The sequence below is a fragment of the Pseudoalteromonas sp. NZS127_1 genome, assembly GCF_015864295.1.
Taxonomy (GTDB): Bacteria; Pseudomonadota; Gammaproteobacteria; order Enterobacterales; family Alteromonadaceae; genus Pseudoalteromonas; species Pseudoalteromonas arctica.
Map to the genome: position 1 here is coordinate 461,372 of NZ_JADYXO010000001.1, position 57,671 is coordinate 519,042.

Below are 57,671 nucleotides of genomic sequence, written 5' to 3' on the forward strand. Positions count from 1 at the left end.
TTATCTTCCCATTAATTTCAATTATATCCGCGTCACATAGCTAATAAATAACAATTAGTACCCTCGGTTTTTCCAAAAATCTGTTTCTGTGCGCTCTGCCTCTAATGCCACATTAAAAGTTTTATCAGCAATGATTTTTCCATTAAGCTCAATAGTCATTCGCCAATCACCTAGTTTATTTTCTATTGGCAGCCAGAGTGTATCGCCTAAGTAAAAATTCCAATCACTATCTTTAACGTATACATCGCCTTCAAAAGGGTCCATTACATCACCGTTGCTGTCTGGAATATCAGGATGGTAAATACAATAATGAAGCTTTTCACCTTTACCTTTTTTAATATTTACAATTAAGCCAAACTCAATATCTACCTCAGCTATTACATTTGTTGTAAATTGCTCTATTTGCGGCAACGCTTTACTTTCACTATCCCACTTAGAGTAAATCCCGTGACTTTGTAACGTCACTACAGGTTTTGTTTTAGCCATTAAGGTAGCCTTTTATGTTAGCTATTTTGGCATTAGTTTAACTTTTTGAAATTTTAAAATAAAACACAATCTCATAAAGTTAAATCTCAACTTAGCTTTAATACTCCGCCTATTTACATAATTGCTAATTTGTCATCATTGTTTACACACTATTTGCACAATTGCTGATTATTGTTTGAGTAACTTAATTGATCAGGTAGGCAGCAATGAAACAATACGCACTTAATAATAAAAATCGAAATAGGATAAATGCTTTAAAGCTCACTTCTCTTGCTTTAATTGTTTCATCGTTAGTTGCATGTGGAGGTGGAGAAGGCATAGCTGATAGCTCAGAAACTACAGAAAGCTCATCACAAACCACCACAGATAATGGCACAGGTACCAGCAGTTCAACCCAAAGTGTACTTTGTGAATATAGCTACAGTGAATATAACGAGTCAGAGTCAGTACAAGCCACCAGCGCTGCAGATTGGTCATGCACAGGAACTACACGCGACTTAGTAGCTAATGGCATACCCGATCACGAAGTAGGCACATTCCCTAATGCTGATAACCCAAATACTATTTCTGAGCAATCAGTAAATGAAAGCTACACACTTGAGCCTATAGAAACAACACAAGCAACCATGCTTGGTGGTCCTCGTGGAATGATAGGCGTTGTACTTAATGGCATTAAAATAGACGCTGGTACAGGCGGAAGTTGTGATGATTCTGGAACCGATTGCGATTTAGGCGACAATAGCGGCAACTGGAATATAGAAGCCCTAAGCCAAGACACGTTTAGTTTTGGAACAGACGACAACAATGCACATGTACAACCCGATGGCACATATCACTATCATGGTATGCCAGAAGGCTTTGTAGCAATGCGAGGTGGCAATAGCACCACTATGACTCTAATAGGCTGGGCAGCAGATGGCTTTCCTATATATGCACGTTACGGCTATTCAGACTCAAGTGATGCAACTTCAGCCCTAACCGCAATGACCGGTAGCTACCAACATATAACAACCGTAAGCGCAAACCGCCCTTCTACCGATATATACCCATTAGGTACATTTGCACAAGATTGGGAATACGTAGCAGGCTCTGGTGATTTAGATGAATGTAATGGCCGCGTTGGTGTAACGCCTGAGTTTCCTGATGGGATATACCACTACTACGCAACAGACACTTACCCGTTTTTTCAACGCTGTGTTAAAGGCGAAGTTTAGTTAGGAGTAAGCTATGCCTTATATAAAAAGAGGTCTACTGAGTATGACTACTTTGGGTTTGTTGATTATGCCAAATTTAGCAAACGCGCATTTAATGGTTGCAGATCACGGTACGCTGAATTTTGTTGATAATAACGTGTTTATTGTGCTTTCAATCCCTATGTCGGCTTTTAAAGGGGTTGATGAAGATAAGGATGGCAAAGTATCAATAGTTGAGTTTAATGCTCATAAAAAACAAATAAGTAAGCGAGTTAAAAAGAACGTTTATTTAGCAGATCATCAGTATAAATTTACTATTGACGGACTTTTACTAAACCCAGAAGCGTCGCATACACATAAAAGCGACAATATAGACCAAGTAACCATTACTGGGCGCTACTCTTTGCCCAGTAAATTAACTAAAGTTAACTTTAACATTAAGCTATTTAGTAACAATGAGCACAAGCAGCATTATCAAATAACAGCGACTAATAAAACGCAAAAACTTACTCATCAATTTGAGCTAACACCAACGTCGCCCTTTAGTAAGGTGTTTTAATAATTAGTAATACTTACCTAATAATTAAGTGGCAAAGAGTACAAGTTAAACAAACTTATGCTCTTTTTTTATCTTTGTCTTTTCATTCAGCACTCTTAATTTAAGTACTTTCTATAAAGATACAAGCTTAGGATTTTTAGGAAAGTAATGCTCTTCTTGCTGCTCACATAAACTAAACTCACGGGTGTTTTTATATGGCAGCTTCATAAAACCCGCAACACCAACGTCCGTAATGTTTACCGCGTATTGCATAAGTTTATTTAGCAAACGTTTAAACTCAACCTCTTTACTCGAATCGAGTAAGCGGTAGTAATGGTGAATTTTCATTCTGTCCGGCAGTGCTTCAAAAATAATACACCCCGTATGATGAATTTGGTTAAGCTCAAATACGCACTTAATAACTTTTTTAGGTAGCTGTAGTTGCTCATCAGGGTCTTTACCGTCTTCAAAGTATGAATGCGGGCGGGTTATGTCGTTTACCTTCATGCTTACAACTTCGTATTCAAGCTCTGGTAGGCTATCAAACTTAAATGCACCCGTGCCATCTCGCTCTAATTGAATGGTTTTACGGGCATCAAACAAACAACACTTAAATAACCCTTTTTGATTAATCGCTTGCGCAAGCATCACCGTGTTATTAATCGCATCACTAAACGCATCACCCAATGATTCGTCATGCATAATTAAAGACGATTCAACAAACATCGACTCATCCTTCCAATGAAAACTGAGCCCACCAACAACAGGGTATTTAGCTAATCGGCTTATTGATGCTAAAAATGCTTTTTCGTTATCGCCTGTATCAAACAAAAACTCTTTATAATAACGGTCAAGTTGCGCGTCGTTTATATCTAGTAATTGCTGATTATGATCGGCCTGGCGTAAAAACTGTTTTCGTGAACTATATACCACCGTGTCGGGCTGCTCGGCCTTGCCATACCAAAAAGGAATATCTGCTTTTTTTTGTTTTTTATCAAGCTCAGGTAAGTACGCTTTAGCCATAGTTGTAATATTACGCATAAAGTAATCACCGGCACCATCACGTTGTGCCTTACTTTTAGAAAGCATGCCATCAATAACTTTAGCCAGTTCTTTTGGGAGCCCTAAGCTGCTTGCAGGGATGGCTTGCGCACCAAAGCGACACGACTGCGCCGACGCTAACGCATACAACGTAGCGGCTACACCTTGTTCGTCAAATCGTGGGGATGACTGCTCCCCCGACATTTGTGCTTCACCAATAAAGTACACATCGCCCATACGAGCATTAGTTGTACTTAAATCGCCCGACATTAAATCCATAAAGTTACTCGCAACAGGGTTACCATCGCTATCGAGCTGTGCATACACAGAGCTTCCCCAATCCACTAACGACAGCGCATCAGTGTTTGCATCCCAAACAAGGTTTGAAGGCTTTATATCGCCATGCACTATAGGTTGTGGGCTAATGCCGTTTTTGTGGCTGCGTAAATCAATTAATACATTACGTAACCTAACAGCTAGCGCCATTATTTGCGCGGCACTAAAGCGCCCTGTTTTAAGCGATACTTTTTCAAGGTCCTCTCCAATGGCGCGCGCCATCATTAAAATCCCTTGTTTTTTAATTCGCTCGAATGCATAAAAGGTAGGCACTAAGGGGTTATTAATTTGCGAAAGCATATACGCTTCGTCTTCTAGGCGGTCACGTACACTTTGGGCAAGCGTAATACGCGAAAACTTAAATACCCAAGGTAAGCCGTTATCGTCATCACCTGCAAACACAAAACCAAAAGCACCTGAACCAATCATTTCAACGTTTTTGTAGCCCAGCAGTGTTAGCTGCTTAATACAAATATTAAGCCACTGGCGGTGTTTTTTAGCATCGCGGTGCGAAAGCAAATAAACAGATTGCTCTTCGTTGATATAAAAGTTGCGGATTTCTTTGGCTTTCAATACAGGTACTCAAACTTATAAAACTAACCAATTATTAGTTTTATGTAATGAGATTACAATAGGTTAAATAAGAGTTTTGAAATCGTTGAATAAAACAGCGCTAAAATAGCGCCAGAACAGTAAATTTAATTGTAAATGTTAAAGCTCAAAGTAAGCTTTTACAATGAACTGTATATAAGTACAGTTCATTGCTTTTTGCTAACTTTTAATAACACGAAGCTGCTTAATTGATGACACAGCTATGTGCGTTTGATAATAATATTTATTAGTGGCTCTACCACGGCTCATAAAATCGATAGTTACTCGTTTAGCTTCGCCTGTTACTTCTATTGTTTTATCAATAAAAAAGGTGTCTGCTGGTTGTCCGTATTTACTTTGAAGCTCTGCTACCACATTAGGCTGTATTGATATCGTAATAGAACGCCTATCTCGATAATCAGTTTCGGTATTTAAATACAACCAACTCCCCTGAGCTCCCGCCGCTTTAATATGAAACTGGTAAGTGCCAGCAACACCCTTAGGTGCACTTTGCTCAGTTAAAGCGATAAGGTTCATATTTCCAGCCGTACTTTGGCTCATTTCAATTTTATGGGGAACAGAACTACATGCACTAAGCGTTAGCACACTTAGTAAGGCTAGATATTTCAAGACACAATTTCCTTGTTTTTTACACCAATTCGCATAATTAAGTAATCTATTTTGAGACAAGAAAATCGTGTTGATAACAAAGCAAAAATTTCGTTATTGAGTTGTTCTATATCAAAAAATTTTAATGCAGTTAGCGATTTAATCCCTTAAATTGATTAACTATTATTGAGAATTGGTATTATGCATTATTAAAAATATGTAGCGTTAATGATACCACTTTATGCAGCCATGTTTCTATAATCAATCCAAACAATTAGTTAGCGGGTATTAAGGTGCATTGCGCTGAGAAGGAGCTGTTTTAAAGCTTTTTAGCAAACTTTGTGGGTCAACCACCTCGGTATGCTCTTTAGCAGCCTGCGCCCACCATATTAGTTGGCCAAACGTGCGTGAGAAATAATTAAACCACGATGATTGACTCTCTCCTGCGACAGGTTTGCCATCCTCACTAAACACATCTTGCGCTTTTGGCACGTGGATCATAGCCGATACCGGCAAACAGCCAAGTTCAGATAAAAAAGTACGCATGCTAATGGCAGCTCTTACGCCACCCCACTGTCCTGCTGAGTAAGTTACTATTGCACTTGGTTTATACGAAAATAGTGAGCTACCAAAATGATTAAGTAAGTCAGCGAGGGCTGGACTCATGCTGTGATTGTACTCAGGGCTAATCATTATATATCCATCTGCGGCTTTAATTTTATCAGCTAATAGAGTGAGTTCTGTAGGTGCATTACTTTTAGCGTATGCAAAGTGTGGTTTAAATACGTTTTCGCTAGGAAAGTCCAACGTATCAATTAGCTCAAACTCATGATCGCCAAAATGCTCTGTTAAGCATTCTATACAAGCCCTAGAAACCCTTAAGCCTAAGCGAGCTGGTTTTGGTGGTGTACTATCGCGTACCGTGCCTAAAAATACTAAAAACTTCATATGTAATTCTCAACTGTATTTGAACGATAGCTAAACACTAACATTTTTAGTTATTGTGTATTACACATACGCATTGTTTATTGATTCAAAACACAATAATAATTAAATTTAAAACTGAAATTTAGCAACAACCGCGCCGTTAAACATATTTCATCGTGTGTTAAATTCACTCGCTTGCATACTTTTTACACATTTGGCCAGTAATATGCCACAGTATAAGTACGCTAAAACCTATACCGAAAAGGATACAGTAATGGGCTTAAAAAATTATAGCGCATGTGCAATCATTGTTACCGCAACAGCTTTAACTCTAAGTGGTTGCAACGACTCATCTAGTAACAAAAATACCGAGCAAGTCAGTAGCCCACTTAGTGAGCCGCAAAAAGCGAATCAATCAATAAACCTATCTATGTTCAAACAAGAGGCTTTTATTACAGAGCCTAAAATTGTTGATTGTGAAACCCAGCAAGGTACTAAAACAACCTGTTATGAGTTTACTACATCAGGTGCACCCGCAGGCAGAGAGCCTGGCCCATTTTGCCCTCGCAGCACAACAGACGGAGCTGATGTATCAGGTACTTGGTTTGATAAACAAGGTAAAGGAGAGCTAGTCGACTTAACTGGCGACTTTATTCTTAAGCTAGATGAATACTACGGCGATGAAAAATGGGTATTGTATGACGCAAAAACAAATAAAGTTCGTTATACAGCAACAAAAGAATCTTGCTCAGGTGCTGCACGCCCAGATGTAGAAGAACAATACAAACAAAATTGTATTGAATGCGAGCTATCTTATTTAGAAGATAACTTTTCGCTTACATATTTAATTCCGACTACACCCATAGTGAGTAAAAAATCCAGCCGATTACATACCGTGGGCATAGCGCTTGATGGTACTGAACTTTCAGGCCCTGCACCTATAAATGCTATTTTAGGCAGTTATACAATTGCAGCATTTGACGACTGCGGTGGGCATATTAACCTGCACCAAGGTTATCACTATCATTCAACAACAGGATGTACCAATTCAGCTCCAAATACTGACGGACACGCCCCTTTAATAGGTTATGCCGTTGACGGTTACGGTATTTACGCAATGAAAGATGCACAAGGCAATGAAGAGTCACTCGGCGAATGCCGTGGTATAACAGATGAAACCAGAGGCTATCATTATCATGCTGCCAGCCCGAGCGAAAATTTGTTTATTGGCTGCCTTCATGGTGAGTCAGTAAGAGCAGCAGGTGGCCCGCCGCCAGGCAATAAACCACCACCAAAGCATTGAGAAAATTATGACTATTAAATATAAGTCACTGTTTGTTTTACTTGCTCCTTCATTATTACTTTTAAGTGGTTATGCGGCAGCACATTCTCAGCCACTTAATCAAATAGCAGTGAAAGCATGCTTTGAAAAGCAAAAGTCACAATCGTGTAAGTATCAGGGTGGGCATAACGACTTATATATAGGAAGCTGCCAATATATGGCTGATGACTTAATGTGTGTTCGTAACCAACCCATTCAAAAAGTTGATAACAAAGAAAGTAAAACGAATGACAGCAATGACAGCCACGAACCTAAAAATAAGCAGCATAATAGTAGTTTATAAATTAATAGTTAAGAGTTGTGGGTTTTTTATTATACCAATTCGCTTAATTAAGTGATCTATTTTGAGGGTAGAAAAACGTGTTGATAGCTAGGCAAAAAATTCGCTATTTGGTTGTTCTCGGCAATTGCTCCTGCATTGCTCTTCCTTCTGCATCCATGCAGTCGTAAATGAAAGTTTTTTAACACAGGTAGCGACACGTTTAGCCCCGCAAAATGATTAAGTATTATTGCGGATTGGTATTAGGTGCAGTAAATTTACTGCACCTAATTAATTTAAACTGTTTCGATTAGTATTGATAACTTAGCCCTACACCACCCCAAAATATATTTCGAAGTGTCTCGTCACCTACAAAGCGTTTTTCATCTTTATTAACTGCAATGCTATAGCTTGTATATGTGTATAAGGCTAACTGATTAAAAAGCTGATACGACAAGTTTGCAGTAAACTTTACGTTGTTAATTCCGTTGTGCCCATCATTAACATACCCCGCATTAAACCCCACGCCCGATTGAATATCTACTGATAGTAAATCGTTAATATAAAAATCTTTTTTTACTGCCAGCTCCAAAAATGTACCGCTGGCATCAAATGAATGATAAACACTACTTAACAACTGAATATCGTCTGCATAAAAATACGCAAAGTCGAGGCTTAGCTCATTATCGTGAGCATCAATGCCTTCTTCACGAGCTTTAATATAGTTATAACCTACATACATCTCTATCCGCTCAGATAAGTGAGCGGTATAAATAGCATTTAAATTAAGCTCTGAATAATCACTACTAATACCTTTTGCCGCCCAAGGGATCACCGCAAAGTTTTTATAATTAAACTCAGTAGCAATTGATGTAATACCATTACCGGCAAGGTTATCTCGACCTTCGGTTACATATCGGCTTTCCCATAATGGGTGAATATGTAAATCAAACTCTTTATTTTTATAATTTACGTCAGTATTAGTATGCTTAATATTTCCGCCTACACCCACTTCAAGCTCTTGATAGTGCTCTTGTGTTTTTGCTTGTGCGTAAGCTGTATTTACTCCCGCTAGAGTCGTAATAACAAATACATATTTTAAATAGTGAGTCATTTATTAAGTCCAAAACCATCATAAATGGTAAAAAGTGGCGCATAGTATTGTTATAAAACGTATTAGCGCAATAAATGGATGCACATTTATTGTTTTATTTATTAGATTTTAAAGTATTTACTAAGTATTACCCATAAACTACAAGTTGCAATTAGCTCGGATTTCAACCAACAAACCAAAGCTATATACGCACCGAGCAATGCTCTAGCTGGTACTTAATTTAATAGTTAAAATGATAGTTATAGTACTCACGGTGAGGTGTTCCCTATTGCAAAAACAGGAAAAGTATAAGTAGGAAGTGTAAAAAAGTGCGGTAAAGGGGAAAACTATAAGCAGCAATAATTCATTAAGCTGCTTATTATTCTTAAAATAATTAACCTAATTTGTTAGCCAGTTTAGTGACTCAAATAAGCCATAACGGCAATGAGTGCAAAGTAAAAACAAAAACCGAGTAAGAAGATTAAGTCGACTCTTCTAGCTTTACTCGCTTTATAAGATGCAAAATCCTTAAACTCGCTTTTATACTGCCCAAACGTTACCACTTTTACTAGCAGCCACCCGGTCGAGTAAAACAAAAAGCTCAAACCCGTTTCAACTATTAGCCAAATAAAAATTTCAAACGCAATACTCATAATTTATATCCATTACTTTGCTATGAAAAAACTATATCAATTAGTTATTTAAATTGCAGCCGATTAAGCTAACTAAGGTGTAACAGTAAATTTCGTTAAACCTATTAGTTGTCCTGACTCAGTAATGACTTTAACTTGCCATTTACCAACAGAGTCTTTAGGAAAGTTTACCTTGTGAGTCCATGCTCTATAACCAAGTTCTCGCCCACCGTTTATATTTAACGTAATTCGATCAACCTCTTTTTTATTATGTATCCATACATGAAATATTTTTTCGTTTAAACCTCTTGGCGCTTTAACAGCCGTCCAACTATATAAACCTTGATGGTGTAGCGTATAAGAATCTAACTGCTTAATGCTCCCTACAGGCTTTTTATGCTGTAAATCAACCTCATGAGCTAACGTAATATCGGTTAATCGCAGTGCTGCAGGCGGCACGTAGCTTCTTAATTGCCAAATAGACGCGCTTAAGGCACATAAAATCACTACAAGAATAGGAAAACGCCACCAGCGTGCATTAGGCATTAAATTGTTTAAACTCGGTAGAGTAACCACTACAGCCGTTACAAGAGCTGCGGCTAAACTTTGGCTAGTAGTCAAATTTAATAAAATAGGCAGCGTAACAAGCAAAACAACGAATAAAGCAAAGTTATGAAAAACAGTAAATAACGTGCGGTTTCTGGCAAGTTTTTTGTAATAAAATGGGTCGATTACCGATATAAGTGCACACAAAGCAATGAGGGAAGTAAAAATTGCTTGAGGATGATCCCACTGCGTAACCGCTAAAAAAAATGGCAACGCAAAAAATAGGCTTTCTTGTTGCACCATTTGCAGAGCAAAACGCATTACATTAGGAGATACAGCCACACCAAATTTTTCTTCAACTTTGTCACGTAGCCAGTTATCAATAATCAGCCATAGCCAACTAACAAGCAAAAATATGGCAATAAATTGCGAAAAAGACTCTTTTCTATCTACCAGTGCAAAGCTAGCAACACCCGACAAAAATGACATCACAGCCAATAATCCAGGCCGCTTTTGCATTGCGCTTATAAATTTAGCAATTATATTTTTACAATAATCCATTTATGAGTATTTCCGCACGGGTATGTACTTTATTATTTTTATTCAGAATATGATTAGTTTAACCAAGTTTAAATGAACAGCAGATAGATGGGCTTAAAACTAGCCATTTAACAGTTGATTACAAAAACAGCGATTAAATAGCATCATCCTAAAAAGTAGGTTGTTTTTACTTATTTAAGCTCAGCGCAATTAAATAAAAGATCGGCATAGCGGTCCATTGGTACATTTATTAATTTTTGTAACGCGTGAGCTTTGGCCAGTAACTCATCTTGATTGAATGAAGGCATTGTATTATTAAAAGCAAAAACAATTTTATTGCCACCTTCAATTACAAAACTAAGAATTTTTCCTGCAAACTCTTTATCAAGCAGTTGGTCAAATACCTCTCTTTGCCCAACTTTGGTATGGCAAATATTAAGAACGAGTACACCATCAAAAGTGAGCGCATTTTTACAATCACGTAAGTATGATGATTGCACTTGGTCTGACTCCATCCCCTCTGAGCTATATAGATCAGAAAAAATCACGTCCGTTTTTATCTGCGTTTTTTTCATATAATTTGCCGCATTATCAATATGAATAAACAAACGTTCTGACACAGGAACTTCAAAATATTTTATAGCCATATCAGCAACGGCTTTACGGTATTCAACGGTATGTATAGTCAGTGCGGGAAACGCATGATAAAGACTTTTTGCTATAGAGCCCGCCCCAAGTCCCATTATCATCGCGGTTTTTAAGTGCGGTATAAAAAAAAGCGCAGCCATCATAGCTTGCGTATAAGCTAAGCTTAACCCGTTAATATTATTTAATTTGATACAGCTTTGATAAATTTTCCCGTCAAAGCTGAGAATAAGATTCTTTTTTGTTTGATATACATAAACCGGGCCATGCTCATCAGTAACTGATGCAATACAAGTGCCTTTGATATCCACGAATACTCGATAGGTGAGGTGATGAAAAATAAGTATAACTTACTTAACGTACTGACATTGTTATTAATATGATTTATAGCGCTTTTATTAATACCTAAGTGCTATGCAGTTATTAAGAAGCCTGTTTACCTTTTAATACTAGACTAGCAGAAGTAACTACTTTTATAGCTAACTTAAGCTTAAATAGTCATAACATTTACTATAAACAACGATGTAAACAGCTAAAAGCTTAGCTAATACACTGTTATAGCTATAAAAAACTTCTTTGAATATTCCTCATGTTCAACATGAATAAAGTGCACACCGAAATAAAGGAAGTCTAAACGGCTGAACATCCATCCTTTATTTCTATCGATTCATGCTTAATTGTCATCAATTACTAAGCAATCACATCTAACAATAATGATTAATGAATATGACTCATGTTTTATGTGAAATTAAACCGTTTTTCTTCATATACCAATCAACGTATAAATTACTCATCCCTTAGCGCTAAACACTATTACTAACAACTTAAAGCCGCTGAATAACAAAACCAGCACAGTAAGTTGCAAGGTTAATAAAGCGCAGAGCATCAATCAGGTTTAAATTATAAATTGGATATAAACACGATGAAAAAAGATTTTACATTTAATATTAAGAGCGTTTCACTCGACGAAAATTATCATCCATCAACTAATACGCGTATCACAACCAACTTTGCTAATTTAGCCAGAGGTGAATACCGCAAAGCAAACTTGCGTAACGCCTTAAACATGATTAACAACCGTTTTAATGCCCTAGCCCATTGGGATAACACCAAAGGTGAGCGTTATGCTGTTGAGCTTGAAATTATATCTGTTGAGATAGGTATTGAAGACGGCGGCGAAAGCTTTCCATCAATCGAAATATTAAAAACAAATATTGTTGATCATAAAACTAATAAGCGCATTGAAGGCATTGTAGGAAACAACTTTTCATCGTATGTGCGCGACTACGACTTTAGCGTACTCCTACAAGAGCACAATAAAGGCAAGCCTCAATTTAGTATTCCAGATGACTTTGGGGTTTTACATGGCAAGCTATTTCAGTCATTCGTAAATTCGGATACATACAAACAAAACTTTAAAAAGCCACCGGTTATATGCCTGAGTGTGTCAGATAACAAAACCTACAACCGCACCGAAAACCAACATCCGGTACTTGGTGTTGAATACGAGCCAAATGAATCGTCTTTAACTGAGCAATACTTCAAAAAAATGGGCTTGCAGGTACGTTACTTTATGCCATTAAATAGTGCAGCGCCTTTAGCATTGTTTTTCTTTGGTGATTTACTGAATGATTACAGCAATCTTGAGCTTATAAGCACCATTAGTACAATGGAAACGTTTCAAAAAATCTACAGACCAGAGATTTATAATGCCAACGCAACAGCGGGTAAATCATATAAACCAAACTTAAAAAACTTGGATCATTCACTAACGCAAATTGTGTATGACCGAGAAGAGCGCGGCAAGTTAGCAAACGAGCAAGGCAAGTTTGCACAAGAGCATTTTATCAAGCCATACCAAACGGTTCTTGAGCAATTCTCTAGTAGCTATCTTTCATAACACTTGATAGTAACAACCAATAATAACGAAAAATAACGCGCTTAACGCTACGTTTAATAATTAACTAAAATATACGGCATTATTTATTATGAAAAAATTATTACCAACCTCTACCGCGGGCAGTTTACCTAAGCCTTTATGGCTTGCAGAGCCAGAAACTCTTTGGTCACCTTGGAAATTACAAGGTGATGAATTAATTGAAGGCAAACACGACGCCCTACGTTTGTCATTATTCGACCAGCAACAAGCAGGCATTGATATTGTTAGCGATGGCGAGCAAACAAGGCAGCATTTTGTAACTACATTTATAGAGCACCTAAATGGCGTTGACTTTGAAAAACGTAAAACAGTAAAAATTCGTGACCGGTACGATGCAAGCGTACCCACCGTTGTGGGCCCTGTTAGCCGTCAAAAACCTGTGTTTGTCGAAGACGCTAAATTTTTACGCAAGCAAACCAAGCAACCAATAAAATGGGCATTGCCAGGCCCAATGACCATGATCGACACGCTTTACGACGACCACTATAAAAGCCGTGAAAAACTAGCGTGGGAATTTGCCATAATTCTTAATCAAGAAGCCAAAGAGCTAGAAGCCGCAGGCGTTGATATCATCCAATTTGATGAGCCCGCGTTTAACGTATTTTTTGATGAAGTAAACGACTGGGGAATCGCCTGTTTAGAGCGCGCAATTGAAGGGCTTAAATGCGAAACCGCCGTGCATATTTGCTATGGCTACGGTATTAAAGCCAATACAGATTGGAAAAAAACACTAGGAAGCGAATGGCGACAGTACGAAGAAGCATTCCCTAAGCTGCAGCAATCTAATATCGATATTATTTCACTAGAGTGCCATAACTCCCATGTACCAATGGATTTGCTAGAACTTATTCGCGGTAAAAAAGTAATGGTAGGCGCTATTGATGTAGCAAACCATACTATCGAAACGCCAGAAGAAGTAGCTAATACGCTACGTAAAGCACTGCAATTTGTAGATGCCGACAAGCTTTACCCGTGTACAAACTGCGGCATGGCTCCCCTACCTCACCATATTGCTAACGGCAAACTAAATGCCTTAAGTGCTGGGGCTGAAATTATAAGAAAAGAGTTATTAGATAAGAGTTATTAGATAAGAACTTGGAAAGTAGCTTTAAAATACAAATTGTAAACGATTACAGCTGGCGCATCATGCCATGATCAAACCTATAAACATGGTGCGCTAGTTAAAATTTACTAAAGAACAAAGTTTAGGTTAGATACTTAATTTTTTTTCATTAAAAAGCTCTAGCCTGTTTTTTGAAAAATCGATACCAGCTTGGTATTGAATAAAAAACGGAGAGCCTAATAAGCCATGTACTCCCTTTTCACCATCTGCTACTTGTACATGGTCAAGATTAAGTGATACAAAATCAGGACTCTCAAATAAGGCATTTCCTAATTCTATTGAATGAACTTCTATATCGCCCATATCGTGATCCGAAGTCCCCAAACCTGCTGCATTCTCAACATTGAGTGTTTCTTCAATGCCAAGCTCAATAAGACATGCACAGAAACTACCAAACTAGACAGCCATCCTAATTGAACAAACAAAACTGCGCCACTAAATTTGCCATTCCGGTTCAGAATTTATCTTTTATTGCTGGGTCACTTTATTTCATCCGTTAAATGAGTAATTAGCCCTATTAAACCTAAATTACACGCATGAAAATAACTGCATAATGCAGTTGTGATTTATTACTAAATAGTTTTACTGAGTAGCTTAAATTTTATGCGAGTAGCTTTTCGCAATTACTGATATTTGAGCGCCGTTTACGCTTTAAATTTTCACAGTAACTTGCTTGTGAAGTGGGCCTACCTACTGCACCATGAAATACGCGCGTAAATTGTGTGGTGAGTTTTAACCAGTTTTCGGGGGATATATTAAGTCTTTCTAGCAAAGGAAGGTTCATACTATCAATGTGCCCGCGTTTATCCTCTCTTATTATTCGCCCTGTTAACTCAACAAGTTCAAGGTACGATTTAAGTTCAAACGGCAGCCCTTTAGGTATAATCTGACGTGGCATGCCTGAAAAACGTAGTAACTGCTTAGGTTGTTTACCTTCTGCTGCGCATGTTAAGCGATTTTGTACACTGGTATGGTCTGATTCTTCTGGTGTGCTAGCCATTTTAGCTCTAATGGGATTTAAATCGACATAGGCCATACAGGCTGCAAGTGCTGCTTCATCTAGTAATGCTTGCGATTTGAATCGGCCCTCCCAGAACCTACCTGTGCAGTTATCTTCTTTATTTGCTCTGCGCGCAATGTCTTCATTTAAGAGCCGCATAAACCAGCTGATACTTGATAAGCGTTCGCGGTATTGCTTAACCGTTTGGTTGAAAAAGATGAGCTCAACTTTACTTAACTTTTCACCTTGTACATACTTCTGCGTTAACACTGTGCCTTTACACAGTTTATGCCAGCGGATAACAATCGCTTTATCATTTAGTCTATTCGCTTTTTTATCATCTACATACAGGACTAAATGGGTGTGGTTACTCATTACGGCATAAGCACATACATCAATACAAAATACCTTCGCTAATTCAAGCAGCTTATCTTCAACCCACCCTCGTCGATGCTCGTAAGATTGACCAGTAAAACGGTCTTCCCCACATAAAAATGCACGTCGCACACAACGCGAAATACAATGGTAGTATTTTGTATCAACCAAACTTACTTGACGCTTTCTTGCGATAGCCATAAGACACCCTGCTTATTTTTCGTACTAAATAAAGGCTAGCCTCTAACTTCGAAAAGTGCAAAATTTAGTATGCGTGTCTTGTTAATTTCAATGTCTTCATTTAATAGCCGCATAAACCAGCTAATACTTGATAGGCGTTCGCGGTATTGTTTAACCGTTTGATTGAAAAAGATGAGTTCAACTTTACTTAGCTTTTCACCTTGTACATATTTTTGAGTTAACACTGTGCCTTTACAAAGCTTATGCCAGCGAATAACAATCGCTTTATCATTCAGCCTATTCGCTTTTTTATCATCAACATACAGTACCAAATGGGTGTGATTACTCATTACGGCATAAGCACATACATCAATACAAAATACTTTAGCTAATTCAAGTAGTTTATCTTCAACCCAGCCTCGTCGATGCTCGTAAGATTGACCAGTAAAACGGTCTTCCCCACATAAAAATGCACGTCGCACGCAACGTGAAATACAATGGTAGTATTTTGTATCAACCAAACTTACTTGACGCTTTCTTGCAATTGCCATAAGACACCCTGCTCGTTTTTTGCACTATTCAAAACGTAACCTTAAATTTTAAAAAGATCAAAATTTAGGATGGGTGTCTTGTTAATTTTTTTACGAAAAGTGCAAAATTTAGAGTGGGTGTCTTGTTAATTTATAAAGCCGCTATTTCATAAGGAGTCAGAATAATGTTAGATCGCTTAGATGAATTTTATGCCCAATACTTCGAAAAAAATAGTGGTGACACTTGGAAGTATATTCAAACTGGAAAAGCCGTTGTTTCACCGAATAAAGATACGGTGAGGTTCAATCTAAGAAAATTAGATGGCTCAGAAGATATAGAGGAGTTTACAACCGTAATTAATATCGAAGATGGTGAATATTTCATTAAGTCAGACTATTATCAAGAACCTTCAGATTGGTATAAGTTGAAAGTTACTCAAAGAGATGCGGAAGTTATATTTGAGGAAGAAGATGATGAGGGTAAATTCACTGTTTTTGCCGAAATCACACAATAAGGTATTAATGCAAATTTAGTGTGGGTGTCTTGTTTATTGTTAACAGCGGGTTACGTTTTCTAAATTGATTATCCGCAATGTAGGTATCGAACCCGCTTTGCGCCATAAATTCAAGATTTACTTCGCTGTTAAACCCACTGTCTGCGGTGAACTTAATCGTGTGCTCGTCTTTGGATTTGTCAGTGTTCAATTTATCAAGCTGCTGCTTTAATTGCTTAACAGCTGGCTGTAGGGTTTGTTGCTCACCCACTGAGCCCCACGCTTGAGCTTGCAGTATAATTTGGTGTTTATCGTCATTAATCGCGATGCCGTTGTAGCCTTGAATTGTCCCTTTTGAGGTCGTCATCTTCGCGCTATCAGGGTCAGTGATATTACTTTTAACAGGCTTGCCCTTACTGCCTGTTTTTTCTTTGTGAGTGGCTAAGAACTCGGTAATTTTATCTGCACTTCTATCCAGCTTTTCTTTTTGTTTTAAGTCCTGAGTTATCAACTCTTCGCCCAGTCCATCTTGTGATTGGTGGCGTTCAATAATACGCTTGCTTGCGCGCTCTAGTTTTGCTTTTTTTCGACCTAACTCATCGAATGTGCCGCTCCATTCTTTACTCGCATTGGACTTTAATTTACACCCATCAATGGCAAACATGTTGCAACCTATCAAGCCTTCTTCATCACATATCATCAGCACTTGCGTAAAAAGCGGCTCAATCTGTTCATGCATTTTAGCCACAAAACCGGCTATTGATGTGTAATGCGGCTGGATATCACCCGACACACTCATAAATAAAATGTTCGTCTCACACGCTTTAGCAATTCGGCGACTACTGATCAAACCATGTGCGTAACCCAGTAAAATAATCTTTAGCATTACCGAAGGCGGATACGCCGCCGCGCCCGTTTTATCGTTGTTATACCACGCGTCAAATCCCGATAAATCGAGTTTATTTTCGACGATATAACAAAGAGCATATTCAAATGTGCCAGGCAAAATTTGCTCAGCGAAATTGATAGGAATGAATTTATTTTGACAGGATAAGTCAGGCTTGTAGTTAGCCATAACAGTTTACCGTGAGTGAATAATAACTATTAGATCACAGCGAACTGATGGATTCAAGGTTAAAAAGCAATCAACCAAGAATAGTTGGATACGTTCCTAAAAAGAGTAATTCTACAGCCTCAACGCCGCAATAAAGGGCGCGCGTCTCTTTGCGCGTCCAGCCCACGTTTCTTTGTGGGCGATCTTTGATTGCTTTGTTATATTTTAAGTTTTATAGTAAGACCTAATTAGCGACCACTTTATCGTACTGGTGAATTTATGACAACACGAATTTTAACTGAAATGGCTGCAAGCATAAGCGAGCTTAAAGCAAATCCAATGAGAGTGGCACTCAGCGGTAACGGTGAGCCAATAGCTGTACTGAATAGAAATGAGCCTGCATTTTATTGTATACCTGCTGAAGCCTACGAATACTTAATGGATAGGATTGAAGACCTCGAGCTTATTACACTTGCTGAGAAACGGAAAAGTGAAGAAAGTGTAAAGGTTAATTTGAATGACCTATGAGCTAGAGTTTAAAAAGTCTGCCCTGAAAGAGTGGAATAAACTAGGCGCTACGGTAAAAGAACAATTTAAGAAAAAGCTAGCCGCAGTTTTAGAGAGTCCAAAAATTAAAAGCGCCAAACTGTCAGGGGCAAACGAACTTTATAAAATTAAGCTAAGGCAGGCTGGATATAGATTAGTTTATGAAGTTAATGATGAAATAGTAACAGTTACCGTGATATCTGTTGGAAAACGAGAGCGCGGAGCTGCTTATAAGAAGGCGATGAAGCGGGCTAATTGAAAATATAACGAGCCTGTAGATTAACTCGTTTTTTATTTGTTTTTATTGATAAACAAACCATAGCTGAGTTCCTATTTTGGTTCAATCGATTACTGTATTTTTACGCAGCATATAAAGAAGTGTTTGGTGTTGTTTAAATTGGCGTTTTGGAAGGGATTACAGGTGTCTGAGTGGCTTATTTGAGGTTAAAAGGGCTTCCCCTTCTTAATGCATCGTGTTTTGCAGTTTTTCTATATTATGAACAAGGCAATACAGTTGCCATTGCGTATTAACTTTCGTTTGACCCCGTAAGGTCAATTTATTCATGCCCTTGTTGACGGTAATATTGCCGAACACGGGTTCAATACAGCCTAATCGCTTACTGTATTGTCGTCGCCCTATGGGGCTATCTATTTTTACTTTCATCTTATCAACATAGCTCAGCTTTTTGCGCGATTCATTATTTATAAACTGAACTTGTCGTCCTCTTTCTATCGGTGGTTTTCGCATGCATTGCTGCTGTAGCGGGCAGGTTTTACAGTCTTTTAAGTAACCGCAGAATCGCGTGTATTGCTGGTTATGACTTTTTACATTAACCCCACTTCGCCACATATCATTGCCTGCGGGGCAGCGGCAGGTTTGAGTTGCTTCATCATAATGAAAATCGTCTGAGGTAAATAATCGTGGCTTGCCTTTACTGCGTTTTAGTCGGCGTTTTTCTTGCTCTGTTTCATATGTTTCACTGTCTTTAAACAGCGGATTTCGTTTTCTAAATTGATTATCTGCAATGTAGCTATCGAACCCACTTTTCGCCATATATTCAAGGTTCACTTCGCTGTTAAACCCACTGTCTGCGGTGAATTTAATCGTGTGCTCGTCTTTGGGTTTGTCAGTGTTCAATTTATCAAGCTGCTGCTTTAATTGCTTAACAGCTGGCTGTAGGGTTTGTTGCTCACCCACTGAGCCCCACGCTTGTGCTTGCAGGATGATTTGATGTTTGTCATCGTTTATCGCTATGCCGTTATAGCCTTGAATTGTCCCTTTTGAGGTCGTCATCTTCGCGCTATCAGGGTCAGTGATATTACTTTTAACTGGCTTGCCTTTACTGCCTGTTTTTTCTTTGTGAGTGGCTAAGAACTCGGTGATTTTATCTGCACTTTTATCCAGCTTCTCTTTTTGTTTTAAATCCTGAGTTATTAACTCTTCACTCAGTCCATCTTGTGATTGGTGGCGTTCAATAATACGTTTGCTTGCGCGTTCTAGTTTTGCTTTTTTGCGGCCTAACTCATCGAATGTGCCACTCCACTCTTTACTCGCATTGGACTTTAATTTACACCCATCAATGGCAAACATGTTACGGCCTATCAAGCCTTCTTCATCACATATCATCAGCACTTGCGTAAAAAGTGGCTCAATCTGTTCATGCATTTTAGCTACGAAGCCCGCTATTGATGTGTAATGCGGCTGGATATCTCCCGACACACTCATAAATAAAATGTTCGTCTCACACGCTTTAGCAATTCGGCGGCTACTGATAAAACCATGTGCATAACCCAGTAAAATAATCTTTAGCATTACCGAAGGCGAATACGCAGCAGCGCCCGTTTTGTCATTGTTGTACCACGCGTCAAAGCCCGATAAATCGAGTTTGTTTTCGACGATATAACAAAGGGCATATTCAAATGTGCCTGGCAAAATTTGCTCAGCGAAATTGATAGAAATGAATTTATTTTGACAGGATAAGTCAGGCTTATAGTTAGCCATAACAGTTTACCATGGGTGAATAATATCTATTAGATCACAGCGAACAGATGGATTCAAGGTTAAAAAGCAACCAACAAAAAATAGTTGGATACGTTCCTAAAAAGAGTAATTCTACAGCCTCAACGCCTCATTAAGAGGAAATTTATAGTTGGCTAAAATGTTGAACGCAGTGAAAACAGCCAACTGTAAATTTTCCTGCTTTAATGACTTGTTAGCTGTATTTAACACCAAAACTGCCACCATTTTTTACTTTCTTGTACTTTGTAACCAGTAGGTTCTTTTTCTTCTACGCTACGGTTATCTTCATACTCTATACCTTGATACTCGCCACTGTGGCCAGTGATTACAATTTTACCATTATCTAACCACTCAAGAACTTTCTCAACTTCATCTAGTATCTGGGGGTAATAATCATCTACCTTTTCGTTGTAATAATCAGGACAAGTTAAACCTAGACCGTATCCCATACCTAGATTGTCCATGAAGTCGAAACCATCACAATAGAGGTCGTAGCACTGTTCAATGTACTTGTGAACATCATTAGGCTTATCAGTTATTTTTTGAAGTATATTTCGAATGTTCCATTCGTAGTATTTACCCATTGAAAAGTAATTGGAAAGTACTTTCTCTGCTTCATAAAGGCCGGATGGTGTTTTGTAATTTATTGAGATTAGTTCTAGATAATCATCAGAGCTTAATATTTCTTCGAGCTTTGATTCTGAGTACACCCACTTCTCAAATTCTAATAATTCGATCTCATGAGAAACTAACTTAAAGAAGACTAACTCTACAGGATTCAATGAACTCTCTTATACAGCTAACGCCCCATTAAGAGGCTTTTAATTGTTGGTTATAATGTGAAGCGAAGCGGAACCTAACCAACTGTTAAAAGTCCTGCTTGAATGGCTTGTTATAAAGCACTTGCACATTTCTTGATATTATCCTTAAAAAACAAAGCCTTCCCTTTTAACCTTAACCCATCGAAATCAAGATTAATAGTAAGCTTATTATTCGTAATACTTAAGCTTCCCGATTTAGCAACTATAATTTTTGAGTTTAACCACGACTTTACTTGATGGGATTCTAGATCCCCATTTAGGGTAGAAACCTGAAAAGTATAAATCTGATCAGAAATTGATTTGTTGCCATAATCGAAGGGTGTGTGATGGCTACCTGTAACGGTCTCTCTATTAATGATTTCAATTTGATAATTGGAGTTAGGTGTTAGACAAATACTTGCTTCGTCTAAGATTTCTGTATTAACAAATGCACAACTTGTTAAAAGGAAAAAGACATTAAGTAATAAAATTCGAATATACACTCCACGCTCCGTGTGCTTTATAACGCCTCGTTAAGAGGCAAAAAATTGTTGGCTAAAATGTTGAGGAACGAAAACAGCCAACTGTTTTTTGTCCTTTTAAACGACTTGTTATATGCGATTTACAGACACCTACCATGTCTATTTATATCGTATTTTACAAGCTCATTTTTAGCATTTAATTGGAATGATAAAATATAAGTCCAATCAACACATACAATACTATTTTCTTTTTTTACTTCTAAGACAAGAGTGTATTCATTTTCATTTGAAGTCACCTCGAAAGGGATTTGATGTGATAATGACCAACTCTTTATTTCTTCATAGGAAGAACCAAGTTGTACTGTTGTAGAAAAATCATTTTTCCAATAAGTGATCCTATCCGCTTCTTTAACTTCCCTAGAGCAGCCTAAAATCATTAGTAATAATACAAACGGTGCAAAATATTTCATAGCATATAACAGCTTATTGAACACCACTTTGGGGGTTTATAACACCCCAAAACGGCGTATATTACATTGTTTAATAATTCCACTAAACAACTTCCATGTAAACAAGTAATTACGTATTTTGTAAAGTTATTGTTGTTAAAATACACCAAAACGACTTTTAATAATGTTATTGGACAAAACACGAACAACTGTCTATATATACAGTACGTTTTTAAAAGTTGAATATCATTTATGAAATCTCTCTTTCTAACCATGATTAAAGACCATATGTATAGCAAACGGTATGCAAAGAGCACTATTGAAGCTTATCTTTTTTGGATAGCTAGCTATATCCGCTTTAATAATATGCAGCACCCAAGCTCTATGGGAGACACTCAAGTAGAATCGTATTTGAACCATTTAGTAAACTCGCAAAACGTAGCGCAAGGCACACAAGCGCAGGCACTAAATGCGCTAAGTTTCCTATATAAAGAAATAATTAAGAGCCCCCTTTCATTATCATTAGACTTTGTAAAAAGTGAACGCCCAAGAAAACTACCCGTTGTGCTTACTCAAACAGAAGTTTCAGCGCTATTTAAACACTGTGTAGCAAAGCATTATTTACCCTGTGGATTACTTTATGGCAGTGGTATGCGATTAATGGAGGTACTGCGTTTACGAGTTCACGATATTGACTTTGACTATAACTGCATTCGAATTTGGGATGGCAAAGGAGGTAAAAATCGTGTTGTAACGCTTGCAGTAGAGCTCATACCGCAATTACGTTCTCAAATACAATTAGTTGATAGTTACCTGCAATTAGATCTGAAAAACCCCTTATATAGCGGCGCTTATATGCCGCATTTGTTACGTAAAAAATATCCAAACCATAATAAGCAGCTGGGATGGCAATATTTATTTTCATCACATAAATTAAGTCTTGATCCCGAGAGTAAGCAATTAAGGCGCCATCATATCGATGAAAAGCAATTACAGCGCGCTGTTAAAAAAGCCGCTTTTGATGCACATATTAATAAACACGTTACCCCACATACTTTGCGTCACTCTTTCGCTACGTATTTGCTGCAAAGCGGCGCTGATATCCGCACAGTACAAACACAGCTAGGTCATAGTGATGTGCGTACTACACAAATATATACCCATGTACTACAACAAGGTGCCAACGGTGTTATTAGCCCTTTTTCAAGATTATAAACTTCCCTATTTAAAACAAAAAAGCACAGCCCACAAGCGCCATGCTTTTTAAATTCAACCGTAAAACTACTTACTTTACAAACGAATACCGCCGTCTATTTCAACTACGCGGCCGGTAAAAAAGTCGTTTTCGATTATGTATTGTGCGGTATGGGCAATTTCGTCGCTTTCGCCTAAGCGCCCTACTGGCGTTACTGCAAGCATACGTTGTTTGGCTTCGGGCTTCATGGCGTCGGTCATGGCGGTGCTTATTACACCTGGTGCAATAGCGCCTACACGTATACCAAAGCGGCCAAGTTCTTTAGCCCATGTGGTGGTAAGTGCCACTACGCCTGCTTTTGATGCCGCGTAGTTTGTTTGGCCTATGTTACCTGCGCGCGCTACGCTCGACATATTGACTATAACGCCGCCTTTGCCTGATTCAATCATGTGGCTTGCAGCTTCGCGCCCTGCTAAAAACACACCTGTCAGGTTTACATCAATCACGGATTGAAATTGCTCAAGGGACATTTTTTTAACGACTTTGCCGTCTTTAGCTTTTATAAACATGCCGTCGCGTAAAATACCGGCGTTGTTTATAAGCACGCCAATGTGGCCAAAATCGCTATTAATGGTATTAAATACGTTTTCTACTTCGCTCTCGGCGGTTACGTTTGCGGCATAACCTTTAATGTTGCCTGTGACACCTTCAAGCTGCGTTAACTGCTCGCATGCGGCATTTAAGAGTTCTTGTGCCATATCTATTAAAGCAATGTTTGCGCCCATTAGTGCAAACTTTTGCGCCATTGCAAAGCCTAAACCTTGTGCGCCACCGGTTATTACTACCGTGTTATTTTTAATTTCCACGCGTTGCTCCTACTTAGAAAACAGTTTAAAAATGGCACTAAAGTCATCACTACCCGCACCTTGGTGCTGTAGCATAGTGTATAAATTTTTAGCCATTGAACCCATTGGGGTTGATGAATTACTTTGCTGCGCGGCTTCCATTGCAAGTCCTAAATCTTTAGCCATTAAATCAACCATAAAGCCTGGTTTATAATCGTTACTGGCCGGTGCGGTATCCATTACACCTGGGCAAGGATTATAAAGTTCAAGCGTCCAGTTTCGGCCAGAACTTGCGGTCATAATGTCGCTAAGTACTTTAGGATCGAGGCCGTTATTTATGCCCATTTGTAGTGCTTCGCTGGTGCCTGCCATTAAAATGCTAAGTAGCATGTTGTTACATATTTTGGCAACTTGCCCTGCGCCAATATCGCCTGCATGAAATATGTTTTTACCCATATCACTCAGCACTGTATTTGCTTTATCAAACGCTGCTTTTTCGCCGCCTACAATAAAGGTAAGTGTGCCTGCGGTTGCGCCTGCAACGCCGCCCGATACCGGTGCATCTACAAAGCTTATGCCTTGTTCACCAAGCGTACTGCCTACAACACGGGCTGATTCTGCATCTATTGTTGAGCAATCAATGACTAAAGTATTTTTGCTTAGCACTTTAATTAAGCCGCTGTCGTCGTTATTACCTAAGTAAAGCGATTTAACATGTTTGCCCGCAGGTAACATGCTAATAAGTACGTCAGCATTAGTTGCGCACTGTTTTGCATCAACTGCTGCTTTTGCGCCTTTACTTGCAAGCTCATTTACGACCGATTGGTTTAAATCGAACACACTCACTGTATGCCCAGCTTTAATTAAGTTAGCCGCCATTGGGCCGCCCATATTACCTAAACCAATAAAACCTATGTTTAATTTACTCATAGTTGTTCCTTTTAGATACCAATTTTATTTAACAGCAAGCTCATTGAGCGGATGGTTTTCGCCAAAGCGATTAGCAAAAAAACTATCTATTATTGTTTGTGGTACATCACTAAGTGTTTTGTATTGCCAATTTGGCGCGCCGTCTTTATCTATTAGTAGCGCTCTTACGCCTTCTTGAAATTCACCTACTTCGCCAGCGCGAACCGACATACCCAGCTCCATTTTAAAACACGCTAGTAAGCTTTTGCCTTGGCTTGTTTTTAATTGTTCACTTACAAGTGCACAACTTAGTGGACAGCCATGCTTAAGTGATTTTTGAGCGCGCTGTAGCCATTTATCGTCAGTGGTTAGCCCTAAAATGTAATCAACCTGCTCCTGCAAGGTTGTAAACTCACCCAGTTTTTGAATCGTTTTTAGGTTAGCTTTTACGTTGCCTTTAGGCATACGCGCCGACTGGTTATCTAAATCGGTGAGTAAATCGGTTAACCTGTCATGATTTAGGCTTGCCGTTTTTCCCCACTTGGCAGTTAAAATTTGCGCAAGCATGGCATCATATTTAGTGCTGTCGATAAAGTGATCGGCAAGCGATACAAAACGTGCGTCTTCACAGTTAATTGATGCCGACGTTAGCCCTAAAAATAATCCAACACTTTGTGGCATTTTATGTAAAAAGTAACTGCCGCCTACATCTGGGTATAAACCAATGGTTTGCTCTGGCATGGCAATGCGTGATGTTTCAGTTACGACGCGGTGGCTAGCACCGGCCATTAACCCTAAACCGCCGCCCATTACTATGCCGTTACCCCAAACAAGGATTGGTTTATCAAAGGTATGAATAAGGTAATCAAGTTTGTACTCTAGCGTAAAAAACTCTTCAACTAGGCTTGTTGGTTTACCTTGCGCCATTGCATGATGAAGGCTGACAACATCGCCACCAGCACAAAATGCTTTATCGCCAGCGCCTTTTAACAATACCATTGCAATAGCATCATCATCTTGCCAAGCTCGCAATTGCGGCTCAAGTAATTTGATCATCTCAAAATTAAGTGCATTTAACGCTTTTGGCGCATTTAGTGTAATAAGCCCTACTAAACTGCCGTTTTCTGCGGTGGCGGTTTCAAATATCACGGGCTCATCGGCGCTATTTAATACTGTTAAAGCACTCATTAGCCATTTACCCAGTTAGCGCGGCGTTTTTCTAAAAAGGCATTTACGCCTTCTTGTTGATCTTCGGTATCAAATAAACCAACAAATAACTCGCGCTCAAGAGGCAATACACTTGCCATTGGTTGATGGCGCCCTTTTTGAATCAATGTTTTACATGCTGCAACTGAGGTGGGGCTTTGATCGGCCACTTGGTTAGCAAGTTTTAGTGCTGCCGCAAAGCTTTCACCCTGTGGTACTACTTCTTCTACTAAGCCAATTTGCAGGGCTTTATCAGCTTTTAAGCGCTCGCCGCATAAAATCATGCGCTTTGCCCAGCCTTCGCCTACAAGCCATGCTAAATTTTGTGTACCACCCGCACAGGGTAATAACCCAACTTTAGCTTCAGGCAGGGCCATTTGTGCTTGCTCTTCCGCTATACGTAAATCGCACGCAAGCGCTACTTCTAAACCGCCGCCCATTGCATAACCGTTTATGGCAGCAACCGACACACCTCTAAAATTAGTAAGTGCTTCAAATGCTTCACCAAATACACGCGACATGTCGGCGGCTACGCCTTTATCCCCACCTACAAATACGTTTAGGTCGGCACCAGCGCTAAAAAACTTCTCGCCTTCGCCAGTCAGTACTAAGGCATAAATATTTTTATTATTGTTTAGCTCGTTAACGGTATTTTTTAAATCAACTAGGGTGTCTTTTGTCCAGGTGTTTGCTGGCGGATTAGACATCGTTAAAATAGCAACATGACCTTCGGTTGTAAGTTCAATACTTGGATTAGATTTAGATTCTGACATACATTGCTCCTTATAAAACGTCGCTTGCTGACTCTGCTAAAATACGGCGCGCTATAATTACACGCATGATTTCGTTAGTGCCTTCTAAAATTTGATGAACGCGTACGTCACGTACATGACGTTCAAGCGGGTATTCTTTTATGTAACCGTAACCACCATGAATTTGCAGCGCGTCGTTACACACGGTAAAACCAACATCGGTAGCAAAGCGTTTAGCCATGGCGCAGTAAGTGGTTTTTTCGACGTCGTTATTATCTAGTTTAAATGCAGCAAGCCTAACCATTTGGCGCGCAGCTACCAGCTCGGTGTTCATATCGGCAATTTTAAATTGCAGCGCTTGAAACGCAGCGAGTGGCTTACCAAATTGCGTGCGTTCTTTTAAATATTCACGGGCGGTATTAAGTGCCGCTTGCGCTGTACCAATTGAACATGTGGCAATGTTAATTCGACCGCCATCAAGGCCTTGCATCGCAAATTTAAAGCCTTCGCCCTCAGCCCCTAATAAGTTGTGCGCAGGAATGCGTACATCTTCAAAGCTAATTAGGCGTGTAGGTTGTGCGTTCCACCCCATTTTTTCTTCTGCTTTGCCGTATTCAACGCCTTTTGCATCGGCAGGCACTACAAATGCCGAAATACCTGCAGCGCCTTCGCCGCCTGTACGTGCCATTACCACTAATACTTCGGTTTCGCCAGCGCCCGATATAAACATTTTTGAGCCGTTAATAACGTACTCATCGCCCTCAAGCACAGCTTTTGTTTTAAGTGATGCGGCGTCTGAACCCGAGCCTGGCTCTGTTAAACAATAAGAGGCAAGTAGCTCGCCCATGACTAATTGCTCTACGTATTGGTCTTTAACTGCATCGGTACCAAAACTTGCTACCATCCACGTGGCCATATTATGAATGGTCAACATGGCCGTGGTTGCTGTACAGCCCATAGCAAGCTGTTCAAAAATAATGCTCGAATCTAAACGAGATAAACCAAGGCCGCCGGCTTCCTCTGGCGTGTATAAACCGCAAAAACCAAGCTCGCCTGCTGCTTTAATCGTGTCTTTAGGGAAAATATGTTCGCGGTCCCATTTTGCTGCATAAGGTGCGAGTTCTGACTCGGCAAATTGTCGTGCTGTTTGCGCAAAGGCTTGTTGATCTTCAGATAAGTTAAAGTCCATGTTAGACCTCTTTAATTGTGTAAGTTATGTTAGTTGTGTTGTTAGTGTTTCCCGTTACGGGGATATCGTGACGAGCGGCGAAGGCTTATGTGTGTTGTGTGTGAAGTAGCCTTCGCGCCCATCTTTATTATTAATTATTCTTTTATTTACTCATTTTTTAATTACGATTATTTTAAGTTAATGCTCATGTTTGGACCCGAAGCAATATCATCTTCAAACCAACGTGAGGTAATCGTTTTAGTTTCTGTGTAAAAACGAATACCTTGCTTACCGTACGTGTGCGTATCGCCGTAAAACGAGCCTTTCCAACCAGTGAACGAAAAGAACGGAAGTGGCACCGGAATTGGTACATTAATACCTACTTGCCCTACTTCAATTTCGTGTTGGAATTTACGAGCCACTGCGCCGCTTGAGGTAAATAACGAGGTGCCGTTACCGTAAGGGCTGTCGTTAATAAGTGCGATTGCTTCATCAAGCGTGTCTACAAACATACACGCCAGTACGGGGCCAAATATTTCTTCTTTGTATAAATCCATCTCTTTGGTTACATCGGTAAATAACGTTGGGCCAACCCAGTTACCTTGCTCAAAACCTTCAACTGTAAAGTCAGAACCATCAATTAAACAGGTAGCGCCTTGTTCTTTACCACCGGCAATAAGCGATAAAATACGCGACTTTGCTGCTTTTGATGTTTGTGGCCCGTATGCTGCTTTTGCATCATCCCACACACCTGGGCGTACATTTTCAAAGCCTGCTTTAATTTCATCTACCCATTCGCTCGCTTGGCCTACAAATACAGCAACCGAAATACCCATACAACGCTGGCCAGCAGCACCTACTGATGCGCCTACTAGGTTATTTACAACGTGCGATTTACTTGCATCTGGCATAATAACCATGTGGTTTTTAGCACCAACACACGCTTGAACGCGTTTAAGGTTTTGCGTGCCTTTAGAATAAATATAAGCACCTACACCACACGAACCAACAAACGAAATAGCGCGTACTGCTTTATCTTCTAGTAGACGGTCTACTTGTGGTTTTGTACCGTGTACAACTTGTAATACGCCTTTTGGTGCGCCCGCTTCAATAAATAGCTCGGCTAAGCGCGTTGGTGTAAGTGGGTCTTGCTCAGACGGTTTTAAAATAAAGGTGTTACCACACACAATAGCCAGCGGGAACATCCAAAGTGGGATCATCGCAGGGAAGTTAAACGGAGTAACGCCCGCACATATGCCAAGTGGCTGCATGTAAGAATACGTATCGATTTTACGCGCTACGTTTTCCATTGTTTCACCCATCATTAATGATGGTGCGTTCGCTGCTTGTTCTACTACTTCAATACCACGCCAAACATCGCCTTTTGCATCTTCAAATGTTTTACCCAATTCGTGGCAAATAATGGTAGCAAGCTCATCGTGATGTTCTTTTAATAGCGCCGCGTACTTCATCATAATGCGAGCACGTTCAGTAATGGGTACGTCTTTCCATGTTTTAAACGTTTCAGAGGCTGAGGCAATTGCTGCGTCCATTTCTGACTCGGTGGTACATGGCACTTGTGCAAGTACTTCTTGAGTTGCTGGGTTTATAACATCGATAAGCTCTTTAGACGCTGATTGAATAAATTCGCCATTAATAAGTAGTGGTACTTGGTGCATGATTAAATCCTAGTGTGTGAGTTGTGTGTTCTCTTTTAAAATTGGTAGCGCCGCTTTGTTAGTATTATGAGTGCAGCGCCTTTATAGTTATTCGTTAAAGTATTCGTCTAGCTATTCATGTAACCCTAATTAGTACGCTTCTACGGCCATAGCAACCGCTTCACCGCCACCAATACATAAAGACGCAATGCCTTTTTTAAGGCCTCGGTTTTTAAGGGCATGAATAAGCGTTACTAAAATACGCGCGCCGCTTGCACCAATTGGGTGGCCAAGTGCACATGCACCGCCGTTAACGTTTACTTTGCTTTCATCAAGTTTTAACTCGTTAATAGCCAGCATGGTTACCATGGCAAATGCTTCGTTAATTTCCCAAAGGTCAACATCGTTTACAGCCCAACCTGCTTTTTCAAGCACGCTGCTTATTGCCCCTACTGGCGCTACTGTAAATTCACTTGGTTTTTGAGAGTGAGTACTGTGCGCCACAATTTTACAAAGCGGTGTTAAGCCTTGCTCTTTTGCTTTTGATTCGCTCATTAATATAAGCGCCGCGCCACCGTCTGAAATTGACGATGAATTAGCGGCTGTAATGGTGCCGTCTTTTTTAAAGGCTGCACGCAGACTTGGAATTTTTTCTGGGCGGGCGTTACCTGGTTGCTCGTCAATCGAAACTGTTACATCGCCTTTGCGTGTTTGCATCGTATGCGGGGCAACTTCGTTATCAAAACTGCCATTTTGTATTGCTGCTTTTGCTTTACTTAATGAGCCTAATGCAAATGCATCCATTTGCTCGCGACCAATGCCGTATTCGTCGGCGGTGTCTTGTGCAAAACAACCCATTGCTTTGTTATCGTAAGCGTCTTCAAGACCATCGCTCATCATGTGATCTTTTATTTCGCCGTGACCCATTCGCATACCGCCACGTGCTTTTGGAATAAAGTACGGTGCGTTTGTCATGCTTTCCATGCCACCGGCAATGGCAGATTGGATAGAGCCTGCTTTAATTAAATCGTTTGCAAGCATGGCGGCTTTTAAACCAGAGCCACATACTTTGTTAATTGTTGTAGCGCCAGTGCTAAGTGCAAGGCCTGCTTTTAACATTGCTTGGCGTGCGGGCGCTTGCCCAAGCCCTGCTGGTAATACACAGCCCATAATTACTTCGTCTATTGCATCATTAGCTAAACCAGTTTGTGCAAGTGCACTGGCAATGGCGGTAGCGCCAAGCTCGGTAGACTGCGCATCACTTAACGCTCCCATAAAACCACCCATTGGGGTGCGTTTTGCTGCTACAATTACCACTGATTCTAAAGTCATAACTAACTCCGTTGTAATTTAATGCAAATAATTGTTAGTATATTTGCTCTATTAATTTAGTATTCATTTATTATTTAATACCTACACACAATACTAACGTTTACGCCAACGTCAACTAAAAACAGCTTAATTTTTAGTTTTATAAGTGTAAGCATTATTTTCCAGCTGTTAGGCCACACTGAGGAAATAAAATTAACCTACTGAAAATTAATAAAATAAGTCAACTCTTCGCACCAACACTCCTTTATAAATAGTTTCAAAACACACCAAGCTTTACCTTTACGTAAACTTCACTTATATTGGGGTTATTCGAATGAGGTAAATACAATTATGAAACCAGATAATCAAACAAACTTTGCAAGCTCAGCCAAGGTGCCAGCAAGTAATGAACAAACATTTAGCATTAGCGAACTCGCTAAAGAATTTGACATTACTACCCGCTCTATTCGCTTTTACGAAGACCAAGGCCTAATAACGCCTGATCGTAATGGTCAAACCCGTATTTATTCAAAACGCGACAAAGTGCGTTTAAAACTAATATTACGTGGTAAACGATTGGGCTTTACGCTTGCTGAAACAGGCCGTTTGTTTGAACTGTACGACGCTGATAAGTCGAGTGCTAAGCAGCTGGTTACCATGCTTGATTTAATAGCCGATAAAAAGTCTGACCTATCTCAACAAATGGACGACATTAAAGTTGTTCTTATGGAGTTGGTGACGGCCGAGCGCCGCTGCAGAGATACGCTTAATAAAATAGACGAGTAAGTTTATTTTTTAAAATAACAACACACTGACAACACACACGTCACACAGGAATGAATCATGAGCACTATTTCACTATATAAAGAAATGAACTTTGGCCTTGGCGAAACCGCCGATATGATCCGCGACCACGTAAATAGTTTTGCGAGTCAGGAGATTGCCCCGCTTGCTGAAAAAACTGACTTAGATAACGCCTTTCCAAATCAACTTTGGGCACAAATGGGCGAAATGGGCGTACTAGGTATGACCGTATCTGAAGAACTTGGCGGCGCAGGGTTGGGTTACTTAGAACATGTAATTGCTATGGAAGAGATTAGCCGTGCCAGTGCCTCTATAGGTTTAAGCTATGGAGCACATTCTAACCTGTGTGTTAATCAAATTAACCGTAACGGGTCACAAGCTCAAAAAGAAAAATACTTACCAAAGCTTATTAGTGGTGAGCACATTGGTGCCCTTGCAATGAGCGAGCCTAATGCAGGTTCTGACGTTGTATCGATGAAACTTAAAGCCGAGAAAAAAGGCGATAAGTACATTTTAAACGGCAATAAAATGTGGATCACTAATGGCCCAGACGCACATACGTTAGTTATTTACGCTAAAACAGATTTAGATGCCGGCGCTAAAGGTATTACCGCGTTTATTGTTGAGAGTGACTTTCCTGGTTTTTCTACGGCGCAAAAGCTAGACAAACTGGGCATGCGTGGCTCAAACACTTGTGAGCTGGTATTTGAAAACTGCGAAGTACCCGAGGAGAACATTTTAGGTAACTTAAACGAAGGCGTTAAAGTACTTATGAGTGGCCTTGATTATGAACGCGTAGTACTTGCAGCAGGCCCGCTTGGCATAATGCAAGCGTGTATGGATATAGTGGTACCGTATATTCACGAGCGTAAACAGTTTGACACCCCTATTGGGCAGTTTCAGTTAATTCAAGGCAAAGTAGCCGACATGTATACACAAATGAATGCTGCGCGCTCATACGTATACACGGTAGCTCGCTCTTGTGACCGAGGTGAAACAACCCGTAAAGATGCTGCCGGTGCAATTTTATGCGCCGCAGAGCTTGCAACTAAAATGGCACTCGATGCGATTCAAATTTTAGGTGGCAATGGCTACATAAACGAATACGCCACAGGCCGCCTGCTTCGTGATGCCAAGCTATACGAAATTGGTGCAGGTACATCAGAAATACGCCGCATGCTTATTGGCCGCGAACTTTTCACTGAAAGCCGTTAAGGATTAAACCATGACGATTTTAAAATCGAGCGTTAATCCTCACGATCCAACGTTTGTGCAAAACCATAAAAACATGTCGACGCTGGTGGATGATTTACGCAGTAAAGTAGCCACTATTAGCCAAGGCGGAGGTGCTGCGTTAAAAGAGCGCCACGAAGGCCGCGGTAAATTATTTGTACGCGACCGTATAAGTACGTTAATTGACGAAGGCTCACCGTTTTTAGAAATCTCACAATTTGCGGCATTTGGTGTGTACGAACAAGCAATACCGTGCGCAGGTGTTGTAGCCGGTATTGGCCGTGTTAAAGGCATTGAGTGCATGATTATTGCAAACGATGCCACGGTTAAAGGCGGTACGTATTTTCCGCTTACCGTTAAAAAGCATTTACGTGCACAAGATATCGCAGAGCGTTGCCACTTACCGTGTATTTATTTGGTTGATTCGGGCGGTGCAAACCTGCCAGAGCAAGACGATGTATTTCCGGATAAGCTGCATTTTGGTCGTATTTTTTACAATCAAGCGCGTATGTCGGGTAAAGGTATTCCTCAAATTGCCGTGGTAATGGGTTTGTGTACCGCTGGCGGTGCGTATGTACCTGCTATGGCCGATGAAAGCATTATTGTAAAAGAGCAAGGCACTATATTTTTAGCCGGCCCGCCGCTTGTAAAAGCAGCAACGGGCGAGGAAGTAACAGCCGAAGAACTAGGCGGCGCCGATGTGCACTGTAAAGTGTCGGGTGTTGCCGATCACTACGCAGAAAACGATGCTCATGCGCTGTCTATTGCGCGTCAATGTATTGAGCGTATTAATTACACACGTCCTACAGCCCCTCTTTTAGAGGATGTAAAGCCACCACGTTACGACATTAACGAGCTTTACGGCATTGTGGGCACCGACCTTAAAAAGCCGTTTGATGTACGCGAAGTAATAGCGCGCACAGTGGACGACTCATCATTTGATGAATTTAAACGCTACTTTGGTGAAACGCTCGTCACCGGTTTTGCCAGCATTTATGGCAACCCGGTTGGCATAGTGGCTAATAACGGTATTTTATTTAGTGAGTCGGCGCAAAAAGGCGCGCACTTTATTCAGCTGTGTGCTCAGCGCAATATTCCTTTGGTATTTTTACAAAACATTACTGGCTTTATGGTAGGTAAAAAATACGAAGCCGAAGGCATTGCTAAGCACGGTGCTAAAATGGTGATGGCGGTTTCGTGTGCTGATGTGCCTAAATTCACGGTACTTATTGGTGGCTCTTACGGCGCAGGTAACTACGGAATGTGTGGCCGAGCATTTGAACCAACCATGATGTGGATGTGGCCTAATGCCCGTATTTCGGTAATGGGCGGCGAGCAAGCAGCCGGTGTAATGGCGCAAGTTAAACAAGATGGTTTAGCTCGCAAAGGCCAAAGCATGAGCGAGCAAGAAATCAGTGACTTTAAAAAGCCAATTATTGATCAATACGAAGAGCAAGGTCACCCGTATTACGCCAGCGCCCGCTTGTGGGATGACGGCATTATCGACCCTGCTGATACGCGTAATGTATTAGGACTTGCGTTAACGGCTGCGAATAACGCACCAAAACGTGATTCGAAATTTGGCGTATTTAGAATGTAACCGGAGCGCAAAATGTCAGTAACACTACAAATAACAAAATCTAATGTGGCTGTACTTGTGTTAAGTCGCCCAGAAAAAAGAAACGCATTTAATAGTGAAGTAATACACGAGCTGATTCAGTGTATTGAACATGCAAATACGCTTGATATTCGTGCTTTGGTTTTAAAAACAGAAGGTAAGCATTTTTCAGCTGGTGCCGATTTAGCCTGGATGAAATCAATGGCGGATAACAACTACGCTGACAACTTAGCTGACTCAATGCAATTAGCTAAATTAATGCAGGTATTAGCAAGCTCGCCACACCCTACAATTTGCGCTGTGCAAGGTGCTGCTTTTGGTGGTGCTCTGGGTTTAATAGCCTGTTGCGACATAGCCCTTAGTAAAGACGATGCACAATTTTGTTTAAGCGAAGTAAAGCTTGGCCTTATTCCTGCGGTTATTAGCCCGTATGTAATTAAAGCGATTGGTGAGCGCGCTGCTCGCAGGTACTTTTTAACGGCTGAAGTGTTTGATGCGCATACCGCTAAGCAACTGGGTTTAATTCATCAAGTAACCGGTAATTTAGACTGTGCACTCGATAACATGTTGCAAACACTGATTGATAACGGACCTATAGCAGTAAAAGCCGCCAAAGCATTAATTAACGATGTAGCAAATAAGCCGATTACCGATGAACTCATTGAGCTTACCGCTGAGCGTATTGCAAAAATTCGCGTATCTGAAGAAGGTCAAGAAGGGCTAAGTGCTTTTTTTGATAAACGCTCACCCGCTTGGCAACTGTAGGATTAATTATGAACACACAACGATTACAAAAAATACTGATTGCCAATCGCGGAGAAATTGCGTGCCGCGTAATGCGCAGCGCAAAACAAATGGGCTTAACCACGGTCGCGGTTTATTCTGATGCAGACAAACATGCCCAGCACGTAAAAATGGCTGACGAGGCTTACCATATTGGCGCTGCGCCAAGTAAAGACTCGTATTTAGTGGCAGACAAAATTTTACAAGTAGCCAAAGACTGCGGCGCTGATTGTATTCACCCGGGGTATGGTTTTTTATCTGAAAACAGTGAATTTGCTAAGGCCTGCGAAGCGAACAATATTGCTTTTGTAGGGCCACCAGCAAGTAGCATTGAAGCAATGGGATCTAAAACCCGCGCTAAAGAAATAATGGCAGCTGCTAATGTGCCATTAGTACCTGGTTATTATGGTGATAAACAAGATCCTGCTTTTTTACAAAGTGAAGCTGAAAAAATTGGCTACCCTGTACTAATTAAAGCCGCCTTTGGCGGCGGCGGTAAAGGCATGCGTGTGGTTGAAAAAGCACAAGACTTTATGAGCGCATTACAAGGTGCGCAACGTGAAGCCATTGCCGGTTTTGGTAACGATTTAGTATTGCTTGAGCGTTACGTAAACCAGCCTCGCCATGTTGAAGTGCAAGTATTTGCAGATAACCATGGCAACTGTGTTTATTTAGGCGATCGTGATTGTTCTTTGCAACGCCGTCATCAAAAAGTAATTGAAGAAGCCCCTGCTCCGGGTTTATCTGACGCACTACGTAAAGAAATGGGCGAAGCAGCTGTACGTTGTGCACTGGCTATAAATTATAGAGGCGCAGGTACGGTTGAGTTTTTACTGTGTGGCGATGAATTTTTCTTTATGGAAATGAATACGCGCCTTCAAGTAGAACACCCCGTGACCGAAATGGTAACCGGTGTAGATTTGGTCAACTGGCAAATTAATATTGCGGGTGGGCAAACATTGCCACTAACACAAAGTGATATTCAATTGCAGGGTCATAGTTTTGAAGCGCGTATATACGCAGAAGATCCAGCCAACGACTTCATTCCGTGCTCGGGCACTATTGAAGCACTGCATACACCGCTTAACAGTGAATTTGTACGCATTGATACAGGTATTGCACAGGGCGATGAAATCAGCCCATTTTACGACCCGATGATTGCAAAGCTGATTGTGCACGACGATAATCGCGAACAAGCACTGGGCCGTTTACAACACGCCCTTGAGCAATTTCATTTAGCGGGTTTTAGCACTAACATTGGTTTTTTACATAATTTAGCAAGCCACCCTACGTTTAAACAAGGTGCGCCCAGTACGCACTTTATTGCAGAGCAAGGTGACTCGTTAGTAGCGGTTGATGAGCAGCTGTTGCAAGCAAGCCAACTTATTGGTGCTTTTGCATATTTAGAATCGTTAACTAACACACAAAATGCGCCAAGCAGCGCAAGTCCGTGGCAACAACTAAGCGGTTTTACACTCAATGCGCCGCAAGCAATTAAAATTCCTTTTGCCGATTTACAGCTAAGCGCTATAAAAACGACAGCGGGCTATAGTATTACGCATAACGAGCACGTATTTACCCTACAAGGCACATTAAATAACGGCCTATGCACTGTATTTATTAACGGCGAAAAACACAGCGCACACGTAACTACGGTAGGTAATAATACCGTGGGCAATAATACCGTTGGCAATAGTACAGTAGCTAATAGTGTGACAGTGATGAATAAAGCACTGCAAACTAAGCTTGAACTAGTTGATAAACATTATATTAGTTCGCACGAAAGCGAAGCACTTCCACTTGCCGCCCCGCTCAATGGCACGGTAGTAAAACACTTAATTGACATTGGCAGCACAATTACCAAAGGCGATGCGGTTGTTATTATTGAAGCCATGAAAATGGAATACACGCTTAACGCGCCTCACGACGGTATTTTAAAAAGCTATTGCTTTGGTGAAGGTGAATTGGTAACGCATGGTGCCCTGCTTGCGATAGTCGAAGATACGACTGAGGAAGGTGCATAATGAGTGCTTTTCCGAGTAAAGTCCGTATTGTTGAAGTTGGCGCGCGAGACGGCCTTCAAAACGAAAAAACAGTCAGTACAGCGGATAAAGTAGCGCTTATTAACGCGCTAAGTACGGCAGGTTTAAAAGACATTGAAGCCGGCGCGTTTGTCTCCCCTAAGTGGGTTCCGCAAATGGCAGACTCGGCTGATGTAATATCAGCACTTGATTTACCTGATGTGAATTTAAGTGCCCTTACACCTAACTTAAAAGGTGCGCAAGCAGCGCACGCTGTTGGCATTAAAGAGTTTGCTATATTTACCGCTGCGAGTGAGTCGTTTTGTCAAAAAAACATAAACTGCTCAATTGATGAAAGTATTGAGCGTTTTAGTGAAGTAATGGCGTTTGCTAAAGCGAATAATATCCGCGTACGTGGTTATGTAAGCTGTGTGCTAGGTTGCCCTTACGAGGGTGATATAGACCCACTAGCAGTACTGAGTGTATCGCAAAAACTATTAGATTTAGGCTGTTACGAAGTAAGCCTTGGCGATACCATAGGTGTTGGCACTGCTAAAAAAGTAACGCAGCTAATAGAATTACTTTTAACACACATTGATAAAACCAAGTTGGCCGTGCATTTTCACGATACTTACGGCCAAGCGCTCACAAATATTTACGCAGCCTTAAACCTAGGTATAGCAACGGTTGACGCGGCAGTTGCAGGCCTTGGTGGTTGCCCTTATGCTAAGGGTGCGTCAGGAAATGTTGCCACCGAAGATGTAGTTTACTTACTGCAAGGGCTTGGCATTGAACATGGAATTGATTTACAAAGGTTAAGTGATGCTGGATGGGAGATAACCAAAGCACTTGGTAAGCAACCTGTGAGCAAAGTATCTGTGGCACTACACACTAAATAGCTATCTTATAAAATGATAACTCACTACTAATACAAGATAGTTAACAACAAATAACACACAATGAGGAGAGACTCATGGCCGGTTTTGATAAAGTAGTTTCTAGTTACGAAGCTGCAATGGAAGGATTAAAAGACGGCGATACTATTATTGCCGGTGGTTTTGGTTTATGTGGTATTCCTGAGGGCTTAATTAAACAAATTAAGCAGATGCAAACAAAAGACTTAACCGTGGTATCTAATAACTGTGGTGTTGATGACTTTGGTTTAGGTATTTTATTACAAGACAAACAAATTAAAAAAGTAGTTGCCTCATACGTTGGCGAAAACGCCCTATTCGAGCAGCAGTTATTAAGTGGCGAAATTGACGTAGAACTTACGCCACAAGGTACTTTGGCTGAAAAAATGCGGGCTGGTGGCGCAGGTATACCTGCATTTTACACCGCTACCGGTTACGGTACTCCAGTTGCAGAAGGCAAAGACGTAAAAGAATTTAATGGTCGCCCGTATATTTTAGAAGAGTCTATAACAGGTGAATTTGCCATAGTAAAAGCATGGAAAGCCGATCGATACGGTAATTTAGTGTTTAGACACACCGCCATGAACTTTAATCCAATGGCAGCAACGGCGGGTAAAATTACCGTTGCCGAAGTAGAAGAAATTGTAGAGCCGGGTGAGCTTGAACCAAGCCAAATTCATACCCCGGGTATTTTTGTAAATCGCGTTATTAAAGGCAACTTTGAAAAACGCATTGAACGTGTAACAACACGAGATTAAGCAGGAGCATAATTATGGCATTATCACGTGAACAAGTTGCAATGCGCGTTGCACAAGAACTTCAAGACGGCTATTACGTAAATTTGGGTATAGGAATTCCGACACTCGTCGCAAACTATGTACCGGATGATATTGAAGTTATGTTACAGTCCGAAAATGGCCTTTTAGGCATGGGCCCGTACCCTACTAAAGCAGAGCTAGATGCCGATATGATTAACGCGGGTAAAGAAACCGTGACAGCTGCCAAAGGTGCAGCCATATTTAATAGTGCAGATAGTTTTGCCATGATACGGGGTGGTCATGTAGACTTAACTGTTCTGGGTGCATTTGAAGTTGACCAGAACGGCAACATCGCCTCGTGGATGATCCCTAAAAAGCTGATTAAAGGCATGGGTGGCGCGATGGATTTAGTCGCTGGCGCAAAAAATATTATTGTTACTATGACCCATGCAAGTAAGCATGGTGACTCTAAATTACTAGAGGCCTGCTCTTTACCGCTTACTGGCGTTAATTGCGTTAAAAAAATAGTAACAGATTTAGCCGTATTAGAAGTTAAAGACGGCGCATTTCATCTATTAGAACGTGCTCCGGGCGTAACTGTTGATGAAATCATTAGTAAAACAGCAGGTAAATTACTTGTTGACGGTGAAGTACCAGAAATGGTTTTTTAGGAACTTTTTAACAAGTTAACTTAAAATAACGCTTTACCCTGTACCGACCTCATTCCCAGTGCCAATGGCGCTGAGTTACCCAAAATCCCTCTCACGAGGGATTTTTTTTGTCTTTTTTACTTATTTTTAGTCTTGTTCATACATCTGTAGTAAATTTTTATCTATAATAGTTGCATAAATAGATGATTAGTTAGTTAGAACATTTGCACTACTATGCTTTAATGATGCACCACTTTTGTGAATTTACGCTGTTAATATTTTTAACTTATTGATATTATTGTAATTACTAATTGGTTCGATTTTTGCCTATACTAGGCTATATAAACAACTTAATACTGGAAAACATGCAAACTCCTATTCGTGGCCTTCGCTCTTTTTGCTTTGCAGCAAGAAGCCTAAGTTTTAAGCATGCAGCTAATGAACTGTACTTAACACCTTCGGCAGTGAGCCACCAAATAAAACAACTTGAAGAACAACTTGGTATTGAACTTTTTCAACGTAAAACGCGTTCAATTAGTTTAACCACTGCGGGTAAAAACTTTTTTGATGCTGTGTCCCCAATTATCACTATGTTAGAAGGCACCATTAATGAGTTTAGTCAGATGCAGCAAAATACAAATTTGACGATTACGTTGCCTGAGTTTTTTGCCAGCGAACTACTCATGCCTAAATTAAGTGAGTGGACGTCAGAGCACCCTAATATAAACCTGCAAATGGATACGCTTAAAACACGTAAAGAAATAACCCGTCATAGCGATTTATCTATTGTATTATCATCGAGTAAACCCACTGAAGGTTCTGCAACAGAGCTATTTAATCTTGAATATATCCCTGCATGTAATAAAAAGCTGCTCGATCAGTGGAGGGACGATCACCGTCAAGCGCTTAATCAAGTTCCGCTAATACTACACAAAGCTCGCCCTTGGGCATGGCACCAGTGGGCCGAAAAAGCAGGAATTGATGACTTCTCTCCTTCGCAGATTATTCAAATAGATAGCATGTTTGGTGTAGCGCGTGCAGCGCAGCAAGGCATGGGCATTGCGCTTATCCCACTGCCTATTAGTCAAAGCTGGTTAGATGAGCAATGGCTTTATAAATTATTCGAACAGCCTTTAACAACTAAAGATAAATACTATTTAGTGCAGCACGAATCAAGCACGCCTAATCACCCGCTTGATTTATTTGCGAAGTGGGTTGTAAATACGTTTAGAAAAATCCAAGAATAATCCCCTATTAGACGAGTTCAGTAATACAACCCACTCTGTGTTTTATTACTGAACTCGTCTAAACCTCCCTGCAATTTTTAATAGTATTTTTTATTTAAATACATAAGCTTAACGCCGAGCATTAGACTAAAGTCTATAGTTTAATTTTTTTCACTCATTGGTTTCATTTTTATCGTTTGTCGAAAATAAAGTTAAATATTAAAGTTACTTCATCAGCTCAAAACAACTTAGTTAATTTGTTTTTTAAGAGCAATAAATGCAACCTTTAGAGTTCTAGTAACTCAAACTTAGCAGTGAAAAGAATCTTATATTGTGTGTGTAAGATGTTGTCAGTGTGAAAAAGCGGTTCAAGTTAGGTGGTGACTTGGCTTGAACTGTTTTATTCTTGGCTCAACCACATGATATGCATTACAAGGCTACGTAAGCGTAGTAAACAGAATCTTTATATTGTGTGTGAAGATGTTGTCAGTGTGAAAAAGCGGTTCAAGTTAGGTGGTGACTTGGCTTGAACTGTTTTTATTCTTGGCTCAAACCACATGATATGCATTACAAGGCTACGTAAGCCTAGTAAACAGAATCTTTATATTGTGTGTGAAGATGTTGTCAGTGTGAAAAGCGGTTCAAGTTAGGTGGTGACTTGGCTTGGACTGTTTTTATTATTAAGCACATACATAATATAGTTATATACAGGTTAATACCTTTTAAAAAGCCCCATAAGTTATAACTTACGGGGCTTTTTTAGTTAATTTTTTATTTGATACTCTTTTTTTAATTTACTTATTTGCACTTTATGTGAAAGCAAAAATGTATCAAATTGCTTAACTACCTCAGGGTAGTCAATGGACGATAATAAAAAGGCTTGTAAATCTGTCGGCAATTCGTTTTGAAAATAAACGGGTCGGGTTAATTTGAAATATTTAACAATATTATAGTTTAATACATCGTTAGATATGTAAATACACTCCACTCGCTCTTTCAAAAGCATCTCTATTAATTCCATTACATTAGCGGTTTCAATTAGCTCAACGTTTTCGTTATTCATTAAAGGTTTAAAGCTTTGAGACGTAAACCCTCTCACCGTTGCAAAACTAACGCATTCATCAATAGTGATATTTTTATTTAAACTCGCAATACCCGTTTTAGTCACAACGGTTGGCTGCGAATAAATAATTTCATTTAAATCATCAAAGGAAGCTTTATAACTTGGTTTCCATTGAGGATTATCTGGATATTTAAAATCAACATGATGGTGATCAATGAATTCTTTATAAAGACGATTAATTGGCAGCGTGTAAAACTCAAATTTAAAGTCGTGCTGCTGTGCAAACAAAGTTAGCAACTCTTCACTGAAGCCATAATAGTCAGCACCATTTGCTCCACTACCATCAAAGTAAGGTAGATACTCTATATTCTCTACGCCGACGACATAGTGCGTTGCCGACTTAGCATCGGTTATAAAAATTAATAAAGCTAAAGGCAAATACATTAACTGCGTTGTTATTTTTATAAATTGATTCATTTATAACCTAAGTAATATTATTGATTGATGTGTAGCTGAACGCTTTAATTTTAACAAATTTGCAAAAAATATGATAAATCTATTTTATTTTATGCAAAAAAAAAGCCTGATTAAAATCAGGCTTTACAAAGTAAAAGGTTTAGCTTTTATCTCTTGGTACAAAATCGAGTACTGTTGCGTTTATACAGTAGCGGTCTGTGCCTCTAGGGCCTTCTCCTGGGAATAAATGACCAAGATGAATACCTGTACTTTTAGAGCGAAGCTCAATACGTGTTATTCCCCAGCTGCTATCGTCATGCTGCGTTACACTACTTTTTACTGGGTGCTTAAACGACAACCAACCAGTGCCTGAATTAAATCTATCACGTGTATCAAATAGTGGCTCTCCACTTAATTTATCAACAAAAGTGCCATCAGGTGTATTTTTAAACTCCTTGTACTCTTTACAGTAAGGTCTATCTGTTCTTGCATCAAATGCGACTTTATAAGCGTCACTTTTACCTAACTTAAATGCACCCAATGCTTTATAAAATTCTTCAGGTGTTGCATAACCTTGACGCCCATATACTTCAATGCCATTTTCTAAAAACAAAATAGTCGGTGTTGCCCACGTGGCTGACTTAATAGTTAAACCTTTAAGCTGGTCAGCATGGCGAAACGACATTGGTATAGTCCCTTTGTAATCATTTGCGACTGTTTTTTTAAATTTTTCACAGTATGGGCAGTATTCACGTGAATCTAAGACTACGATCTGCTTACCTGCGAGTAAGTCACTGTTATCGACTTTTTCTACGGGTTTTTTATTAAAAACAACGCCTGTTGAATGATCTGGGCAATAGCCATTAGGGTTCTTTTGTAGATAATTTTGATGATATTCTTCTGCCGATACAAAACCTGTAAGTGGTTTAATAACCGTTTCGATTTTGCCGTAGCTCGCATCAGTTAAAAGCTGCTGATATTGCGATTTAACTTGCTCAGCTACTTTAGCTTGTGCATCAGTAGTGGTTAATACAATTGAGCGATATTGCGTACCGATGTCGTTACCTTGGCGATTTTTTTGCGTAGGATCGTGGCTTTCAAAATAGTTTTTTAGTAAATCTTCAGCCGAAATTATATTACTGTTATACATAACCTGTACAACTTCAGCATAGTTGTTTTCGTCAAAGCGACGAGACTGATCAGTAATGTTTCTGTATGTTGCTTTAAAGCCATTGCCGTCTGCATAGCCTGACTCGGCATCAATAACGCCATTAAGCGCTTCGTAGCGTTTTTCAGCCCCCCAAAAACAACCTGATCCAAGTACAATGGTTTCTACATGCATGGTGGCTTCTATATTGCTGTGCTCGACCTTTTCCATAGATAAAGCAAAGCTACCTGCGCTAAATATAATAGCAGCGCCTGATAAATATAATAAATGCTGGTGTTTCATAATGTACCTCTTAAACAAGTGCGTGCTAATTAAGACCTCCTTACCTTAATTTTCATTTCAACCTAATTACTTATTTAATACGAAGTGCATTTAGTTTTGCTCTTCAATAAGTTAAATACGATTAATTAAATATAAAAACACTCTTAAACCAGGCTGAGCAAATAAAAATAACCACTTAGTCGCAATGGTGTAAATAAATTAATAAAACTGTGTTACGTTTAAATTATGTTGTACAAATAGGTTTATTTAATGAAGCCAACTCCTCATATTTATGCATTAACAAACAGTAGCTTACTGTTTGATGCATCGCATTTAGACGCAAAAGATAAACTCTCCATTCAAAAGAAAATTTGGGCTTTAACCAACCACTGTAAAAGCACTGATGAATTTACCGATTTAGTCCCAGCTATGAACTCGCTCACTCTTTATTTAAAATCTGATAAACACTTAAATAAGTGGCTACAAGTGCTACCCTCGCTGTGGGATGACATTAAAAGCAGTACTTTTAAGGGGCAGCATCACTTAATTGAAACCACATACAATGGCGAGGATATTAATTACGTGGCTAACTATCATAATTTAAGCGCTGATGAGGTTATTAATATTCATAGTAAAGCCAAGTACCACGTATTATTTTTAGGCTTTCAGCCCGGCTTTGCCTACCTTCACGGCTTAGATGAGCAATTACATACCCCAAGGCGTGATGAGCCACGTACTAGGGTTCCTAAAGGCTCTGTTGCGATAGGTGCTGCACAAACCGGAATTTACCCTGCGGATACGCCAGGCGGTTGGCACATAATAGGCCATACAAATACCTCTTTGTTTGATTCAACCTCTGCGCAACCTTGTTTAATTCAATCTGGCGATACGCTTGAATTTGTTCCGCTAGTTAATAAAGGAGCAACTCATGATTAAAGTACTTAAAAGTGGTGTATTGCTTACAATTCAGGATTTTGGCCGTAATGGCTACCGCCATTTAGGTGTAAGCAAAGCGGGCAGCTTAGACCCCTTTGCGCAAATAATTGCTAATAGATTACTTAACAATAACGACAATGATGCCGTTTTAGAAATAACCGTTGGTTTGTGCGAACTTGAATTTACTTGCGACACAGTAATTGCACTTCATGGTGCAGATTTGCAAGCAACCCTTGATGGGCAAGCAATCTACCCTGGTTGGACATACGCAGTTAAAAACAAGCAAGTGCTTAGCTTTGGTACAGGTAGAGCGGGCTTAAGAGCTTATTTTGCGGTGAAAGGCGGTATACAAAATACTGAGGTTATGGGCTCTAAATCTACAGATTTAAATGCACGTTTTGGTGGTATTGAAGGTAGAGCTCTCACCACAGGTGATGAAATACCTATTACTCCTTATTATGGAAAGTTTATAAAAGTAGGTGCAATTGCTCCACCTCAGCGCAAAATTATACGCTTGTACCCGAGCCCTCACGCTAACTTACTGGGTAAGCCATTATTGGATACCTTTGCAGCTACTGCATTCAAAGTCAGTACTAACAGTAATCGAATGGGCGTAAGGCTTGAGCATAATAAGAATAGCTTGGTGCATTCGCACTCTTTGCCATCACTGGGTGTAAGTCCTGGGAGCATTCAACTACCACCAAATGGTGATCCTATTGTGCTACTTAACGATGGACAAACCACTGGGGGCTATCCTCTTTTAGGAACAGTTATTGAAGCCGACTTACATCAATTTGCACAATTTAGACCTTTAGATACAGTTGAATTTAAATATGTAACGTTTGAAGAAGCAGCAAAGGCAAAGCAGAAACTTGACGGGCACCTACATCAATTGAGCCTTGCACTTAAAAATAACCTATAAAATATTCTAGAATCAACACGCCCTAGACTTAAAAGATAAGTACCATGTAATAAAGGCCCAAATTCCGACGGCAGTTACCTTACTCGCCGTTAATATTATTTTAATGTATAGCTTGGTGTTTAATGACTAAATCAACTTCTACTATGCCGTGTGTATTAATAACCGGTTTTGCTCCTTTTGGTGGCGAAACTATCAATCCTTCTTGGCAAACAGTGCAAAAACTTGATGAAACTATCATCATGAAACACAAAATATGCACACTAGAACTTGCCTGTGAGTTTAATACGTCTATCAGTCAGCTTATAAACGCCATTGAGTCGCATAACCCGGCGGTTGTTTTGTGTATAGGACAAGCTGGTAGGCGCAGTGAAATATCAATCGAGCGTATTGCAATAAACGTTGACGATGCACGCATTAAAGACAATGCAGGTAAGCAGCCTATCGATACGCCAATTGAAAAAAATGGCCCTGATGCCTATTTCACAAACTTACCCATAAAGCGCATGTTACAAGCATTGCACAACAGTAATATCCCTGCTGCTATTTCAAATACGGCAGGTACGTATGTGTGTAATCACGTTATGTATGGCCTTATGCATTATATAAACGATCACTGCGCGGTGATGAAAGGTGGCTTAGTACATGTCCCTTATTTACCAAGCCAAGCGGTGCACCACAATGGCGCACCAAGCATGAGTGAAGAAACCATTATTAACGCTTTAAAGGTCATGATCGCACAAGCTTTGAACAACAATAGTGATGTAAAAATAGCAGCAGGCACCACGCATTAACCATTTTGGTGCAGTTACATCTAAGTTGGTGCATAAATTATTCTTAATTAATTGTAAAAGCTATGTGACTTGAGTAATTTTTTCTGATAAAACAATGTTTCGCAGTACAGTAAATTAGCTCTGCTGCACACATAATAGGAATGAGGAGTTACTATGTGTTCAATTTTTGGGGTATTAGATATTAAATCTGATCCCACTCAATTGCGTACCCAAGCAATTGAAATGTCAAAGCTGCTTAGACACCGTGGTCCGGATTGGTCTGGTGTATATGCATCTGAAAAAGCTATTTTAGTACATGAGCGTTTAGCTATTGTTGGTGTATCAAGCGGTGCACAGCCTTTATACAACCCAGAAAAAACAAATATTTTAGCGGTTAATGGCGAGATTTATAATCATAAAGAACTTGCTGCAGAGTTAGACGTTGATTTTACTTTTCAAACTCAATCAGACTGTGAAGTTATTTTAGCGCTATATAAACAAAAAGGGCCTGACTTTTTAGATGACCTAAACGGCATTTTTGCATTTTGTTTATACGACGAAGAAAATGACGCTTACTTAATTGGCCGTGACCATATTGGTATTATCCCGCTTTACACCGGTCACGACGAGCACGGTAACTTTTACGTTGCTTCTGAGCTAAAAGCACTTTCTCCAATTTGTAAGCATATTGAAGAATTTCCTCCAGGGCATTACCTGTACAGCAAAGATGGCAAAATGACGCCTTATTACAAACGTGATTGGGAAACATTTGATGCAGTTAAAGATAACAGCGCAGAAGCGCAAGACGTTAAAGATGCATTAGAAGCGGCCGTTAAACGCCAGCTAATGTGTGATGTACCTTACGGTGTATTACTTTCTGGTGGTTTAGACTCATCGGTTATCTCTGCTATTACGCAGCGCTTTGCCGCAAAACGTATTGAAGATAACGACGAAAGTGACGCATGGTGGCCTAAGCTGCATTCTTTTTCAGTAGGCCTTGAAGGCTCACCAGATTTAGCTGCTGCACAAAAAGTAGCTGACATGATTGGTACTATTCACCACCCTATCATTTTTACTATTCAAGAAGGCATTGATGCACTTCGTGAAGTGATTTACCACATTGAAACGTACGATGTAACAACAATTCGTGCCTCTACACCTATGTACCTAATGGCTCGCCAAATTAAAGCAATGGGCATTAAAATGGTGTTATCGGGTGAAGGTGCTGATGAGCTATTTGGTGGTTACTTATACTTCCATAAAGCGCCAAACGCACAAGAGTTTCATGAAGAGTTAAACCGTAAAGTATCAAAACTGCATATGTTTGACTGTTTACGTGCTAATAAATCAATGGCGGCATGGGGCGTAGAAGCACGTGTACCGTTTCTTGATAAAGAATTTGTTGATGTTGCTATGCGTATCAACCCTGAAGCTAAAATGTGTAAAGATGGAAAAATTGAAAAACACATTTTACGCGAAGGCTTTGAAGGCTACTTACCTGATGAAGTTTTATGGCGTCAAAAAGAGCAATTTTCAGATGGTGTTGGCTACAGCTGGATTGATACATTAAAAGAGTTTGTAAACGAGCAAGTAAGCGATCAAGAGCTTGCAAATGCTAAATTTAAATACCCTATTAATACGCCAGATTCAAAAGAAGCATACTACTATCGTGCAATTTTTGAAGAGCATTTCCCAGGTGATGCATCAGCTAAATGTGTACCACATGGTAAATCGGTAGCGTGCTCGACTCCTGAAGCACTTGCATGGGACGCATCGTTCCAAAACAACGCTGATCCATCAGGTCGTGCTGCAGGCGTTCATAACGACGCATATGCAAGCAAAGGTTAACACTTTTTGTATATCGCAGCGTAGGCCTTTATGGCTCACGCTGCGCTTTATAAAGTACACTTACACCCAATCTGTTTTTTTTAGCCCTGCAAATAACTTAAAAGGCTCAAGCGCCTTAATTGTTATTTATGAAAATGGGTTAACATCAAAAAAAATGCAATATATTGCATCACAATCAATTCACCCTGCTACCGTATTTTTAAATCAAAATGAAATAACTAAACGTCATTGTAAAATTCGTTGGTTTAATCAAACAAGTGAAATTAAACGCTGCGGGCATGGCACTTTAGCAGCCGCTAATTTTTTGATAAAGCATTTTGGTTATTGCCCTAAAGCGTTTATCTCAATGAGTCATGAGCGTTTTACTATAAAAGAAAAAAAACAACGCGCTCAGCTATTACTAAAAAGCATAGAGCCACAAAAAAGCAAATTAGCTAAAGATGAGTTACAAAACGTGTTTTCATTAGCAATAAAAGCAGCCTACAGTACAGGTGATAAAAACGGTTATACGGTTGTATTATTTAATAAGGAATTTAGTGAAGAATTTGATAAAGAATTTAATAAAAACCCCGATGAAAAGCAGGATTTAAAAAGCTTACGCGTTGATTTTAAAGCTTTGAGTAAAGCCCATAAAAATGCAGTTATTGCGCTTAATATACAAAATATAAATGAAAAAACTGCCATAGTGCAGTTTAGATACTTTGCCCCTCAGTTTGGTGTTAATGAAGACAGTGCTACCGGCTCTGCTGTATCGGTTATTGCCCCACTGCTATTTAGACTGCTCGGTTTAAATAAAGCCAAGCTAATCCAACAATCGAATAATGGCGCACTGCTAAACTATGAATTTAACAATGCTAAAGTTTTGATTTACTAAATCATATGGTAAGTAACTGTTTAAAGAGGCCTTAATAAGCACAAAGCAAAATAGTTACTATCGTCTTGCCACGTTTGCTCTAACTTTAAATTAGCCTGCGCTGCAAGCTGCTTAAACGACTCAAGCGTGTACTTATGAGAGTTTTCTGTATGAATGCTTTCACCTTCTATAAAGTCTATTTGCTGATCGTTTATAATCACACTCTGAGTACAATTACTTACTAAATGCATTTCAATACGACTATGTTGCTCGTTAAAGCGTGACTCATGGCTAAAGTTATCTAAGTTAAATGTGCCATTTAGCTCGTTATTAATACGTTCCAGTAAATTTTTATTAAACGCGGCGGTGACTCCCGCTTTATCGTTGTAGGCATCAAGTAGTACTTGGCGCTCTTTGACTAAATCAATTCCAATTAACACATACCCGTTTACACCGCATAATCGATGGAAATTATTCATAATCTCAATCGCTTTTACAGGAGCAAAATTACCAAGAGTTGACCCCGGAAAATACACTAAGTTAGTTTGACTCTCTAAAGCGGTATCTTTGGTTAGCTGTTTGACCATTTGGCTAAGTGTAAAGTCTCCTAATAATGGCGAAATTGCCAAATCTGGAAATAACGGTGACAAATGTGCAAGTGAATAACTGAGCATCTCCTCAGATATTTCAAACGGTACAAAGGTTTTAACGTTTGCCATATGCGCTAATAAATAGGCTACCTTTTTACCCGAGCCACAGCCGGGCTCTATAATAGAGAGGTTTTCAGGTAGCATTTGAGCAATCGACTTTGAGTGTTGCGCTAATATAGAAAGCTCAGTACGTGTAACATAATACTCTTGTAAGGTTGTTATTTGCTCAAATAATGCAGCACCTTTATCATCATAAAAATATTTACACGGAAGCGTTTTTTGTTGTTGAGTTAATCCGCTTATCACATCATTTAAAAATTCAGTGTCGGTTATATTGCTTTGCTTAATCGCTGTTATTTGGCTCATACTATATCCTTAGCTAGTCTAATTCCGCTGCACATCCACGCTTGGTGCGGGTAATAAAAATTACGGTATGTTTGTCGTAAATGGTTTTGAGGGGTAAACACACACCCGCCGCGTAATACCATTTGGTTATTCATAAACTTACCATTGTATTCCCCTGCTACGCCTTCAATAGGTTTAAAACCGGGGTATGGTAAATATGCACTGTTCGTCCATTGCCAGCATGAATCAGTCAACTGACTTATTTTAGTATCACCTTTTGCTAGTTGAGGTGTGAGATAACGTTCTTCTGCTTCAACCAAATAATCGTTCTTAGCCGCATATTCCCATTCGAACTCGGTAGGCAAACGCGCTTTTACAAAATTAGCATAGGCACTGGCCTCAAAATAACTAACATGGCAGATGGGTGCATTTAAATTAAGAGGCTGCAACCCATAGTGTGTAAACTCAAACCATTCGTTATTTATGCAATGCCAATATAATGGCTTTGTTAATTTGTTATTTTGAATGTTTGCCCAACCGTCGCTCAGCCAATACTGTGGGTCGCTATACCCACCGGTATTTATAAACTCTAAATATTCACCATTAGTGACTAACCTGTTAGCAAAGCTAAATGGATGAATTAATACTTGGTGCTTAGGTAGCTCGTTATCATATGCAAATTCGTCGTCGGCATTTGTGCCTATATTAATAATGGCTTGCTCAAAGTTTATAAAATTAAGAGGCTTAATATGAATTGGTTTATTTTGATTAGTTAAAAGTGACGTTTGGTATTGTGGAAATAATGGGTTTACTGAAAAGTTATATTTTATATCCATAAGCATCAGCTCTTGATGCTGTTGCTCGTGGTTTAATCCAAGATCAATAATATCTTTAATTTGTGGACTAACTTCGCTCTCAAGCAATTCAATAATACAGCTATTTATATGCTCTCTATAAGCTAACACTTCATCTAAACCAGGTCTGGATAAACTACCTCGGTTGGCGCGCTTAAATTGCTCTCCAATACCATTGTAGTAAGAATTAAAAAGCATTTTATAGTGAGGATTAAACACTGTGTACTGTTTACAATGAACGCTAAGTAAAAACGTTTCAAAAAACCAGGTGGTGTGCGCTAAATGCCATTTGCTTGGACTGGCATCTGCCATAGCTTGTAGTTGGCAATCTTCTACAGTGAGAGGTTCAATAATAGCCAGACTTTCGCTTCTAACGCTGCAAAAACGTTTAATAAGTTCGGTTTGATTGGTATTGTTTAAAGCGCATTCACGCATAATAGTATTAATCCTTTTCCTATCTATTTATAAAATATAGCCCAGTATTTTTTTAAATCATATTCATATTACAACTTGATTAAAAATGCTTATCGGATTATAAATTTATGATAGTCCCAATCTTAAGCATTGAATATATGTTGTTAAAAGTGATCTTTTTTTACTTAACTAAGTAGATTAATACTTTTAATAGCAAACTAAATTTTAACGTTCACTGAATTTATAATTTTAGGGCTTTTAAACTAAAGAATCATGAATTTGGCCATATAAACAGCGTTTTAAATACAAATTCATTTACATTTAATATTTAACTCATACACTACTAGCTGTATGATCACTCTTCAAATTAGTTAGTCTTCAAATAATTACGGTATTACTTTTTACTTAATATTTAAAGGCTAATGTAATTCGATATGACGCCGAATTTATTTTGGCTTGTTAGGACAACTAAAGAGGTATTGCATGAAGGAAAATCATGACAAATATAGTATTGACAGTACAGACTACACTGTAGGTCAGGACAACGTACAAAAGTGGGGTTTTGATATACATAACCCTGTTTTTGGAACTAGTGCGGGTCTGATTGTCATCTTTTTAATCGCCATACTTGTTACCGACCCACAAACTGCAAAAACAGCGCTTGATAGTATCAAGACAGATATTATTAATAATTTTGATGCCCTATTTATGTGGGCTGCTAATTTTTTCGTTGTTTTTTGTTTAGCGCTTATTGTTTCACCTTACGGTAACATTCGTTTAGGTGGTGATGATGCTAAACCGACTCATTCACGTATTTCATGGCTAGCTATGTTATTTGCTGCAGGTATGGGTATCGGCCTTATGTTTTGGGGCGTTGCTGAACCAGTTGCTTACTTTACTGGTTGGTACGAAACACCACTTAATGTGGCAGCTAATACCCCAGAGGCAGCAAAATTAGCAATGGGCGCAACTATGTTCCATTGGGGTCTTCACCCATGGGCTATCTACGCTGTAGTTGGTTTATCTCTTGCGTTTTTTACCTATAACAAAGGCTTACCGCTTTCTATTCGTTCTATTTTTTACCCTATATTAGGCGATAGAGCTTGGGGCTGGCCTGGTCATATCATTGATATCTTAGCTGTACTTGCTACTTTATTCGGCCTGGCAACATCGTTAGGTTTAGGTGCTCAACAAGCCTCAGCAGGTATTAACCATGTGTTCGGTACAGAAGGTGGCATTGGATCTCAAATTTTAGTTATTGCGGGTGTAACACTTTTAGCTATTGTGTCTGTAGTTCGTGGTATTGACGGTGGTGTTAAACTTCTTAGTAATGTAAACATGTTAATCGCATTCTCATTACTATTATTTGTTTGTTTAGTTGGCTTTGCCGTAGCAATGGGTAACGTACCAACGACCGTTATGGGTTATATTGAAAACATTATCCCATTGAGTAATCCGCATGGTCGTGAAGACGAAACATGGATGCATGGCTGGACTGTATTCTACTGGGCTTGGTGGATTTCCTGGTCACCATTTGTAGGTATGTTTATCGCACGTGTATCACGTGGTCGTACAATTCGTGAATTCTTAATTGCGGTATTACTAATCCCTACGCTAGTTACTGTTTTATGGATGTCGATTTACGGCGGTATTGCTATTGATCAAGTAGTTAATGGTGTTGGTGCGCTAGGTACTAATGGTTTAACTGAAGTACCTTTAGCTATGTTCCAGATGCTTGATGAATTACCTCTATCTAATATCTTATCGTTTATTGCGATTATATTAGTATTAGTATTTTTTATTACGTCATCTGATTCTGGTTCATTGGTAATTGATTCAATTACTGCTGGCGGTAAAATTGATGCTCCGGTTCCACAACGTATATTTTGGGCAACGGTAGAGGGCGCAATTGCTGCAGCCTTACTTTGGATTGGTGGTACACAAGCAATTGAAGCATTACAAGCAGGTGCTGTTTCTACAGGCTTGCCATTTACTATTGTATTGTTGTTTATGTGTTTAAGCTTAGTTTTAGGTTTACGAACTGAGCCTCGCCCAGTTAAGTAATAATTTTAGTAAGTTATACTTACAATTAGCAACAAAAGCGCCGCAATTTTTGCGGCGCTTTTTTGTTTAATACCAATATTCTTATATAGGGTCTATTTAACGTTAAGAAAATTACGCTAGAACTAGGCAAAGATTTTAGTATCTAGTTGATATTATACCCACAGCTCTGAGATTGGAGTATCTACACGATAATGATGACTCAGCTGCGCTTGTAATAGTTCAGCGGTAGCAAGAGCATCTGTTAATGCATTATGGTTTTGATACGCGGGCAAAGAATAACGCGCACGGCAATCTGTTAATCTGAGTGAGCCAAGTTTTGTATTAAATACTCGACCTAATAAACCCTGCCTTGCTTTTAGTGCTCTTCTTTCTATTTCCATAGTATCAACAAGCGCAAACTCAATACCTTCTTTAAGCCTTAGCAATAACGCATTATTTAAAAAGTGACGTTCTATTGCGGCGTAATGTACCACTACAATTTTACCGCTAAGCGCTTCAAGTAAAGGTTCAATGATTCGATTAAAATCAGGGGCATCGTCTACCTCAGAATGCGTTATTCCATGGATTAAAATAGACTCTTCATGAAGATTTCGTCTAGGTTGTACAACCCAGTGACGACTGTGCTTGCAATAGATACGTTCTAAACTAAATGGCACTAATCCAACACTCACTATATCGTCGTTTTGACTATTTAAGCCTGTGGTTTCAAAGTCCATTGCTACAAAAGGCACATCTTTCACAGCAGCTTTGCTTTGATTATAAGCCCCAGCATAAAAATGTTTTAACAATTTATTTTCAGTGCTGTTGGCAAGCTCGTTATACCTAGCTTGCCAGTCAACTGATTTATGATTACGCGGATTCATAGACTACTTCACACCCGTATTTGCTGTGTAGCTAAATTTTAAATAGCTTTGTGCTTTTTCTAAAATAGCGAATGCCTCCTTTAAATTTCGCTGTTCAAACGGAGACAATAAATGTGGGTCTAAGTCATTATCTGGCTCTTCGCCCTTCTCTATTTGCCACGCTTGATGACGAATTCGCATCATGGCTATGTACTCAAGTGCATCACGTAAATCTTGCGCTTTACCCTGTGGTAATAGCTTAGCTTCAATAATATCTTCTAAACGCTCAAACGAATTTTGTTTACGCGAACCAATGGCTAACGCATGCACGCGTATAACATCAGAAAGCGGTGCTGTACCTCTTCGCTTTAAGTTCATTGAACGTTTATGCTGGCCATTATGCTCCATAACAAAGCCTTTAAAAAAGCCAAGCGGTGGTGTTCTATTTCTAGCATTTGCTGCCATATTAGCTAAAAACACCCGATTAACTTTACTTTGTTTGGCTATAAATATTTTAAGCTCATTAGCCCACTTAGTTTTACCCCACACCCCGTCTAAATCAAAAAATATAGAACTATTAAGCAGTGCTTGTGGTTTTGGCTGAGCTATCCAATCAGCAAATTGATCAAACCATTCGGAGCGGGTTTTACGCCACTTTTTAAACGACGCCATTATTTCGCCATCACAATAGGTGTAACCACATTGCGCTAGGCCATCACAGACAAAGTCTGAGATATTTTGAAAATATTCATTATGTTTTTCGTCGTCGTAACTGTCATCTAAAATTAATGCGTTATCTTGATCAGTTACAATAAGTTGCTCGTCGCGAGCCATTGAGCCCAGTGCAATAAAGCAATAAGGAACGGGAGGTGGGCCAAATTTTTCTTCAGCTAATACAAGTAATCTTTGCTTAAATGTACGCCCGATAACGGCCATGGCAGTACCAATCATGTGTGAATTTGCATCTTCATTAACCATGCGTACAAATACATTGGGTAATTGGCGTGCATAATGCGCTAAATCCTCAATTGTTTGTTGAGCAAGTATGCCGCGCACAAGTAATAAGCTGCTTTGCGATTCATAACGTAAAATATCAGAGAGTGATATAACCCCTATAGGACGTCTTTTTTGTACTACTGGTAAATGATGTAAGTTGTCTCTAAGCATGGCCAGTACGGCTTCGAAAATATAGTCATTAGCATCTAAAAGCACTAAGTTAGTCGACATAATATCTTTTGCTTGAGTACTAAAAGCAAGCCCTTTAGCCACTACTTTTGAGCGTAAATCCCTATCGGTTATTATGCCAACGACTTGTCCATCATCTTCTTCAGGATCGTCGTTTATAGGTTTATTTACATCGGTTACCAAAACCGACGATACCGCTTCTTCAGTCATCAATTTTGCAATATCTTGTATTGTAGACGTTGCATCTACGGTGACTACATCTCTGTGAATTAATGATTTTACTTTAGCTGTTGTAAGGTCGTTGCCATCAGCTTGTTCAACAATAGCTTGATGTAAACGCACGTTACCATCTGTTTCAAAGTAATCAGCAAATGCATCAAACTCATCACAGTAGCGATTAAATAGTTCAACATTTATGCAGTAAACTAACGTATCTTCAAGAGCAGTTGCAGGAAAACGCACCTTACGGTTCATCAATAAACCCATTTGACCAAATATTCCTGCGATAGCCAAACGATTGTATAGCTCACCATTTCGGCGATACATTTCTACAGAACCACTTCTAATCACATACAAATCAGATATGTCTTGTCCAAAACTTAAAATGTCTGTTTTTGCTCTAAAATAAGCAACTTCTACTTGTTGAGCTAGCTCATTAAGCGCTTTTTGAGGTAAGTCATCAAAAGGAGGATGTTGTGCTAAAAATTGTGCGATTTCAACTTGTTCGGCTTGCATAAATCCCTTCCTGTATGCGCATTAAAATGACTAAATATGTTTGCAGATTAACACTATCATCGGAGTGTGAAAACAATTACTGCACAATTTTGGGCACAAAAAAAGAGCCTAAATAGACTCTTTAAATGTAATACTTATTGTAACAATTTATTTACCGCGCTGAGCGTCTTTTTGCGCTTTTTTAGCTTCTTTACGTTGCTGTAAAACGGCTTGCGCTTCATTGCCAATATGACCTTCACCACGCGCTTGTGCTAGTTCTATTTGCTTTTGGCGCTCCGCAAAACGCGCGCGTTGCTCGTCTGTTACTTCCTCAATACAATGATGACAAGATACACCTTCCATGTATTCAGGCTTTAACTTTTCTTCTTCTGTAATTGGCATACGGCACGCGTGGCATTGATCATAAGAACCTTTTTGTAAGTCGTGATCAACTGCAACGCGATTATCAAATACAAAACATTCGCCTTCCCACATGGTTTCTTCTTTTGGCACTTCTTCAAGGTATTTTAAAATACCGCCTTCAAGATGATAAACTTCATCAAAACCTTGCTCTTTCATGTAGGCTGTCGATTTTTCACAGCGGATACCGCCGGTACAAAACATTGCTACTTTTTTATGCTTCTCAGGGTCTAAGTTTTCTTTTGCCCACTGTGGAAATTCACGGAATGTCGTTGTATTTGGATCGACTGCATTTTGAAAAGTACCAATCTCAATTTCGTAGTCATTACGTGTATCAATTAAAATAACCTCCGGATCAGAAATAAGCGCATTCCAATCTTTTGGTTTTACATAACTACCCACAACTTTTAGAGGGTCAATGCCCTCAACGCCCATCGTCACAATTTCTTTTTTGAGCTTTACTTTAGTGCGATAAAACGGGCATTCATCATCGTAAGATTCTTTTGTTACGATGTTTTTTAAATTTGGTTGCGTATCAAGCCATGCTAGTAAATTGTCTATCCCTTCACGTTTTGCAGAAACAGTGCCGTTTATTCCTTCAGCCGCAAGTAATAACGTACCGCGTACTTCATTCGTTTCCATCACTTCAAGCAATGGCTTACGGATATCTTCAAATTCAGGTAAACCAACAAACTTATACATCGCACACACTACAAAGTGCTCATTTGTTACATTATCTTTATGGACAGCCGTCATTTTATTTCCTATTTTGCTTTTTTAGCCAGTATTGGCGTTTACCGAATCGTAAATCCGGCGCATATGGGGCGCGTATTTTACGCTTTTTTAATTTAATTGCAAAAAATAGCGCTATAGATTGGTTTTTACTGTTAGCGACCTATCTGTGTAAGCTATAATGCGCTGATAAATTTATAGACTTAATTTGCTCATTTTGGAGAAACACACATTGCAGTTTACTGATCTTGGGATTGATACACGCCTTGAAACACAATTAGCACATCAAGGGATCACCCAGCCCACCGACATTCAAGCTCATGCGGTGCCTACAGCACTTGCGGGGTATGATA

54 protein-coding genes and 3 pseudogenes (1 of these 57 cut by a window edge) are annotated in these 57,671 nt (G+C 39.5%); 27 read left to right on the top strand and 30 right to left on the bottom strand.

Annotation, left to right across the window (positions count from 1 at the left end):
* Positions 1-54 precede the first annotated feature (54 nt).
* Positions 55-486, bottom strand: a complete 432-nt coding sequence (locus I6F50_RS01920) for a DUF3859 domain-containing protein (RefSeq protein ID WP_165739846.1) — start codon at positions 484-486, stop codon at positions 55-57.
* A 206-nt stretch (positions 487-692) separates the two neighbouring features.
* Between I6F50_RS01920 and I6F50_RS01925 the strand changes: the two genes are divergently transcribed.
* A complete protein-coding gene (locus I6F50_RS01925; RefSeq protein ID WP_165739844.1) occupies positions 693-1,700 on the top strand; it encodes a YHYH protein in 1,008 nt (335 codons plus the stop codon).
* 13 nt (positions 1,701-1,713) lie between these two features.
* Positions 1,714-2,238, top strand: coding sequence for a hypothetical protein (locus I6F50_RS01930; RefSeq protein ID WP_197175195.1), 525 nt, complete (start codon positions 1,714-1,716; stop codon positions 2,236-2,238).
* A gap of 111 nt (positions 2,239-2,349) precedes the next feature.
* On the opposite strand, the gene I6F50_RS01935 is transcribed toward I6F50_RS01930, so the two are convergent.
* The 3 genes from I6F50_RS01935 to I6F50_RS01945 all read right to left on the bottom strand — a co-directional run bounded on the left by I6F50_RS01935 (position 2,350) and on the right by I6F50_RS01945 (position 5,742).
* Positions 2,350-4,167 carry a serine/threonine protein kinase gene (locus tag I6F50_RS01935; RefSeq protein WP_165739842.1) on the bottom strand — a complete coding sequence of 606 codons (1,818 nt, stop codon included), beginning with the start codon at positions 4,165-4,167 and terminating at the stop codon, positions 2,350-2,352.
* A 198-nt stretch (positions 4,168-4,365) separates the two neighbouring features.
* A complete protein-coding gene (locus I6F50_RS01940; RefSeq protein WP_165728608.1) occupies positions 4,366-4,815 on the bottom strand; it encodes a hypothetical protein in 450 nt (149 codons plus the stop codon).
* A 267-nt stretch (positions 4,816-5,082) separates the two neighbouring features.
* A complete protein-coding gene (locus tag I6F50_RS01945; RefSeq protein WP_165739840.1) occupies positions 5,083-5,742 on the bottom strand; it encodes an NADPH-dependent FMN reductase in 660 nt (219 codons plus the stop codon).
* A 205-nt stretch (positions 5,743-5,947) separates the two neighbouring features.
* Here I6F50_RS01945 and I6F50_RS01950 point away from each other — a divergent pair, with 205 nt between their 5' ends.
* Both I6F50_RS01950 and I6F50_RS01955 read left to right on the top strand, forming a co-directional pair.
* Positions 5,948-7,024 (top strand): YHYH protein, encoded by a 1,077-nt coding sequence (locus tag I6F50_RS01950; RefSeq protein ID WP_231609579.1) that lies wholly within the window; start codon positions 5,948-5,950, stop codon positions 7,022-7,024.
* A gap of 7 nt (positions 7,025-7,031) precedes the next feature.
* Positions 7,032-7,346 (top strand): hypothetical protein, encoded by a 315-nt coding sequence (locus I6F50_RS01955; protein WP_165739838.1) that lies wholly within the window; start codon positions 7,032-7,034, stop codon positions 7,344-7,346.
* Between the two features lie 286 nt (positions 7,347-7,632).
* Here I6F50_RS01955 and I6F50_RS01960 read toward each other — a convergent pair whose 3' ends face one another.
* The 4 genes from I6F50_RS01960 to I6F50_RS01975 all read right to left on the bottom strand — a co-directional run bounded on the left by I6F50_RS01960 (position 7,633) and on the right by I6F50_RS01975 (position 11,089).
* A complete protein-coding gene (locus I6F50_RS01960; RefSeq protein ID WP_165728606.1) occupies positions 7,633-8,436 on the bottom strand; it encodes a hypothetical protein in 804 nt (267 codons plus the stop codon).
* A 395-nt stretch (positions 8,437-8,831) separates the two neighbouring features.
* The gene (locus I6F50_RS01965) at positions 8,832-9,068 is read right to left on the bottom strand and encodes a hypothetical protein (protein WP_165728605.1); all 237 of its coding nucleotides are present in this window, start codon (positions 9,066-9,068) and stop codon (positions 8,832-8,834) included.
* Positions 9,069-9,140: 72 nt separating this feature from the next.
* Positions 9,141-10,154 (bottom strand): DUF5924 family protein, encoded by a 1,014-nt coding sequence (locus I6F50_RS01970; protein ID WP_165728604.1) that lies wholly within the window; start codon positions 10,152-10,154, stop codon positions 9,141-9,143.
* Between the two features lie 170 nt (positions 10,155-10,324).
* The gene (locus tag I6F50_RS01975) at positions 10,325-11,089 is read right to left on the bottom strand and encodes an ATP-binding protein (protein ID WP_165739837.1); all 765 of its coding nucleotides are present in this window, start codon (positions 11,087-11,089) and stop codon (positions 10,325-10,327) included.
* Positions 11,090-11,700: 611 nt separating this feature from the next.
* Here I6F50_RS01975 and I6F50_RS01980 point away from each other — a divergent pair.
* Both I6F50_RS01980 and I6F50_RS01985 read left to right on the top strand, forming a co-directional pair.
* A complete protein-coding gene (locus tag I6F50_RS01980) occupies positions 11,701-12,678 on the top strand; it encodes a DUF1852 domain-containing protein (RefSeq protein WP_165739835.1) in 978 nt (325 codons plus the stop codon).
* Positions 12,679-12,766: 88 nt separating this feature from the next.
* Complete coding sequence (locus tag I6F50_RS01985; RefSeq protein ID WP_165739833.1) at positions 12,767-13,804, top strand: methionine synthase; 1,038 nt, start codon at positions 12,767-12,769, stop codon at positions 13,802-13,804.
* Between the two features lie 123 nt (positions 13,805-13,927).
* Here the strand turns inward: I6F50_RS01985 and I6F50_RS01990 are convergent.
* The 3 genes and pseudogenes from I6F50_RS01990 to I6F50_RS02000 form a co-directional block, all read right to left on the bottom strand.
* Positions 13,928-14,218 (bottom strand): annotated as a pseudogene (locus tag I6F50_RS01990) (hypothetical protein); the annotation flags it as partial.
* Between the two features lie 223 nt (positions 14,219-14,441).
* Positions 14,442-15,416 (bottom strand): transposase, encoded by a 975-nt coding sequence (locus tag I6F50_RS01995; protein ID WP_197175196.1) that lies wholly within the window; start codon positions 15,414-15,416, stop codon positions 14,442-14,444.
* An 89-nt stretch (positions 15,417-15,505) separates the two neighbouring features.
* A pseudogene (locus tag I6F50_RS02000) lies at positions 15,506-15,946 on the bottom strand (transposase); the annotation flags it as partial.
* 164 nt (positions 15,947-16,110) lie between these two features.
* Between I6F50_RS02000 and I6F50_RS02005 the strand changes: the two are divergent.
* The gene (locus I6F50_RS02005) at positions 16,111-16,440 is read left to right on the top strand and encodes a hypothetical protein (protein WP_166421919.1); all 330 of its coding nucleotides are present in this window, start codon (positions 16,111-16,113) and stop codon (positions 16,438-16,440) included.
* A 4-nt stretch (positions 16,441-16,444) separates the two neighbouring features.
* On the opposite strand, the gene I6F50_RS02010 is transcribed toward I6F50_RS02005, so the two are convergent.
* Complete coding sequence (locus I6F50_RS02010) at positions 16,445-17,494, bottom strand: transposase (RefSeq protein ID WP_166421918.1); 1,050 nt, start codon at positions 17,492-17,494, stop codon at positions 16,445-16,447.
* Positions 17,495-17,752: 258 nt separating this feature from the next.
* On the opposite strand from I6F50_RS02010, the gene I6F50_RS02015 reads away from it, so the two are divergent.
* Both I6F50_RS02015 and I6F50_RS02020 read left to right on the top strand, forming a co-directional pair.
* Positions 17,753-18,001: a type II toxin-antitoxin system Phd/YefM family antitoxin gene (locus I6F50_RS02015; RefSeq protein WP_166421917.1), complete on the top strand. Its 249-nt coding sequence runs from the start codon at positions 17,753-17,755 to the stop codon at positions 17,999-18,001.
* Entirely contained in the window at positions 17,991-18,278 is a 288-nt protein-coding gene (locus I6F50_RS02020) for a type II toxin-antitoxin system RelE/ParE family toxin (RefSeq protein ID WP_166421916.1), read from the top strand. Before I6F50_RS02015 ends, I6F50_RS02020 begins: the two co-directional genes overlap by 11 nt.
* 204 nt (positions 18,279-18,482) lie before the next feature.
* Here the strand turns inward: I6F50_RS02020 and I6F50_RS02025 are convergent, their stop codons facing one another.
* The 4 genes from I6F50_RS02025 to I6F50_RS02040 form a co-directional block, all read right to left on the bottom strand.
* Positions 18,483-20,021, bottom strand: coding sequence for a transposase (locus I6F50_RS02025; protein WP_197175198.1), 1,539 nt, complete (start codon positions 20,019-20,021; stop codon positions 18,483-18,485).
* A 221-nt stretch (positions 20,022-20,242) separates the two neighbouring features.
* On the bottom strand, positions 20,243-20,503 hold the full coding sequence (locus I6F50_RS02030; RefSeq protein WP_197175199.1) for a hypothetical protein: 261 nt from the start codon (positions 20,501-20,503) through the stop codon (positions 20,243-20,245).
* A 428-nt stretch (positions 20,504-20,931) separates the two neighbouring features.
* Positions 20,932-21,342 (bottom strand): hypothetical protein, encoded by a 411-nt coding sequence (locus I6F50_RS02035; RefSeq protein WP_197159390.1) that lies wholly within the window; start codon positions 21,340-21,342, stop codon positions 20,932-20,934.
* Positions 21,343-21,461: 119 nt separating this feature from the next.
* Positions 21,462-21,791 (bottom strand): hypothetical protein, encoded by a 330-nt coding sequence (locus tag I6F50_RS02040; RefSeq protein WP_197175200.1) that lies wholly within the window; start codon positions 21,789-21,791, stop codon positions 21,462-21,464.
* Between the two features lie 231 nt (positions 21,792-22,022).
* Between I6F50_RS02040 and I6F50_RS02045 the strand changes: the two genes are divergently transcribed.
* Entirely contained in the window at positions 22,023-22,985 is a 963-nt protein-coding gene (locus tag I6F50_RS02045; RefSeq protein ID WP_197175201.1) for an integron integrase, read from the top strand.
* Between the two features lie 75 nt (positions 22,986-23,060).
* Here I6F50_RS02045 and I6F50_RS02050 read toward each other — a convergent pair whose 3' ends face one another.
* The 7 genes from I6F50_RS02050 to I6F50_RS02080 all read right to left on the bottom strand — a co-directional run bounded on the left by I6F50_RS02050 (position 23,061) and on the right by I6F50_RS02080 (position 30,835).
* Positions 23,061-23,831, bottom strand: coding sequence for an SDR family oxidoreductase (locus I6F50_RS02050; protein WP_197175202.1), 771 nt, complete (start codon positions 23,829-23,831; stop codon positions 23,061-23,063).
* Between the two features lie 9 nt (positions 23,832-23,840).
* Entirely contained in the window at positions 23,841-24,740 is a 900-nt protein-coding gene (gene mmsB, locus I6F50_RS02055; RefSeq protein ID WP_197175204.1) for a 3-hydroxyisobutyrate dehydrogenase, read from the bottom strand.
* Between the two features lie 24 nt (positions 24,741-24,764).
* On the bottom strand, positions 24,765-25,907 hold the full coding sequence (locus I6F50_RS02060; RefSeq protein WP_197175205.1) for an enoyl-CoA hydratase/isomerase family protein: 1,143 nt from the start codon (positions 25,905-25,907) through the stop codon (positions 24,765-24,767).
* Entirely contained in the window at positions 25,907-26,698 is a 792-nt protein-coding gene (locus tag I6F50_RS02065) for an enoyl-CoA hydratase (RefSeq protein ID WP_166418996.1), read from the bottom strand. The genes I6F50_RS02060 and I6F50_RS02065 overlap by 1 nt, the downstream gene beginning before the upstream one ends.
* Before the next feature lie 10 nt (positions 26,699-26,708).
* Positions 26,709-27,866: an acyl-CoA dehydrogenase family protein gene (locus tag I6F50_RS02070; protein ID WP_165727517.1), complete on the bottom strand. Its 1,158-nt coding sequence runs from the start codon at positions 27,864-27,866 to the stop codon at positions 26,709-26,711.
* 167 nt (positions 27,867-28,033) lie between these two features.
* Positions 28,034-29,524 carry a CoA-acylating methylmalonate-semialdehyde dehydrogenase gene (locus I6F50_RS02075; protein WP_197139736.1) on the bottom strand — a complete coding sequence of 497 codons (1,491 nt, stop codon included), beginning with the start codon at positions 29,522-29,524 and terminating at the stop codon, positions 28,034-28,036.
* 129 nt (positions 29,525-29,653) lie between these two features.
* A complete protein-coding gene (locus I6F50_RS02080) occupies positions 29,654-30,835 on the bottom strand; it encodes an acetyl-CoA C-acyltransferase (RefSeq protein WP_024590172.1) in 1,182 nt (393 codons plus the stop codon).
* Positions 30,836-31,165: 330 nt separating this feature from the next.
* Between I6F50_RS02080 and I6F50_RS02085 the strand changes: the two genes are divergently transcribed.
* The 9 genes from I6F50_RS02085 (at position 31,166) to I6F50_RS02125 (ending at position 40,842) form a co-directional block, all read left to right on the top strand.
* A complete protein-coding gene (locus I6F50_RS02085; protein WP_197175206.1) occupies positions 31,166-31,600 on the top strand; it encodes a MerR family DNA-binding transcriptional regulator in 435 nt (144 codons plus the stop codon).
* A 57-nt stretch (positions 31,601-31,657) separates the two neighbouring features.
* Positions 31,658-32,833 (top strand): isovaleryl-CoA dehydrogenase, encoded by a 1,176-nt coding sequence (locus I6F50_RS02090; protein WP_197175207.1) that lies wholly within the window; start codon positions 31,658-31,660, stop codon positions 32,831-32,833.
* Between the two features lie 10 nt (positions 32,834-32,843).
* Entirely contained in the window at positions 32,844-34,451 is a 1,608-nt protein-coding gene (locus I6F50_RS02095; RefSeq protein ID WP_197175208.1) for a carboxyl transferase domain-containing protein, read from the top strand.
* Between the two features lie 12 nt (positions 34,452-34,463).
* A complete protein-coding gene (locus I6F50_RS02100) occupies positions 34,464-35,234 on the top strand; it encodes an enoyl-CoA hydratase/isomerase family protein (protein WP_197175209.1) in 771 nt (256 codons plus the stop codon).
* An 8-nt stretch (positions 35,235-35,242) separates the two neighbouring features.
* Positions 35,243-37,276: an acetyl/propionyl/methylcrotonyl-CoA carboxylase subunit alpha gene (locus tag I6F50_RS02105; RefSeq protein ID WP_197175210.1), complete on the top strand. Its 2,034-nt coding sequence runs from the start codon at positions 35,243-35,245 to the stop codon at positions 37,274-37,276.
* Entirely contained in the window at positions 37,276-38,172 is an 897-nt protein-coding gene (locus I6F50_RS02110; protein WP_197139726.1) for a hydroxymethylglutaryl-CoA lyase, read from the top strand. The genes I6F50_RS02105 and I6F50_RS02110 overlap by 1 nt, the downstream gene beginning before the upstream one ends.
* Before the next feature lie 74 nt (positions 38,173-38,246).
* The gene (locus I6F50_RS02115; protein ID WP_138585137.1) at positions 38,247-38,945 is read left to right on the top strand and encodes a CoA transferase subunit A; all 699 of its coding nucleotides are present in this window, start codon (positions 38,247-38,249) and stop codon (positions 38,943-38,945) included.
* Between the two features lie 14 nt (positions 38,946-38,959).
* A complete protein-coding gene (locus tag I6F50_RS02120; protein ID WP_007580251.1) occupies positions 38,960-39,616 on the top strand; it encodes a CoA transferase subunit B in 657 nt (218 codons plus the stop codon).
* Between the two features lie 344 nt (positions 39,617-39,960).
* Entirely contained in the window at positions 39,961-40,842 is an 882-nt protein-coding gene (locus I6F50_RS02125; protein ID WP_197175211.1) for a LysR family transcriptional regulator, read from the top strand.
* Between the two features lie 742 nt (positions 40,843-41,584).
* On the opposite strand, the gene I6F50_RS02130 is transcribed toward I6F50_RS02125, so the two are convergent.
* Together I6F50_RS02130 and msrA are read right to left on the bottom strand one after the other, a co-directional pair.
* Positions 41,585-42,361 carry an amino acid ABC transporter substrate-binding protein gene (locus I6F50_RS02130; RefSeq protein ID WP_197175212.1) on the bottom strand — a complete coding sequence of 259 codons (777 nt, stop codon included), beginning with the start codon at positions 42,359-42,361 and terminating at the stop codon, positions 41,585-41,587.
* 139 nt (positions 42,362-42,500) lie between these two features.
* On the bottom strand, positions 42,501-43,790 hold the full coding sequence (gene msrA / locus I6F50_RS02135) for a peptide-methionine (S)-S-oxide reductase MsrA (protein WP_165727507.1): 1,290 nt from the start codon (positions 43,788-43,790) through the stop codon (positions 42,501-42,503).
* 249 nt (positions 43,791-44,039) lie between these two features.
* Between msrA and pxpB the strand changes: the two genes are divergently transcribed.
* The 6 genes and pseudogenes from pxpB (at position 44,040) to I6F50_RS02165 (ending at position 49,119) form a co-directional block, all read left to right on the top strand.
* The gene (pxpB, locus tag I6F50_RS02140) at positions 44,040-44,705 is read left to right on the top strand and encodes a 5-oxoprolinase subunit PxpB (protein WP_197175213.1); all 666 of its coding nucleotides are present in this window, start codon (positions 44,040-44,042) and stop codon (positions 44,703-44,705) included.
* On the top strand, positions 44,698-45,627 hold the full coding sequence (locus tag I6F50_RS02145; protein ID WP_197175215.1) for a biotin-dependent carboxyltransferase family protein: 930 nt from the start codon (positions 44,698-44,700) through the stop codon (positions 45,625-45,627). The genes pxpB and I6F50_RS02145 overlap by 8 nt, the downstream gene beginning before the upstream one ends.
* Positions 45,628-45,649: 22 nt before the next feature.
* Positions 45,650-45,757, top strand: a pseudogene (locus tag I6F50_RS20475) (5-oxoproline transporter, DUF979 family subunit); the annotation flags it as partial.
* Positions 45,750-46,418 carry a pyroglutamyl-peptidase I gene (pcp, locus tag I6F50_RS02155; protein WP_165727504.1) on the top strand — a complete coding sequence of 223 codons (669 nt, stop codon included), beginning with the start codon at positions 45,750-45,752 and terminating at the stop codon, positions 46,416-46,418. The pseudogene I6F50_RS20475 and the gene pcp, both read left to right, overlap by 8 nt.
* 153 nt (positions 46,419-46,571) lie before the next feature.
* The gene (gene asnB / locus I6F50_RS02160) at positions 46,572-48,245 is read left to right on the top strand and encodes an asparagine synthase B (protein WP_024598933.1); all 1,674 of its coding nucleotides are present in this window, start codon (positions 46,572-46,574) and stop codon (positions 48,243-48,245) included.
* Complete coding sequence (locus I6F50_RS02165; protein ID WP_197175217.1) at positions 48,229-49,119, top strand: PhzF family phenazine biosynthesis protein; 891 nt, start codon at positions 48,229-48,231, stop codon at positions 49,117-49,119. The genes asnB and I6F50_RS02165 overlap by 17 nt, the downstream gene beginning before the upstream one ends.
* Before the next feature lie 20 nt (positions 49,120-49,139).
* On the opposite strand, the gene egtD is transcribed toward I6F50_RS02165, so the two are convergent.
* Entirely contained in the window at positions 49,140-50,114 is a 975-nt protein-coding gene (gene egtD, locus I6F50_RS02170; RefSeq protein ID WP_197175219.1) for an L-histidine N(alpha)-methyltransferase, read from the bottom strand.
* Entirely contained in the window at positions 50,111-51,382 is a 1,272-nt protein-coding gene (egtB, locus tag I6F50_RS02175) for an ergothioneine biosynthesis protein EgtB (protein WP_197175220.1), read from the bottom strand. The genes egtD and egtB overlap by 4 nt, the downstream gene beginning before the upstream one ends.
* 462 nt (positions 51,383-51,844) lie before the next feature.
* On the opposite strand from egtB, the gene I6F50_RS02180 reads away from it, so the two are divergent.
* Entirely contained in the window at positions 51,845-53,425 is a 1,581-nt protein-coding gene (locus tag I6F50_RS02180) for a BCCT family transporter (RefSeq protein WP_197160946.1), read from the top strand.
* Positions 53,426-53,577: 152 nt separating this feature from the next.
* Here I6F50_RS02180 and I6F50_RS02185 read toward each other — a convergent pair whose 3' ends face one another.
* From I6F50_RS02185 to I6F50_RS02195, 3 genes are all read right to left on the bottom strand, one after another.
* Positions 53,578-54,288: a 3'-5' exonuclease gene (locus I6F50_RS02185; protein ID WP_197160948.1), complete on the bottom strand. Its 711-nt coding sequence runs from the start codon at positions 54,286-54,288 to the stop codon at positions 53,578-53,580.
* A gap of 3 nt (positions 54,289-54,291) precedes the next feature.
* The gene (locus tag I6F50_RS02190) at positions 54,292-56,187 is read right to left on the bottom strand and encodes a DUF294 nucleotidyltransferase-like domain-containing protein (protein ID WP_197160950.1); all 1,896 of its coding nucleotides are present in this window, start codon (positions 56,185-56,187) and stop codon (positions 54,292-54,294) included.
* Between the two features lie 147 nt (positions 56,188-56,334).
* Entirely contained in the window at positions 56,335-57,342 is a 1,008-nt protein-coding gene (locus I6F50_RS02195; RefSeq protein WP_197160952.1) for a rhodanese-related sulfurtransferase, read from the bottom strand.
* A gap of 208 nt (positions 57,343-57,550) precedes the next feature.
* Between I6F50_RS02195 and I6F50_RS02200 the strand changes: the two genes are divergently transcribed.
* On the top strand, positions 57,551-57,671 hold the 5' portion of the coding sequence (locus I6F50_RS02200) for a DEAD/DEAH box helicase (protein WP_197160954.1). The gene runs 1,208 nt beyond the window's last position; 121 of the gene's 1,329 nt are visible here — the first part of the coding sequence; it begins with the start codon at positions 57,551-57,553; the stop codon falls past the right edge of the window.

Excerpts from the sequence above, each read along its gene's own strand:
- I6F50_RS02005 (WP_166421919.1), top strand. The coding sequence starts at position 16,111 with ATGTTAGATCGCTTAGATGAATTTTATGCCCAATACTTCGAAAAAAAT.
- I6F50_RS01970 (WP_165728604.1), bottom strand. The coding sequence starts at position 10,154 with ATGGATTATTGTAAAAATATAATTGCTAAATTTATAAGCGCAATGCAA.
- I6F50_RS02020 (WP_166421916.1), top strand. The coding sequence starts at position 17,991 with ATGACCTATGAGCTAGAGTTTAAAAAGTCTGCCCTGAAAGAGTGGAAT.
- I6F50_RS02090 (WP_197175207.1), top strand. The coding sequence starts at position 31,658 with ATGAGCACTATTTCACTATATAAAGAAATGAACTTTGGCCTTGGCGAA.
- msrA (WP_165727507.1), bottom strand. The coding sequence starts at position 43,790 with ATGAAACACCAGCATTTATTATATTTATCAGGCGCTGCTATTATATTT.
- I6F50_RS02190 (WP_197160950.1), bottom strand. The coding sequence starts at position 56,187 with ATGCAAGCCGAACAAGTTGAAATCGCACAATTTTTAGCACAACATCCT.
- I6F50_RS02030 (WP_197175199.1), bottom strand. The coding sequence starts at position 20,503 with ATGGACAATCTAGGTATGGGATACGGTCTAGGTTTAACTTGTCCTGAT.
- I6F50_RS01945 (WP_165739840.1), bottom strand. The coding sequence starts at position 5,742 with ATGAAGTTTTTAGTATTTTTAGGCACGGTACGCGATAGTACACCACCA.
- I6F50_RS01965 (WP_165728605.1), bottom strand. The coding sequence starts at position 9,068 with ATGAGTATTGCGTTTGAAATTTTTATTTGGCTAATAGTTGAAACGGGT.
- I6F50_RS02180 (WP_197160946.1), top strand. The coding sequence starts at position 51,845 with ATGAAGGAAAATCATGACAAATATAGTATTGACAGTACAGACTACACT.
- I6F50_RS01985 (WP_165739833.1), top strand. The coding sequence starts at position 12,767 with ATGAAAAAATTATTACCAACCTCTACCGCGGGCAGTTTACCTAAGCCT.
- I6F50_RS02165 (WP_197175217.1), top strand. The coding sequence starts at position 48,229 with ATGCAAGCAAAGGTTAACACTTTTTGTATATCGCAGCGTAGGCCTTTA.
- I6F50_RS02075 (WP_197139736.1), bottom strand. The coding sequence starts at position 29,524 with ATGCACCAAGTACCACTACTTATTAATGGCGAATTTATTCAATCAGCG.
- pxpB (WP_197175213.1), top strand. The coding sequence starts at position 44,040 with ATGAAGCCAACTCCTCATATTTATGCATTAACAAACAGTAGCTTACTG.
- I6F50_RS02125 (WP_197175211.1), top strand. The coding sequence starts at position 39,961 with ATGCAAACTCCTATTCGTGGCCTTCGCTCTTTTTGCTTTGCAGCAAGA.
- I6F50_RS01925 (WP_165739844.1), top strand. The coding sequence starts at position 693 with ATGAAACAATACGCACTTAATAATAAAAATCGAAATAGGATAAATGCT.
- I6F50_RS02145 (WP_197175215.1), top strand. The coding sequence starts at position 44,698 with ATGATTAAAGTACTTAAAAGTGGTGTATTGCTTACAATTCAGGATTTT.
- egtD (WP_197175219.1), bottom strand. The coding sequence starts at position 50,114 with ATGAGCCAAATAACAGCGATTAAGCAAAGCAATATAACCGACACTGAA.
- I6F50_RS01960 (WP_165728606.1), bottom strand. The coding sequence starts at position 8,436 with ATGACTCACTATTTAAAATATGTATTTGTTATTACGACTCTAGCGGGA.
- I6F50_RS01950 (WP_231609579.1), top strand. The coding sequence starts at position 5,948 with ATGCCACAGTATAAGTACGCTAAAACCTATACCGAAAAGGATACAGTA.
- I6F50_RS02060 (WP_197175205.1), bottom strand. The coding sequence starts at position 25,907 with ATGAGTGCTTTAACAGTATTAAATAGCGCCGATGAGCCCGTGATATTT.
- I6F50_RS02195 (WP_197160952.1), bottom strand. The coding sequence starts at position 57,342 with ATGACGGCTGTCCATAAAGATAATGTAACAAATGAGCACTTTGTAGTG.
- I6F50_RS01955 (WP_165739838.1), top strand. The coding sequence starts at position 7,032 with ATGACTATTAAATATAAGTCACTGTTTGTTTTACTTGCTCCTTCATTA.
- I6F50_RS02025 (WP_197175198.1), bottom strand. The coding sequence starts at position 20,021 with ATGGCTAACTATAAGCCTGACTTATCCTGTCAAAATAAATTCATTTCT.
- I6F50_RS01995 (WP_197175196.1), bottom strand. The coding sequence starts at position 15,416 with ATGGCTATCGCAAGAAAGCGTCAAGTAAGTTTGGTTGATACAAAATAC.
- I6F50_RS02085 (WP_197175206.1), top strand. The coding sequence starts at position 31,166 with ATGAAACCAGATAATCAAACAAACTTTGCAAGCTCAGCCAAGGTGCCA.
- I6F50_RS02115 (WP_138585137.1), top strand. The coding sequence starts at position 38,247 with ATGGCCGGTTTTGATAAAGTAGTTTCTAGTTACGAAGCTGCAATGGAA.
- I6F50_RS02110 (WP_197139726.1), top strand. The coding sequence starts at position 37,276 with ATGAGTGCTTTTCCGAGTAAAGTCCGTATTGTTGAAGTTGGCGCGCGA.
- I6F50_RS02015 (WP_166421917.1), top strand. The coding sequence starts at position 17,753 with ATGACAACACGAATTTTAACTGAAATGGCTGCAAGCATAAGCGAGCTT.
- I6F50_RS02120 (WP_007580251.1), top strand. The coding sequence starts at position 38,960 with ATGGCATTATCACGTGAACAAGTTGCAATGCGCGTTGCACAAGAACTT.
- I6F50_RS02040 (WP_197175200.1), bottom strand. The coding sequence starts at position 21,791 with ATGAAATATTTTGCACCGTTTGTATTATTACTAATGATTTTAGGCTGC.
- I6F50_RS02010 (WP_166421918.1), bottom strand. The coding sequence starts at position 17,494 with ATGGCTAACTACAAGCCTGACTTATCCTGTCAAAATAAATTCATTCCT.
- pcp (WP_165727504.1), top strand. The coding sequence starts at position 45,750 with ATGACTAAATCAACTTCTACTATGCCGTGTGTATTAATAACCGGTTTT.
- I6F50_RS02045 (WP_197175201.1), top strand. The coding sequence starts at position 22,023 with ATGAAATCTCTCTTTCTAACCATGATTAAAGACCATATGTATAGCAAA.
- I6F50_RS02100 (WP_197175209.1), top strand. The coding sequence starts at position 34,464 with ATGTCAGTAACACTACAAATAACAAAATCTAATGTGGCTGTACTTGTG.
- asnB (WP_024598933.1), top strand. The coding sequence starts at position 46,572 with ATGTGTTCAATTTTTGGGGTATTAGATATTAAATCTGATCCCACTCAA.
- I6F50_RS02185 (WP_197160948.1), bottom strand. The coding sequence starts at position 54,288 with ATGAATCCGCGTAATCATAAATCAGTTGACTGGCAAGCTAGGTATAAC.
- I6F50_RS01930 (WP_197175195.1), top strand. The coding sequence starts at position 1,714 with ATGCCTTATATAAAAAGAGGTCTACTGAGTATGACTACTTTGGGTTTG.
- I6F50_RS02130 (WP_197175212.1), bottom strand. The coding sequence starts at position 42,361 with ATGAATCAATTTATAAAAATAACAACGCAGTTAATGTATTTGCCTTTA.
- I6F50_RS02105 (WP_197175210.1), top strand. The coding sequence starts at position 35,243 with ATGAACACACAACGATTACAAAAAATACTGATTGCCAATCGCGGAGAA.
- I6F50_RS01980 (WP_165739835.1), top strand. The coding sequence starts at position 11,701 with ATGAAAAAAGATTTTACATTTAATATTAAGAGCGTTTCACTCGACGAA.
- I6F50_RS02080 (WP_024590172.1), bottom strand. The coding sequence starts at position 30,835 with ATGACTTTAGAATCAGTGGTAATTGTAGCAGCAAAACGCACCCCAATG.
- egtB (WP_197175220.1), bottom strand. The coding sequence starts at position 51,382 with ATGCGTGAATGCGCTTTAAACAATACCAATCAAACCGAACTTATTAAA.
- mmsB (WP_197175204.1), bottom strand. The coding sequence starts at position 24,740 with ATGAGTAAATTAAACATAGGTTTTATTGGTTTAGGTAATATGGGCGGC.
- I6F50_RS02065 (WP_166418996.1), bottom strand. The coding sequence starts at position 26,698 with ATGTCAGAATCTAAATCTAATCCAAGTATTGAACTTACAACCGAAGGT.
- I6F50_RS02070 (WP_165727517.1), bottom strand. The coding sequence starts at position 27,866 with ATGGACTTTAACTTATCTGAAGATCAACAAGCCTTTGCGCAAACAGCA.
- I6F50_RS01920 (WP_165739846.1), bottom strand. The coding sequence starts at position 486 with ATGGCTAAAACAAAACCTGTAGTGACGTTACAAAGTCACGGGATTTAC.
- I6F50_RS02095 (WP_197175208.1), top strand. The coding sequence starts at position 32,844 with ATGACGATTTTAAAATCGAGCGTTAATCCTCACGATCCAACGTTTGTG.